The sequence below is a fragment of the Devosia faecipullorum genome, assembly GCF_015158295.1.
Classification (GTDB): Bacteria; Pseudomonadota; Alphaproteobacteria; order Rhizobiales; family Devosiaceae; genus Devosia; species Devosia faecipullorum.
In genome coordinates this window covers 56070-111990 of the sequence record NZ_JACDXV010000007.1, presented here as the reverse complement: position 1 = coordinate 111990, position 55921 = coordinate 56070, and the positions used below count along the sequence as shown (strand labels likewise).

The window sequence follows — 55921 nt, the reverse complement described above, 5'->3', positions numbered from 1 at the left end:
CCCCGCTCTGGTTCACGCCGCCGCTCAGCGATCGGATGACTGCATTATCCATGGCCGGCACCATAGTGAAGGCTTTCCCCTCGCGGAAGATGGGCGCGAGGAAATAAATAAATAAACAAGATTTATATATTGACGGGATTTGGATTCCTCTCCACGATAAGCGCGTTCAATCAAACAAGATGGGCGGCGACGCGGGGGGAGGAGCCTCACCGCTGCGGGCCCGATCAGGGAGAGATCCAGTGAAGAAGCTGCTTTTGGGCACGGCTTTGTGCCTTGCCGCCATGACGTCGGCCGCCATGGCCCAGGACGTATCCGCCTGCCTCATCACCAAGACCGACACCAACCCTTTCTTCGTCAAGATGAAGGAGGGCGCCGAGGCCAAGGCGGCTGAGCTGGGCGTGACGCTCAAATCCTATGCTGGCCGCATCGATGGCGACCATGAATCCCAGGTTGCCGCCATCGAGACCTGCATCGCCGACGGCGCCAGAGGCATTATGATCACCGCTTCGGACACCTCGGCCATCGTGCAATCGGTGCAGCAGGCGCGCGATGCCGGCCTTTTGGTCATCGCGCTCGACACCCCGCTCACCCCCATCGATGCCGCCGACGCCACCTTTGCCACCGACAATTTCCTCGCCGGCGAGCTGATCGGCAAATGGGCGGCGGGCAAGCTGGGCGCCGATGCCGCCAATGCGCGCATCGCCCTGCTCAATCTGGGCATCAGCCAGCCCACTGTCGACGTCCTGCGCAATCAGGGCTTCCTGCAGGGTTTTGGCATCGATCTGGGCGATCCCAACAAGTGGGGCGACGAAACCGATCCGCGCATTGTCGGTCATGACGTGACCGCCGGTAACGAGGAAGGTGGCCGCAAGGCCATGGAGAACCTTCTGACCAAGGATCCCAATATCAACGTCGTCCACACCATCAATGAGCCTTCCGCCGCCGGCGCCTATGAGGCGCTGAAATCCTTCGGCCGCGAAAACGACGTGCTCATCGTGTCCGTGGACGGCGGTTGCCCCGGCGTGGCCAATGTGCGTGATGGCGTCATCGGCGCTACCTCCCAGCAATATCCACTGCAGATGGCGGCGCTGGGCGTCGAGGCGATCAAGGCCTGGGCCGATACCGGCACCAAGCCCGAGCCGACCCCGGGCAAGGACTTCTTTGATACCGGCGTGGCCTTGGTCACCGACGAGCCGGTCGCTGGCGTCGATTCCATCGACAGCACGCGCGGCGCCGAACTCTGCTGGGGCTGATCCCGCTTATAGTCTATAATGACGGCAGGGACGGGTGACGTACCCGCCCTGCCGTCGATTGGGATAAGGGGAGAATGCCCATGTCGAACCCATCCGAGGCCGAACAGGGCCTCTCTACCCGCACAGAATCCGTCGCCAGCTTTGAACTCCAACTGACCCTGTTGTCGCGCATCCAGCATGCGCTGCATTCCAATCCGGCCCTGGTGCCGCTGATCGTGCTGATCCTGTCGGTGCTGGTCTTTGGCGCGCTGTTGGGCACCAAGTTCTTCTCGTCCTTCGCCATGACGCTCATTCTCCAGCAGGTTGCCATTGTCGGCATTGTCGGCGCGGCGCAATCGCTGGTCATTCTCACCGCCGGCATCGATCTGTCGGTGGGCGCCATCATGGTGCTGAGTTCGGTGGTCATGGGCCAGTTCACCTTCCGGCTCGGCCTGCCGCCGGCAATCGCGGTGGTCTGCGGCCTGCTCGTCGGCACCTTTATCGGCTTCGTCAATGGCTGGCTCATCGCCCGCATCAGGCTGCCGCCCTTCATCGTCACGCTGGGCATCTGGCAGATCGCGCTGGCGACCAATTTCCTCTATTCCGGCAATGAGACCATCCGCGCCCAGGAGATCGAGGCCAATGCGCCGCTGCTGCAATTTTTCGGCAAGTCCTTCACCCTGGGCGGCGCGGTCTTCACCTATGGGGTGATCTTCTTCATCGCCCTGGTTCTGCTGCTGGCCTATGTGCTCAAGCACACCGCCTGGGGCCGCCATGTCTATGCGGTGGGCGACGATCCGGAGGCGGCTGCGCTTTCCGGCGTCAACACGAAGCGCATCCTCATCTCGGTCTATATGCTGTCCGGGCTCATCTGCGCCTTTGCCGGCTGGGTGCTGATCGGCCGCATCGGCTCAGTGTCGCCCACATCCGGCCAGTCCGCCAATATCGAATCCATCACCGCGGTGGTCATCGGGGGCATTTCGCTCTTTGGCGGGCGCGGCTCCATCCTGGGCATGTTCTTCGGGGCGTTGATCGTGGGTGTCTTCTCGCTTGGCCTGCGCCTGCTCGGCGCCGATGCCCAATGGACCTATCTGCTTATCGGCGCGCTGATCATCGCCGCCGTCGCCATCGATCAGTGGATCAGAAAGGTGTCTGCCTGATGGAACCCATTCTTTCCGCCCGCGCCCTCAACAAGCGCTATGGCCGCGTCACCGCGCTCGACAATTGCGACTTTGACCTGATGCCCGGCGAAATCCTCGCCGTCATCGGTGACAATGGCGCCGGCAAATCCTCGCTGATCAAGGCGCTGTCCGGCGCGGTGCAGCCCGATAGCGGCGACATCTTCCTTGAAGGCAGGAAGATCGCCTTCGCTTCGCCCATCGATGCGCGTCTGGCCGGTGTCGAAACCGTCTACCAGACCCTGGCCATGTCGCCGGCCCTTTCGATTGCCGACAACATGTTCATGGGCCGCGAATTGCGCAAGCCGGGCTTCATGGGCAAGGTGCTGCGCCAGCTCGACCGGCCGGCCATGGAGCGCATTGCCCGCGAAAAGCTCTCCGATCTGGGCCTGATGACCATCCAGAACATCAATCAGGCGGTGGAAACCCTCTCTGGCGGCCAGCGCCAGGGCGTCGCTGTGGCCCGCGCCGCCGCCTTCGGCTCCAAGGTCATCATCCTCGATGAGCCCACCGCCGCCTTGGGGGTCAAGGAATCCCGCCGGGTGCTCGATCTCATCCAGGATGTGCGGGCGCGGGGCATTCCCATCATCCTGATCAGCCACAACATGCCTCATGTGTTCGAAGTGGCCAATCGCATCCATGTCCACCGTCTCGGCCGGCGCCTCTGCGTCATCGATCCCAAGGACTACACCATGTCCGATGCCGTCGCCTTCATGACCGGCGCCATGAGCGCGCCGGGGGCGGCCATCGCAGCCTGAAACCTCCAAGCTGTCTCCCGACGGCAACTGGAACCGGCGATGCTGCCCCCAGCATCGCCGGTCTTTTCTTTGTCCGATCACGCAAACCTGTCCGCGCCATGGACGAAAATCCATGTTCCTGCCCCATCTTTTCATGCTCCAGCCAGCATGCGGAAAGGTGGGGTCGCTCATTGTGGGCTTGTTCGAAACGAAAGGAACACTCCCATGAAAAAGCTCGTTCTTGCTGCCCTTGCCGGCACACTGGCCGTCAGCGCAATCGCCCCCGCCATGGCGGGCGATACGGTGTTCGATCACTCGTCCTATTATGTGCTGCAAAAGCTCAATGCCGAGGGCTACCACGCCGTCGATGTCGCCGAATGGGGAACGCGCATCATCGCCACAATCGTCGATGCCAAAGGCCATAAGAGCCTTGTGCCCTTCGATCCGGATACTCTGACCATCGCCGGCTGATCCCCGCGCCAGCGCCGCTGCTGCCCTTTTAAGGACAGCGCGGCGGCGCGGCCATTCAGCCCTCGAAGGGCTTGAAATGCTTGGAGAGCTTGAGCGTCTGGGCCTGATAGTTCGAGCCCAGGTCGCTGCCATAGAGCCGGTCCGGCTTTTCCGCCAGATTCTCATAGATCAGCCGGCCGATGATCTGCCCATGGCCGAGCAGGAACGGCACTTCGCGGCTGCGCACTTCCAGTACCGCCCGGCTGCCGGTGCCACCCGCCGCCGAATGGCCGAAGCCGGGATCGAAGAAACCGGCATAATGGACACGGAATTCGCCCACCAGCGGATCGAAGGGCACCATTTCGGCCGCATGGGTTGGCGGCACATGCACCGCTTCTAGGCTCACGAGAATATAGAATTCATCCGGGTCGAGGATCAGTTCGCTCCGCCCGCGCGCATAAAGCGGCTCCCAGAAATCGAGCACGTCCAATGCGCCCTTCTGGTCCACGTCGATCACCGCCGTATGGCGCTTGGAGCGGAAGCCGATCAGCCCGTTCCGGCCCTGGCCCAGGAGGTCGATGGACAGGGCCACACCATGATCGACCGGCTGCTGTCCGCCGATCACCAATGTGTCGGATGCATGCAGCGCCTTGTGCTCTTCCACCGAGAGCCGGCTGTCGCCGCGCCGGAAGCGCATCTGGCTCAGCCGCGAGCCGGTCCGCACCAGCACCGGAAAGGTGCGCGGGCTGATTTCGAGATAGAGCGGCCCATTATAGCCCTCGGGCAATTGGTCGAAGCCACGCGCCCGGTCGCCGATGACGCGAGTAAACACATCGAGCCGCCCGGTCGAGCTTTTCGGATTGGCCGAGGCGCTGACCCCTGCGGGCAAGGCGAGACTCTCCTCGAGCGGCACCAGATAGACGCAGCCGCGCTCCAGCACCGCGCCCTTGGACAGGTCGATTTCGTGCAGTTTCAGCGCTTCGATCCGCTCGGCCACCGAATGGGCCGGGCCGGGCAGGAAACTGGAGCGCACCCGGAATGCGGTCTTGCCCAGCCGCAGGTCGAGGCTGGCCGGCTGCACCTGATCGTCATCGAAAGGCCGCGCCGCAATGATTGCGCCTTCCCCATGCAGCTTCTCGATCAATCGTGCAGTGAACACGCCCTTGGGCCAAATGTCGCTCATATAATGGTTCTCTTTGCGACCGTCATCGTCGGGCTCGTCCCGGCGATCCATCTTTCCCCTTGTGCCAAGTCTGGATTACCCGGACAAGCTTGGAATGACGATCAGGGAACGAGCAGGGCCGTCTTCCCCAGCAACCTCGCGATTGACGGCAAAGACCGATTGGCTTTAGATCGCGTCCCAGTGGTGATTTGGCCGGTCGCTTGCAGCCACTACGAGGCTGAATGCTACGGTTTCGGAATCAAAGTGCTAAAGACCGTTTGTAACCGGCCGCCAAGCGTGCCGGTTTTTTCCGTTTGAAGGCGCCTCAAAATGTCGAAAAAGAACAATCCCCTCCATGACCCCCGCAAGCTTTCGGCAGCGACGCAGATGGTGCATGGCGGGGGCAAACGCACGGCGTTCAACGAGACAAGCGAAGCCCTTTTCCTCAATTCCGGCTATTCCTATCCCAGTTCCGAACACGCCGAATTGCTGTTCCAGAACAAGATTGCCGGCGGCCACAATTATTCCCGCTTCGCCAATCCCACCGTCGATGTGTTTCAGGAGCGCATGGCGCTGCTCGAAGGCGCCGAAGCCGGCCGCGCCTTTGCCTCAGGCATGGCCGCCGTCACCAATGCAGTGATGAGCCAGGTGCGGGCCGGGGACCATATCGTCGCCGCCCAGGCCCTGTTCGGCGGCTGTCGCTATGTGGTGGAAGACTATGCGCCGCGCTTCGGCGTCGCCTCGACCCTGGTGGATGGCCGCGATCCCGAAAACTTCGCCCGCGCCATGCAGCCCAATACCAAGGTGGTGTTCATTGAGACGCCGACCAATCCGACGCTGGAACTGGTGGACATCAAGGCCGTAGCCGAGATTGCCCATGCCCATGGCGCAAAACTGATCGTCGATAATGTCTTTTCAACCGCGCTCTACCAGAAGCCGCTGGAACTGGGGGCCGACCTCGTCACCTATTCGGCCACCAAGCATATCGACGGGCAGGGCAGGGTGCTGGGCGGCATTGTCCTGGGGTCCCGGGAATTGATCGAAGGCGACGTCCATACCTTTCTGCGCCAGACCGGCGCCACGCTCAGCGCCTTCAATGCCTGGGTGCTGCTCAAGGGGCTGGAAACCTATGCCCTGCGCATCGAGCGCATGAATGACAGCGCCGAAAAGATCGTGAACGCCCTGGCCGGCCATCCCAAGGTCGAGCGCATCATCTATCCCCATCACCCCAGCCACCCCCAATACGAATTGGGCAAGCGCCAGATGACGCGCGGCTCGACCCTTTTTGCCATCGACGTCAAGGGCGGGCAGGACGGGGCGTTCGCCCTCTCCGACAATCTGGCGGTGATCCTGATTTCCAACAATCTGGGTGACGCCAAATCGCTGATCACCCATCCGCGCACCACCACCCATGCGCGCCTGACCGAAGACGTCCGTCTCGAAATCGGCGTCACCCCCGGCCTCCTGCGCTTCTCGGTCGGCCTTGAAGACCCCGACGACCTGATCGCCGATCTGCTCTATGGCCTGGATCAGGTGTGAGGTGATGTGGGCGCCGCACAAATCGGGTGGGTCGATCGCCTGCTCCCCCTCAACGACCAGCCTCCGCCTCGAACGCCCCGATAGCGCGGCTCCATCGCCTCCCTCCCCCTTGAGAGGAGGGAACGAGGGTGGGGGTTCCTGCCTATCCGCACTCCCCATGAGACCCGCGCCTGCTCCCCCAAAGCAGCAATTAGGCTGGCGGGCACTGAGGCGCGGCGCAACACTTCTCGCCGCTCTTGCCCTCCTCTCCGCCCCCGCATTCGCCCAGCCGATCCCCTATCATGCCGATCCCGATGCGCGGGAAATCCTGCCCAATCTCCAGCCGGTTCCGGCCATCCGCTTTCTGACCAGCGCCGATTTCCCGCCCTTCAATTTTCGCGACGATGCGGGCGAATTGATCGGCTTCAATATCGATCTGGCGCGCCGCATCTGCATCGAGGTCAATGTTGCCTGCACCATCCAGGCCTGGCCCTGGGAACAGGCCGCCACGGCGCTGGCCGATAGTCAGGGCGATGCGCTGATCGCCGGTCTCGCCATGACGGCGGAGAACGGCGAAATCTTCGATTTTTCCTCGATCTATCTGGCTCTGCCGGGGCGCTTCGTTACCCGCGCCGATGCGATCGGCACTTTCAACGCCCAAGCCCTCGCCGGCCAGCGCGTCGCCGTGCGCGCCGGCGGCGCGCATGAGGATTTTCTCGCCCGCTATCTGCCGGAAGCGGAAATTGTCGGTTTCGGCGACGAGATCGCGGCGCTCGAAGCGGTGCGGACCGGCAATGCCGGGGCGTTCTTCGGCGATGCCATGCGCGCCTCGTTCTGGCTCAACGAAAATCTTGGCTGTTGCGGCTTTGCCGGCGAGGCCTATTTCCGGCCCCAGCTCTTTGGCGAGGGCATGGCCATCGCCGTGCCGGCCGGCAATGACCCGGTGCGCCACGCCATCGACTGGGCCCTGGTCCGCCTCAAGCAGAACGGCACGCTGGACGAACTCTATCTGCGCTGGTTCCCGGTGGGCTTTTACTAAAGCGCGACGCGATCTTTCAGAGTCGCGCTCTGCGCTTTAGCCCCTTGTTTTTGTGCATGTCTTTGTCCCGAAACCGGAGCCACTTTCGGGACAAAGACATGCACTGAGCCGCCCGCCGTCATGGCCCGGCTCGTCCGGGCAATCCATGTCTCCGCGCGGTTAGACCATTACCCCGGCAATTTCCGGTGCCGCGCCCGCGCCGCCACTTCGATGGCCGCCGTGGTCAGCCGGTCCAGCTTCAGCTTGTCGCGCAGCATTTCGAGGAAGCGCAATTCTTCCTGTTCGAGGAAGAGGTCCACCGCCGTCACCTCCACCGCCAGCGCATAGAGCGTGTCCTGCAATTTCTCGGGCAGGGCGGCGACGGCATTGTCCAGCACGCGATCAAGCCCGTCCGGGCCGTTGAGAATATCGGCGCAAGCATTGGCCACCGCTTCCAGCCGCGCCTTTTCGAAGCCCTCGAATACCGGCAGCCGCTCGATCAGCGCCTTGATCCGGGTCAGCTCCCTCTCGGTGATCGCGCTGTCGGACGTGGCGGCGACGATCATCACATGGATGAGCGCGTCATGGGCATCAAGGGTCATAATGCGGGTCTCGTCTGGGGATAATGGTCAAGAACTAGGCTCTTGCCCGGCCCGGCGCAAGCACCTGCGACATTGACGCCGCACCTCAGAACGTGCACTTACCGGTCTTCATCCTCTCCTTTGTCCCGAAAGGCTGCTGCACCCGTGTCGCCCGCCGCTTTGCCCGCCCTTGACCCCTCCTTTTTCGAGCCCGCGCAGAACGCGCGCGCCTGGCCGTTCGAGGAAGCGCGCAAGATCGTCAAACGGCTGGAAAAGTCGGGCAAGGGCGAAGCCCTGTTCGAGACCGGCTATGGCCCCTCGGGCCTGCCCCATATCGGCACCTTTGGCGAAGTGGCCCGCACCACCATGGTGCGCACCGCCTTCCGCCTATTGACGCGCGACCAGATTCCGACCCGGCTGATCTGCTTTTCCGACGATCTCGACGGCATGCGCAAGATTCCCGATACCGTGCCCTCCAAGGAGGCCATGGAGCCGCATCTGCAAAAGCCGCTGACCGCCGTGCCCGATCCCTGGACCAATGAATATGCCAGTTTCGGCGAGCACAATAACGCCATGCTGCGCCGCTTCCTCGACACGTTCGGCTTCGATTACGAATTTGCCAGCGCTACCGAATATTACCGCAGCGGCAAGTTCGATACCGTGCTGTTGCGCGCCGCCGAGCGCTATGACGACATCATGAAGGTGATGCTGCCCACCCTTGGGGCCGAACGGCAGGCCACCTATTCGCCCTTCCTTCCAATTTCCCCGGCTTCGGGCCGCGTCCTTTATGTGCCGATGAAAGAGGTCAATGCCAAGGATGGCACGATCACCTTCACCGATGAGGATGGGCGCGACACCACATTGCCGGTCACCGGCGGCAATGTGAAGCTGCAATGGAAGCCCGATTTCGGCATGCGCTGGGCCGCGCTCGGCGTCGATTTCGAGATGTTCGGCAAGGATCACCAGTCCAATCAGGTGATTTATGACCGGATTTGCGCCATTCTGGGCGGCACGCCACCCGAACATTACGTCTATGAACTGTTCCTCGACGCCGAGGGCCAGAAGATTTCCAAGTCCAAGGGCAATGGCCTGACCATCGATGAATGGCTGACCTATGCCCCCACGGAAAGCCTCGGCCTCTACATGTTCCAGAAGCCGCGCGTGGCCAAGCGCCTGCATTTCGACGTCATTCCGCGCGCCGTGGATGAATATTTCACCCATGTCGCCGCCTTCGAGCGCCAGGATGCAGCCGCGCGCGTGGAAAACCCCGCCTTCCACGTGCATTTCGGCAATGTGCCCAAGGTGGACATGCCGGTCACCTTCTCGCTGCTGCTGAATCTGGCAACCGCGTCGAACCCGGAAACGCCCGAGGTCATGTGGGGCTATATCTCGGCTCATGTGCCGGGCGTGTCGGCCAAGACCCATCCGCATCTCGATGCGCTGGTCTCCTATGCCCTGCGCTATTTCCGCGATTTCGTGGAAAAGACCTATCGCGCGCCCGACGATGTCGAGCGCGCCGCGCTCGAAGCCCTGTCTTCGGCCTTCGCCGCCCTGCCGCCCGACGCCAGCAACGAAGACATCCAGAATGCTTCGCTCGACGTGGCGCGCGTCATCGAGCGCTATCAGGATCATTCCAAAAAGAGCCCCACCGGCGGTCCCGGCGTTTCCGGCGACTTCTTCCAGATGCTCTATCAGGTGCTGATCGGCCAGGAACGCGGCCCCCGCTTCGGCTCCTTCGCCGCCCTTTACGGCATCGACAACACCCGCCAGCTCATCGCCGACGCGCTGGCCGGAAAACTCGCGGGCTGACCGGGCCCACCCGGCGTCACAAAGGCCTCAGCCCTCTCCTCTTGTCACCACCGGGCTTGTCCCGGTGGTCCACGCCGCCGCCTGCACGATCCCGCCATGGATTGCCCGGACCAGCCGGGCAATGACGAAGGAGGGGAGGCATTGCCCCTTCTGACCTGTGCGCCTGACACAGCGCTTTCCCGAAGAAATTGAGTGCCACCCGGCCCGCCCAAGGCCCGCCACCCTCTCCCCATCGTCACCACCGGGCTTGTCCCGGTGGTCCACGCCGCCGCTTGCACGATCCTGCGATGGATTGCCCGGACAAGCCGGGCAATGACGAAGGAGGGGAGGCATTGCCCCTTCTGACCTGTGCGCCTGACACAGCGCTTTCCCGAAGAAATTGAGTGCCACCCGGCCCGCCCAAGGCCCGCCACCCTCTCCCCTCGTCACCACCGGGCTTGTCCCGGTGGTCCATGCCGCCGCTTGAACGATCCGCCATGGATTGCCCGGACCAGCCGGGCAATGCGCCGGACGGGAGGGGGGCCCCTTCTGACCGGCGCGCCTGACACGGCGCTTTCCCAAAAAATTGAGTGCCACCCGGCCCGCCCAAGGCCCGCCACCCTCTCCTCCCGTCACCACCGGGCTTGTCCCGGTGGTCCATGCTTCCGCCTGCACGACCCCGCGATGGATTGCCCGGACCAGCCGGGCAATGACGCCGGAAGGGGGCATCGTCCCTTTTCACCTGAGCGTCAAGTCCAGCGCTTTCCTGAAAAACACCACACGCTGCGTTTCTTCAAAGCCCAGCGCGCGGTGCATGGCGTGACTGCCGACATTGTCGAGCGAGGCGTCCGAAGCGAATTCCGTGCATCCCTGCGCCCGGCCCCAGTCTTCCACTGCGGTTACCAAGGCCCGCGCCACGCCGCGCCCGCGTGCTGCGGGAAGGACATATATGCCTTCGAGAAACGCAACTGGCGAGGTTCTGCATCCATTGACATAATCTCGCCTGAGGCTTGCCTCGGCAAATCCCATTGCCTCGCCGGCATCGGTGCGCGCCAGCAGATTGATCGTGTCGCCAGCATTGGCCAGCAGGCGCATGATCTCGTTTTCATGATCGCCTCCCGCGCCTCTCGGCCACAGCGTGGTACGTAGCGCCAGCCAGTCGCCAGCATCCGCTGGCAGGGCCGCCGCGATCCTCACTGGCTCGCCCAGATGATCCGTGCCACCCATTCCACCTCCACCAGATCGAGGATGCGCGGGGCATAGGCGGGGTTGAGCGAATGCAGTTCGATCTGCTTGGCAGACTGGCGTGCCAGGATTTTTGCCATCACCTCGCCGTCGCGGGTCTTGACCACCACCCTGTCGCCCCGCCGCACCTGTTCGGTCGGGGAGACCACGATCCGGTCGCCTTCGCGATAAAGCGGCTCCATGCTGTCCCCGCTCACTTCCAGCGCATAAATGCCGTTTCCCTGCGGCGTGGGCAATTCGATCTCGTCCCAGCCTTGTCCCACCGGAAAGCCCGCGCCATCAAAAAAACCGCCCATGCCGGCCTGCGCCAGCCCCAGCAGCGGCACCGTGCGCTGCCCCGGTTCGGCAAAGCCGCTGGCCTGCATATAGGCGCCGGTATCGGCCAGGAAGCTGTCGAAGCTTTCCCCCGTCGCTTCGAGGATTTTGGCGATGCTCTCGGTGCTCGGCCAGCGCTCCCGCCCATCCTTGCTCACGCGCTTGGAAATATTGAATGCGGTGGCATCCAGCCCCGCCAGCCGCGCCAGCGCCGATACGGAATGGCCGTGCCGGCGCGCCAGCCCGTCAATGCCATCCCAAATGGCCCTGTGTGAAAGCATCTGCCGGTCCCGGAGAGGAAATATATCTTATGAAGGAATGTTGTCCTATCGTATTGTCCGCTCTCCATCTTGTAAAGAGAACCTTTACGTTTTACCCCCGCACCATCCCCGCCGCGCAGGTGCTTCATGCCAATCGAAAACCCGCCTTTCATCTACAAGATCGCCACCATTGCCTCCCTTGCCGCTGCCCGCCATGCGGGGCGCTACGCCGGCATGCCCATCGATGCGAGCGACGGCTACATGCATTTTTCCACCGCCACCCAATTGGCCGAAACGCTGCGCCTGCATTTCCGGGGCCAGGCCGATCTGGTCATCCTGGCCGTGCGCATTGCCGATCTCGGTGAGGCGCTGGCCTGGGAGCCATCGCGCGGCGGCCAGCTTTTCCCCCATCTTTATGGCGGGCCGCTCGACATGGGCCTGGTGGAATGGGAAGCCCTTGTCAGCGTCGATGCGGACGGAAACTGCACCTTGCCGGAGGCCCTACAATGATCTTTTCCGCCTTTTCTCCGCTGCTGCGCCATGCGGGCCTGGCCAATCTCACGCGCGACACGCTTCTGCGCATGGACCCCGAAACCGCCCATGGCGCCACCATCACCGCTTTGCGCCTCGGCCTCGCGCCCCAGCAGGAGCACAAGGATCCGCCCGAATTGGCGACAACGCTGTGCGGCCTGGATCTCGTCAATCCCGTCGGCATGGCCGCTGGCTTCGACAAGAATGCCGAAGTGCCGCGCCCGCTGGCGCTTCTGGGCTTTGGCATGGTCGAGATCGGCACGGTGACGCCGCGCCCGCAGCAGGGCAATGACAAGCCGCGCCTGTTCCGCATTGCCGAAGCCGAAGGCGTCATCAACCGCATGGGCTTCAACAATGAGGGGCACGAGGCGGTGTTCGAGCGGCTCAAGGGCCTGCGGGTGCCGGCAGCGCTCGGCGTCAATATCGGGGCCAATAAGGACAGCGAGGATTTCGTCGCCGACTATGTCAAGGGCATGGTCCGCTTCGCCGACCTGGCCGATTATCTCACCGTCAACATTTCCTCGCCCAATACGCCCGGCCTGCGCAATCTGCAGGCCGATGAGGCTTTGCGCCGCCTGCTCGGCGAAGTGCTCAATGCCCGCGGCAAGGCGAAGACCCGTGTGCCGGTCCTGCTCAAGATCGCGCCCGATCTCGATGAGGCGGGCATGGACGCCATTGCCCGCGTCATTGCCGCGACCGATCTCGACGGGCTGATCGTTTCCAACACCACGCTTTCCCGCGATAGCGTGCTCGGCCTGGAGAATGCGTCCGAAGCCGGTGGCTTGTCCGGCAAGCCGCTCTTCGACTTGTCCACCCGGCGCCTCGCCCAGATGCGCCAGCGGGTCGGCGCGCTGCCGCTGGTTGGGGTGGGAGGCATTCATTCGCCCGAGACGGCGCTGGCCAAGATCGAGGCCGGTGCCAATGCCATCCAGCTTTATTCCGCCCTCGTCTTCGGCGGGTTCGATCTGCTCGAGCGCATCAAGCGCGGCCTGCTCGCCGGCGTCAGGGCGGCGGGCAAGACCAATATTTCCCAACTGGTCGGCACCCGCAACGCCGATTGGGCCTCGGGCAGGGAGGGGCAGGGCCTATAGGCTGAACAGGCTGGCCTTGCGCCGTTCCAGCGCCCGGAAATAGATCAGTCCGCGTGCGATGAACCAGCAATGCAGCGCCGCCCACAGGCCCCAATTGCCCCAGAGCGGTTGCAGCATCAGCGCGGCGGCGAGGAACACGGCCAGCGAGGCGATCATGCCATTGCGCATCACCACATTCTGCGTCGTGCCGATAAGGATGCCGTCATAGACGAAGGCGGGCATGAAGGTCAGCGCACAGAGCGCCGCGATGGGCAGATAGGTGAGCGCATAGGCGCGCACCTCCTCATTGGTGGTCATGAAGCCGATGACAGAGGGCCCGGCGAGATACCAGAGTGCGCCCAGGCCCAGTGCGATCGCCAACCCCCACAGCATCGAGAGCCCATAGGCCCGATCGAAGGCTGGTCGCCAATTCGCGCCCACCGATTTTCCGGTCAGCTGTTCGGCCGCCTGCGCGATGCCATCGAGAAAATAGCCCACCATCATCAGGAGATTGAGCAGCACGGCATTGGCCGCCAGCGGCACTTCGCCCATGCGCGAGCCCTGCGCCGCGAACCAGGCATAGGCCCCCATCAGCGCCATGGAGCGGATCATCAGATCGCGGCTGAGCCCGAACATGCGCCGGATCGCCGGACCGCCCAGCATGTCGCCGGGCGCAATGCGCGCCAATAGCGCGCTTATCCCGCCATAATGGCGCACGAGGATGACAAGGCCCGCCATCGCCGCCACGGCCTGCCCGACCACCGTGGCAAAGGCGGCGCCGGGAACGCCCCAGCCCAGCCCATGCACGAAATAGATCGAGAGCGTGATGTCGATCAGATGTAGCAGCAATTGCAGCGCCATGCCGGTCTTGGCCGCCGCCCGCCCATAGAACCAGCCCAAAAGCGCATAATTGATCAGCGAGAACGGCGCCGACCAGATGCGCCAATGGACATAATCGGCCAATGCCTCCCCGACGCCCGGCCCCGGAGCCAGCGCCCAGACCGAGAGCGCCAGGATGGGCATGGCCAGAAGCGCCATGGTGACGCCGATCCCGAGGCCCAGCACCAAGGCCCGGCTCACATGAAGAAGCCCCTCATGCCGGTCCTTGGCGCCCACGGCCTGCGCCACCAGCCCCGCCGTGCCGATGCGCAGGAAATAGGCCAGCGAAAACAGGATGTCGAAGACCAGCGCCCCCAAGACCAGTCCGCCCAACAGCGCCGCATCGCCCAGCCGGCCGATCACGGCAATGTCCACCAGCCCCACTAAAGGCTCGGTGATGAAGGCGATGGACGCGGGCAGGGCGATGGCCCAGACATCCGCCGAGCGGACAGTGAAGGGATGCTGGGGACGGCTGTTCATGGTGATCCGAGTCGAAGATTGCGCGACCTTATCGTCGCCCCCGCCCGGCGTCACCTCTATGCGCTACTCGGCCACATCCATGTCGAATACGATATCGGCCCGCCCGCTGGACGCTGCCACCAGGTCGTAATTGGGCAAATCGTTGCGCTCGATATGCGCCCGGTTCCGCTCCTCGGAAAACAGGCCCTCCTCGCCATGCCGCTTCAGCAGCCGCGCCTGCACGATTGCGCGCGGCACGTGCACGAAAACTGCATAATCCAGCATGGGTTTGACCCCGGCCCAGGGCCCTTCGGTCAGCAAAAGGTAATTGCCCTCGACCACCAGTACCTTCACTTCGGGCGCGACGCTGAAGGCGTCATCGATGGTGTCCTCGATCTTGCGGCTATAGCCCGGCCCGCTGACCACGGCTTCGGCATGCTTGAGATGGTGGAGGAAGCTGACGAAAGCCGCGCCTTCGAATGTGTGCGGCGCGCCCTTGTAATCGGTCTGCCCCATGGCCTCGATCTTGGCATGCTTCATGTGGAAGCCGTCCATCGGCACCAGCGCGGCGCTGCCGGGCCGGATTGCGTTGAGCATGGTCACCAGTTCCGCCGCCAGCGTCGACTTGCCGGTGCCAGGCCCACCCGCGAGGCCAATGGCGATGCGCTGGCCCGTCGCCGCTTGCTCCAGCGCCACGATATGCGGCACCAGCCGCGCCAGCGCCGCCTGCGGCGTCAGTTTGATCGTCTCGACCATTTTTTAGCGTCCCCGGGTCAGCCGCAGCAACAGCCAGACCGGCACCACGATGGCCGCGCCGGTCAGCACATAGACGCCCAATCGCCGGACAAGACCAGCGCTGTCGCGCAGGGCATCACGCAGCAAATTCACTGCGCCCTGCACCAGGTCGGCGGCGTTGAAGCCGAAGGCCGACATGACGAAGCCGACCAATAACGAAATCAGTAGCAGCTTGATGATCACCGAAGCCGGCCGCCCGCCCAGCACAATTTCGAGCCAGGATCGGGTTTGAGGTCGAGTGTCTTCGCTCATGTCGCGGCTCCGTTTGGCAGGGTCACGGCCATCATATAGGCTGCGCGATGATTTGTATCAGGTGCTCATTGTCAAACTTTTCGTCACCATCGCCGCGCCTGCCTCCTCCCGTTGAGGGAAGGGCCGGGTTGGCCCTGGCCTGACCATGAACATTGCGCTCCCGCCCGTCATCGCCGATTGGTTCGCCAGCCGCGATTGGTCGCCGCGCCAGCATCAGCTCGAAGTGCTTGCCTCCCATCGCTCCGGCGCGTCGCAATTGCTCATCGCCCCCACCGGCGCGGGCAAGACCCTGGCCGGCTTCCTGCCCAGCCTCGTCGATCTGGCCGATGGGGGCTTTGATGGCCTCCACACCCTTTATATTTCCCCGCTCAAGGCGCTGGCGGTGGACGTGCAGCGCAATCTCTCCACCCCGATCGCCGAGATGGGGCTGCCCATCCGCGTCGAGGCCCGCAGCGGCGACACCTCCGCCGCCAAGCGCGCCCGCCAGCGCACAAGGCCGCCGCAGATCCTGCTGACCACGCCCGAGCAATTGGCGCTGCTCATCTCCCATCCCCAGGCCGAATTGATGTTCGCTTCGCTTCGCCGCGTGGTGCTCGATGAATTGCACGCCCTGGTCACCAATAAACGCGGCGAGCTTCTCGCCCTTGGCCTGGCGCGCCTTGCGAACCTGGCCCCCGAGCTGCGGATCACCGCGCTCTCGGCAACCGTGGCCCGCCCGGACCTGCTGCGCGACTGGATCGCCACACCCCTGCCGGACCGGCCAACCGAACTCCTTCGCATGTCCGGCGGCGCCCCGCCCGAACTGACCATTCTGCAAACCGAGGAGCGCCTGCCCTGGGCGGGTCATTCGGGGCGCTATGCCCATCGGGAACTCTACAACATCATCCAGCAGCACAAGACCACGCTGCTCTTCGTCAATACCCGCAGCCAGGCCGAAATGCTGTTCCAGGGCCTCTGGGATATCAACGAGGATATGCTGCCCATCGCGCTGCACCATGGCTCGCTCTCGGTCGAGCAGCGCCGCAAGGTCGAGGCCGCCATGGCTTCTGGCCAGCTCAAGGCCGTGGTCTGCACCTCGACGCTCGATCTGGGCATCGATTGGGGCGATGTCGATCTGGTCGTGCAGGTCGGCGCGCCCAAGGGAAGCTCGCGCATGCTGCAACGCATCGGTCGCGCCAATCACCGGCTCGATGATCCGTCAAAGGCCCTGCTCGTACCCTCCAACCGTTTCGAAGTGCTCGAATGCGAAGCCGCCGTCGAGGCAGTATCCGAAGGCCATCAGGATAGCGAAGACCCCCAGCCCGGCGGCTATGACGTCCTCGCCCAGCATATTCTGGGCATGGCCTGCGCCGAACCCTTCCAGGCCGATGACCTCTATGGCGAAATTACCCGCGCCTGGCCCTATCGGGGCCTTGCCCGCGAAAAATTTGACCGCGTGCTCGATTTCGTCGCCACCGGCGGCTATGCGCTGCGGGCCTATGAACGCTATGCCCGCCTCCGCCAATTGCCCGACGGCAAATGGCGCATCGCCAATCCCCAGGTCGCCCAGCAATACCGGCTCAATATCGGTACCATTGTCGAGGAGCCCATGATCCGGGTGCGTCTCGTGCGCAGCAAGGAGCAGAAAAAGGGCCGCACCACCGGCCCCATCGGCGCCGGCGGGCGCGTCCTGGGCGAGATGGAGGAATATTTCTTTTCCACCCTCTCCCTGGGCGACACTTTCATCTTTGGCGGCGAGATCGTCGCCTTCGAGGGCATGAAGGACAATGAGGCCTTCGTCTCCCGCGCTGTCGCCAGGAACCCCAAAATCCCATCCTATATGGGCGGCAAATTCCCGCTTTCGACCTATCTGGCCGAGCGCGTCCGCCGCCTCATGGATAGTCCCGAGGACTGGCACAAACTGCCCGATCAGGTCGCCGACTGGCTGCGCCTGCAACGCGACATCTCGGTCCTGCCGCGCCGCGACAGCCTCCTGGTGGAAACCTTCCCCCAGGGCAGCCACAATTTTCTCGTCTGTTATCCCTTCGAGGGGCGGCTGGCGCACCAGACGCTGGGCATGCTGCTCACCCGCCGCCTCGAACGCCTGCGCGCCCGCCCGCTTGGCTTCGTCGCCAGCGAATATGCCCTCGCCGTCTGGGGACTGGGCGATCTTTCCGCCCTGATCCGCACCGGTCGGCTCTCACTCGACGACTTGTTCGACGAGGACATGCTCGGCGACGACCTCGAATCCTGGCTCGATGAATCGGCGCTGATGAAACGCACCTTCCGCAATTGCGCCATCATCGCCGGCCTGATCGAGCGCCGACACCCCGGCAAGGAAAAGACCGGCCGTCAGATCACCATGTCTTCGGACCTCATCTATGACGTGCTCTATCAGCACGAGCCCGACCATATCCTCATCGAGGCCACCCGCCACGACGCGGCGCGCGGCCTGCTCGACATCGAGCGGCTGGGCCACATGCTCGCCCGCATCCGCACCCATATCGTCCACAAGCCCCTGCCGCGTATCTCCCCGCTCGCCGTCCCGGTCATGCTCGACATCGGCAAGGAGCCCATTTTCGGCGAAGGCCGCGAATCCGCCATGACCGAAGCCGCCGAGGAACTTCTGCGCGAGGCGATGGGCGAGGTTTTCTGACCGGCCGCCATTGCCCCGGCATACCCCCGCCGCCTCTCCGCCCCATCGTCATTGCCCGGCTTGTCCGGGCAATCCAGTTCCCCGCCCCATCCCTCAGCCGCCAATCCCGACAAACTCCCCGGTCTGTTCCTCCCCCTTTCTTGAAGGGGAGGCTAGGAGGAGGTCTTTCCTATTCCCCTCGCAATTGCCGCAACATTCCCTCCGCCGCCCTCAGGCTCAGCGCCGCGATGGTCAGGGTCGGATTGGCCGTCGCCGAGGTCGGAAACACCGACGAGCCGGCAATGAAGAGATTGTCGTGGTCATGACTGCGCAATTCCGCGTTGACCACCGAACTGGCGGGGTCGTCGCCCATCCGGCAGGTGCCGATAATGTGGCCCGAGCCGTTGAACTCCTCGGCATGGTGCACTTCTTCTGTGCCGAGTGCCGTGAAAATGTCGTCATGCGCCTGGGCCGCCGCCGCCAGCCCCGCCTTCACATAATCATCGATGCTGTAATGGATCTGGGGCAGGGGAACGCCATAGCGGTCCTTTTCGGTGGGATGAAGCGTAATGCGATTGTCCGGATCGGGAAGCTGTTCGACCAGCGCCGCCATGCGCACATGTCTTGCCGCCTGCCGCTTGAGCGCCTGGTCCAGCTCCGGGCCGCGAAGCCCTTCGGCGATCAGCGCCTGCGCCGTGCTCAGCGGCGCGCCGGTCGGCCAGCTATGGCCGTCATTGCCGATCTCGATGCGGAACGCGCCGCGCTCGTCGCGGAAGTCGCCGACGCTGAGATTTTCGATCCCCGAGGTCGAAAGCGGGCCGCGATAGGGCCAGACCGGGTCGAGTGTTGTCGCCCAGCTCAACTGGCTGGGATGGTCCATGAGATTGCGCCCGACCTGATCGGAGCCATTGGCGACGCCATTGGGCGCGTGGCTATTGGCCGAGGCCAGCAACAGGCGCGGTGTTTCAATCGCGTGAGCGGCGATGACATAGAGTTTCCCGGTAGCGCGACCGGTGCTGCCGTCGCGGCGGGTAAAGGCAATGAAGGACACTTTGCCATCCGCTCCGGTCTCGACGCGGGTGGCATTGGTGGCGGAGTAGAGCGCCGCCCCCTTGCTCACCGCCCGCTCGACATGGACGCTGGCATCATATTTGGCCTGTACCGGGCAGACCGGGATGCAGCTCGAACTGCCGCAACAGGCGGGGCGGTCGTCGTGGTCGACCGAATTGCGGGCCTGTGGCGTCGGCGAAACCACATAGGCCGTGCCCGCCAGCTTCTCGGCGAATTTTTTGTCGAGAAAGGTCTGGGGAATGGGCGGCATGGGATAGTCGGTCGAACGCGGCGCCGATGGCGGCGAGCCCGCAATGCCCGACACACCCAGTTCGATTTCGGCGCGGCCATAATAGGGCTCAAGCTCGTCATAGCTCAGCGGCCAATCCTCGCCCCGTCCGAAACGGCTCTTGAGCCGGAAATCCTCGGGCGACATGCGGATGGCGGTGCCCAGCCAGTGCCAGGTCGTGCCGCCCACCACTTTGACATAGGTGCTCTTGAACTTTGCCGGACCCACCTGCCGATAGTAATAATCCGGGTTCCAGCTCAGCGGATGGTCAACGTCCGGCCCGACCGGATAGGCCGATTCCGGCGTCTTGATCAGCGCGGCGTGGAACGTGTCCACCGCTTCGGCGCGGTCGACCGCGTCGCCGGTTTCGAGAATGGCCACGCTCACGCCGGCATTGGCCAATTGGTCGGCAATCAGGGCTCCGGCAACACCGGAGCCGACAATGATCACTTCGGCTTCAATATCGGCCATAATCTATGCCTCCCCTTCCGGCGCATCGGTCCAATAGCCGGTTTCTCCGCCACACCAGCCCATGGGCTTGGTGAAATCGAGCGCCTCCCACATCAGCGCCTCGGTATAGGTGACCACCTCGTCGCCCCCTTTGGTCTCGGCGACGCCGGTGTACCAATTGCTGATCATGCTGGTTTCCAGGCCGGGTTCGGCATCGCCGTCCCGCAGGCCCCTCAGGGTTTCGCCAAGACCGCGCGAGAGCAGCGCACTGAAATAACTTTCGCCAAATTGGGTGGAGAGTGCGCCTTTTTTCTTGCCGACCAGCCGGGCGGACAGCGCCAGGAAATCCTCGAGACTGGCGGGGTCTGCCGCGCTCACCCGCCCGCCCAGCACCAGTGCCAGCGCCGTGCCGCCGCTCCAGGCCAATACTTGCCGGCGGGTCACGCCGCTTCTCTCAGATTTCGTTATCATCGCGTCCTCGGGCCTGTGTTCCAAAAAGCTTAAACGGGTGAGGTTTAAAAGCGGTTGCCCCGATCATCATCCGCGCTCCGCGCCGGTCTTGGCCGCGACGGCATGGGCACTTAAGAACAAAAAGCGAATCTGCTAGAAAAGCCTCCAAGCTCACAGCCAGCCAGACGAGCACGGGCGAGATTGAACTATTCCATTCAGAGAGCCGAGATCACGGAGACACCGATCTTGCGCTTTGCCGGTCACAATTTCGAACCCCTGCCCACCGGCGCGCTTTATTGGCGCGCGCGGCAGACGCTGCTCGTCGCCGATCTGCATTTCGAAAAGATGGCGAGCTTTGCCCGTCGCGGGCAGATGCTGCCGCCTTACGACACCGCCATGACCCTCGCGCGGCTCGAAACCGACCTGCGTCGCACCGGCGCGAAAACGCTGATTTCTCTGGGCGACAGTTTCCATCGTCCAGATGCTAGCAGTCTGTTAACGAATGCCGATCGAATGCGGCTGGACGCCATGATCGGGGCGATAAATTGCATCTGGCTTGCCGGAAATCACGACCCTTTGGTGCATGCCATCGGGGGCACCTGCCTGGCTGATTTCGAGCTCGATGGTCTCAGCTTTGCCCATGAACCCCGCAAGGGCAAAACCGGCTTGATTTCCGGGCATTTGCATCCTGCCGCCCGGGTGCTCATGGCTGGCCGCTCCACGCGAAAATCCTGCTTCGTGCACGATAATCGCCTGATGATCCTGCCTGCCTATGGCGCCTCAACCGGGGCGATCAATATTCTGTCCCCGCCCTTTGCCGGTCTCTTCCATTGGCCCTCCCTGGAAGTCGCCATGCTCGGGCGAGATCGGGTCTATCCGGTGCCGGTCAAGCGATTGATCCAGGGCTAAAGCCCTGTTATCGCCTGAAAATTACGCCGCCCAGCCAGCCGGTGAACAGGGCCAGGATCACGCAGGCAATGCCATATAGCAGCGGTGATTGCGTCGCCGATTGCGCCAGAAATCGTTCGAAGCCGATCTTGCGCACCGCAAATCCTTCCGATTTCCGGGCAATGATCTGGCCATCCTTGAACACATAGGTCTGGGCGATATAGGGGCCGGGCGGCGCGCCGCTCGGTAGGGTCAATTGCGCCGAATAGAAACTATCCGACATGAATTGCACCCCGTTTTCCTGCACCCCGAACAGCCCCTCTTCGGACATCAGCCGGATCAATTCGCGCCCGAAAACCAGCGTCTTCATGAACCCGGCGGGATTGGGCGCCATGGCATAGGATTCGGGCAGGATCGAATTCTCGTTGAGCAGGTTTATGTCAGCGATTTCAAGGAGTTTCCGGCTCGAGAGCACATGGAAATAGCTCGGAAACCGGCGATAGCCGACCTGTTCGGTATTGAGCCAGATGCCGAAATTACTGGTCATTTTGCGCGCCACCCGATCCTGCGCCGGACCCAGCACCACGATCACGACCTGGAACGGGCCATCGACATGGCGCTGCTCCGATCCGGCCTCCGGCGCGATGGTCCCGAAAAACGTCATCCTCTCACCGTCAAAGCTCGAAGTGATCTCGATCCGGTCATTGGAAATGCCGGAAATCAGCCGTTCCGCCACCACCGGCTGAACGGAAAGGGTGACCACGGACAGGGCGAGGACCAGGAGCCGGATCATCTGGGCAGGCTCGTCACGGCCATGGAATAGATGTCTGAGGGTGTCAGGACCAGCGACAGGCCAAACCGGATCGCCACCGCCAGCACCAGCAAGGCCAACAGCCCCCGCAATTGTTCGCCACGCAGGTGCTTTCCCGCAGCCGCGCCGAACTGCGCCCCGGCCACTCCACCCACCATCAGGCAGAAGGCCAGAAGAATGTCGACGCTCTGGCTTTGCACCGCATGGAGGATCGTGGTCGCCGCCATCATTGCCACCACCTGCGCCAGCGAGGTGCCGATAACCACATTGCCCGGTACGCGCAGCAGATAGACCAGGGCGGGAACCATGATGAAGCCGCCGCCGACACCCAAAAGCGAGCCGACAAAACCGATGAACAGGCCGATGAGCAGAACCGGCAACACGCTGATATAGAGGCGGCTTTTCTTGAATCGCACCCTGAGCGGCAATCCGTGCATCCAAGTATGCTGATGCGCCTGCCGATCGCGCACGACGATGCCCTGTCGGCGCTTGAGCAAGGCTCGCACCGATTCCTGCAACATCATGATCCCGACGAAACCGAGCAGGATCACGAAGCCAAGGGCGATGACCAGATCGAGTTGGCCGGCATCGCGCAGTAGGGCAAAGGCCGCGACGCCGCCGAAAGCGCCCAAGATGCCGGAGAGGACGAGATAGAGCGCCAGGTGCAGGTCGATGCCGCCGCGCCGGTAATGGCTGAGGGCCCCCGATGTGGATGCTGCCACCACCTGCCCGGTGACCGAGGCCACGGCGACCGCTGTTGGCACGCCGGAAAAGATCAGCAAGGGCGTCAGCAAAAAGCCGCCGCCGACGCCGAACAGGCCGGACAGGAAGCCGACAGCCCCTCCGATCCCCACGAGAAAGAAGAGGTTCACGGAAAGCTCGGCGATCGGCAGATAGACCTGCAAGACCCTGATCCCGTAAAAACTTGGTTCGCGGACTATTCTAGCCAATGGTCCGTCAACAAGAGGTCAAGGCCCGCCGCTTCGTAGAAAAACTTATGGCCCGGATTTTCGTCCGGGCCATAGCATGTTGAACATGTGCGATTTCTAGACCGGCTGGCTACCTAGTACGGCCAGCAGCCGGGGATTGATCCTGCCCATTTCGCTCATGCCGGTGGCGCGTTCGAATGCCCGGATCGCTTCCGTGGTTCGGGGACCGGCCACGCCATCGGCGGTGCCGACATCAAAGCCCAGCCGGCCCAGTGTTTGTTGCACCTTGAGGATGATGTCGCGTCCGGCGATGGTCTCGCCCGGATCGAAGCTGGCTGACCAGGTGCCGATGGGCGCGTAATTGGCTGCCAGGTCGATGGGGGCCACTTTCCAGTTGCGCAAATCCTCGGATATGCGGCTCACGGCTTCAGCGGACAGCGATTTGGCGATGTCGTCGCGTGCCTGGGCGGCGTCCTTGTCGCCGCTGCGTGCGGCCAGAGAGAACCACTTGAACGATTGTTCGAAGCTTTGCTCGACGCCAAGCCCCCGGGCATGCAGCATGCCCAGATTGAACTGGCTGTCGGTCATGCCATGATTGGCCGCCTTCTCGAACCACTGGGCCGCCAGCTCGAATTGCTGGTCGCCCAATTGGCCACCGGCATAGAGCGCGGCAAGATTGTGCATGGCCATGCGGTTGCCGGCTTCGGCGCCGCGCTGGTACCAGAGCTTGGCCTGTTCGAGATTTTTTTCGACGCCCGAACCCACTTCAAACAGATTGCCAAGGCGATATTGCGCCGGCGCGAAACCCTGGGCGGCAGCGCGTTCGTACCATTTGGCCGCTTCAGCGAGATCCTTTTCCACCTGGCGGCCTTCGCCTAAGGCAGCGGCAATTTCGAACTGCGCCTGGGCGTTGCCCTTGGCGGCAGCCTCGCGCAATTCCAGCGGGCCAACGGACTCTGCCGGCAGATCAAAGGTTTTCGCCGCTACCGGGGCCGGCGAAGTCGATCCTGTCGTCTCCGGGGCGGCCTCCAGGACGGGAATGGCCAGCTCGTTCCGGCCAGAATTGGCAGCCAGACTCGGCGGCGTTGGCGTCGAAATCGTCGCTTTCGATGAAAAGCTCATCGGTTCGCCGGGATTGATCGAGCCGGTTGCGGTCGGATCGATGAGGTCGATGACCCGGGGAGGCATCGCTGCAGATTGATCATCTGAGGGCGGCGGATTGCTCGTCGGCAACGGCGTTGCGGTACTGGCTTCCATGGGGGCCGGTGCATTGGCGACGTTCGTGCGCTGCATGGCGAGGTTGAGCGCCAGCATGGAAACCACGACCAGAGTTGCGGCGAGCAGCAGGGGCCGCCGATACCGGGTGAGGAAGCTGGGCTCAGCGGCGAGGTCCGAGGTCGTGTCGCCCGTGACGACGGGGTCGGACTCGCGGAGCTTTTTCTTCTTCCTGGTGGTGGGCCGTTCTTCGGCCACGGGCGTGGCCGGTAGCGGCGCGACCGGCGCTTCGGTTTCATCGGCCTCGCGCTTGGGCAGACGGACGCGGGCCAGCGCCTTGCCGATGAGCGAGGCGCTGGGCGCGGTGTCGACCTGCTCCTGGCGGAGGCGCTGTGCGCGCCGGGCCGCGGCCACAAAGGTGCTGGTGCTCGAATGGGGTGCAGCAGGTTCCGGCGCTTCAGGCAGGGCAGCCCGCTCGGCGAAAGGATCCTGCTCGGATGGCGCAAAGCTGGATTGCGGGGCAGGCGGGCGCATGGCCTGGCTGGGATCGAAACGCGGGGCGGCCGGGTGCGGCGCGCTTGCCTCGGGTTTGGGCCGGGGCGGAGCCGCCGGTCTTTTGATTTCGGCTGCGGCTTCTCGCTTGAATCCCGGATCGATGAGCGGCGCTTCATCCGCCGGATTGACCGGCATGGAATCGTCTTTGGTCCTGCTCAGGCCGGCAAGGATGTTATCGAGCCTAGCGCTGCCCTTTGGTCGTGGCTGTATCGCTTCCGCGAACGCATCGATCGGCTCGACCGGCGCGGTGATCGGCGCGGGACGCGGGGTGTTCGCCGCCTTGGCAGGAGCGGGCTGAACGGCGCTTTCGGCGCCATCACGGCCGGACAGCATGGACTCGAGCCGCGTCAGCCGTTCGGCCGTGTCCTTGCCGGCAGTATTGAGCAGCGCTGTCATGCGCTTTTCCATCGCCTGCATGCCGTCCTCGCCGATGGCGGGGCCGACGGAGCGGGCCACAGCGTCCGAAGCGCGGCTCGCGATCAGGTCCGCCAGCGTCTCGTAATCGGGGGTCTTGCCCGCCGACTTGATGAGCCCGGTCATCCGATCTTCGATGCTTTTCAGGCTGTCGGGGCCGAATACGGCTACCGGCGCAGCGGTCTTGCGACCAATGGCTTCCCCCGTCCGCTCGGCAACCATATTGGCCAGGGCCTCAAAGTCGGGACGGTCCTCTGCGCCTGCGTAAAGCCGGGCCAGTCCATCCAGTTGCGAGTTGGCATCGTCCATGCGCGCCATCAATGCCCGGAGCTGGTCTTCTACGGCCCCGGTATCGATCCGGCCGTTCAGCGCCTCGATCTGGCTTTCCAGCCGCGAAAATCGCGGCTCCATGGCCGTGAGCACCGCGTCGCGCAGGGCGTTGATGTCCGAGCGCAAAGCCGCGACTTCGCCATTGCCATTGTCCAGGCCCTCAAGCCGCATCGCCAGCGCCTCGACCCGACCCATAAGGGCGTTGGGCGCGCTGGAATTGTCCTTCAGCGCCTGGGTGAAGGCCGACATCTCGGCGGTGAGTTTCTCGAAATCGCCGGACGACAGCGCTACGTTTTTCTCGATAGCGTCGATCCGGTCATAGACGTTGCGCACGCTTTCTTCGATAGCATGCATGGCCGGGGCGAGCTTGGCCGCCGGCTCGGCCCGAGGAGCAGCGCTGCGCTTTTTCTCGCGCGCCACTTCGCGTTCCATCTGCTCGGCCTGCAATTGGGCCAACTTGCTCACCGTGCCCGAGACATCGTCCAGCCGGGCATTGATGCCGTCGAGATTGACGCCCGAGGCATCCTCGATCATTCCGGCCAAAGCGGCGATCTGGCCTTCCAGCCGCTTGACCTGTCCGGTTTCGCCGATGGCGCCGGCAAGCAATTCGACAACCTGAGTCAATTGTTCGACCTGCCCGGCGACTTCGCGCACATGGCTGCCATTGCCGCGCTGCGCCCGGAGTTCACCTTCCAGCCGTTCCAGCCGCTGATTCATGCCGCCGACCAGCGCGCCCAATTCGCGGATTTCCGGCGTCTCGGCGCTGCGCGCGGGCTGCGGCGCCACACCCTGCCGGCTGCGAATTTCGGCGATGGCATTGGTCAGGTCGTCGGTTTCCCTGCCGAAGGCGGTGCTGTCGCGCTCGTTGAAGCGGTCCACGGTACGCTTGACCGTGCGCAGTGCTTCCATCCGGCGCGAACTGGTCTCGGCATTGCTCATCTGATCGCGCAAGGTGCGCACACGGCGCGCCAGGCCGCTGACGGCCGGAGTTTCGGTCGCTGTTTCCGCCTGGCCGTAATGGGTTTCGACCTTGTCGAGCAGCGCCACCAGTTCGCCGCGCAATGCCTGCCATTCGCCAGCGCCGGCATCGCGGTCCAGGTCGGCATAGTCCGATTGGGGATAAACGCGCGGCATATCGGGTCCCTGCTACAAATACGCGGACCCCTCGCGATTCAACACGAAGGTATGACGCTTACTCTTGAGAAAACATGGTAAAGAACCCGTTAAGCATGGTCGCATTATGCAGGATTGGCTTGCACAAAACCCCGCAATTTCGGGTTATTAGGGTCGAGAGAATAGGTATTTGCCCATGACGCGCCGACGCATCATCATCGTAGACGACCACCCCCTTTTTCGCGCCGCCCTGCGCCAGACGCTGGCGGGGGGAGATGCGACGGTGTCCGTCGAAGAGGCCGGCGATCTCAACGGGCTTAGCATGGCGCTCGATTCGGATCGCGATTGCGATCTCGTGCTGCTCGACCTCAACATGCCGGGGGTGCGAGGATTTTCGGGCCTGTTGCTGCTGCGTGCACAATATCCCGATATTCCGGTGATGATCATCTCAGCCGTCGAGGACGGCACGGTCATTCGCCGCGCCTTTGAACTGGGCGCCGCCGGCTATCTCCACAAATCGGTTGGTCCCACCGAAATTCGTCGCGCCATCGAAACGGTCTTGTCCGGCGAAGTCTTCGTTCCGGCAGGCATGACCCTGGGCGGTGAAGACGATCACAGCGCGCTGATGAAGCGCCTTGCCACGCTTACCCCCCAACAGGTTAGGGTGCTGATGATGCTAAGCGACGGGCTGATGAACAAGCAGATCGCCTATGAGCTTTCCATCTCCGAGGCGACGGTCAAGGCGCATGTCTCGGCCATTCTGCAAAAGCTCGACGTGGACAGCCGCACTCAGGCGGTAATTGCCGCTGCCCGGATCGAGGATGGCCAGTTCGAGGCCCTGTTCACCATCGGCGGGGAGAGTGCCGGCTCATGAAACCCAGTATTTCCATCCTCACCATCGGGGTCGACGACCTCGAACGTGCATTTGCCTTCTATCGCGCCCTGTTCGACCTGCCTGATGAGCAGATCGGGGCCGGCGCAGAGCACGTTGCCTTCTTTTTTGACGACGATTTTTCCTTCGTGCTCTTTCCCCGTAACGAGATCGCCCAGACGGCGGGCAAGCCGGAAGCCATTGCCGGAACGCCCAGCTTCGTCCTCAGTCACCGCGCCGACAGCCCCGAGGCGGTCGATGCCATTCTAGACAAGGTTCTTGCCGCCGGCGGAGCTATCATTACCCCAGGCACCCAGTCGGAATGGGGATATTCGGCCTATTTCGAGGACAGTGAAGGCAATGTCTGGGAATTGATGGCGTCGCCACCGCTCAATTGAGGCGGAAACGCTCTCCCACACTCCTCGTCTAAAACCCGCCGCCGGTCTTGAAGCCACCGCTCTTGCGCGTGCCCGATGATCCGGTGCGCGGGCGAGAAAAGCCGCCGCCGCCCGATGAGCTGCCGCCCCAGCCCCCGCCAAAGCCGCCTGATGGCTTGCTTTTATTGCCGCCACCGCCGCCAAAGCTGCCATCCGGCCAATTGAAGCCGCCGCCGCTCGGCGGCCAGGGATTGTTCGGCATTTTGCTTGTGCGGGTCTGCCGGGTGCTCTTATAGCCGGCGCCCCATTCGCTGCCCGCCGCCCAGTTCTGGCTGCGCCGCCATTGGTCCCAATAGCTCGCCGCCGAAATGCCCCCGCGCAGGAACTGGTCCAGCAGATCGCCCACCAGCCGGTCTTCCTTGAAGCTCGAAGTCGGATCGTCGAAGCGCTGCTTCTTGAATTCCCACTGGATGTCCTCCAGTTCGCGACGTCTCGCCGCCAGCGTCTTGAGGCGCTCGCGCCAATCGCGGCTTTCCTCGTCTTCCTCGCGCAGCCGCGTGCGGGCTTCGTCGATCTGGGCGACGATGGTGTCGTCCTGTCCGGTGCGGGTCAGCCGCGCCGAGGCCAGAAGGGTCTGGATGTCTTCCCGCCCCAGCGCCGCCGCCAATTCCGTCGAGGCATTTTCAAAGGCGGGATGCTTGCCCTCGGCCAGGGCGTGCAGTGCGCTGGCGGCGGCGTCCCGCTTGTCTTCGGTCGCGAGAATTTCGCCGTCGAGCACCACTATTTCCGCCTGTGCGGCGGCAATGGCGTCACGGATCGGTCGTCCGCCGGCCGCATCGACTGCCGACATTTCCAGCGCCGCCAGTTCCGCCTCGGCCTTTTGCACCAGCGCTTCCTGGCGTTCGGCGTGCTCGCGCAGGCGCAAAGGAATTTCATTAAGCATGGCGTAGTTCGGTCGCGCCTTCTGGAACCTGATCAGATCGGCGATCATGCGGTCGAAATAGCGCGTCAGATTGCCGGCCTTGTAGCCAGACGTGCCGTAGCCGGCATCCCACAGATACATGAAGAGCGGATCACTCCGGTAGGGGCGTCCTTTCCCCTCGCGGTCGGCTTCGGCCAGTTCCGTCTTGCGCATCGACTGTTCGGCGACGCGGTCGAGTTCCTCTGTTTCGGCTTTCTTGGCCTGAAAGCTGGCGTCGCTGGCCAATGTCGCGGTCAGGCCAGCCGTCAGCTGCTGGAGCTTCTTCAGTTGCGCATCGAGAAGCGCGACAGCGGCATTGCGCTTCTCGATCTGGCCGGAACGGGCCTCATCGAGGTCGTTCATCGCCTTTTCGGCTTTGCCCATGTCCAGCGCATGCGCCTTGAGCATGTCGCGGGCCTTGGCCTCGGCGCTGGAAATACGATCATTCAGTTCGCCCTGCATAGCAGGGTCGAGCCGCAACTGCGCCAGCTGGCGGAAAAGCTCCGCCTCGCTTTCCTTGATCTTGGTGATGCGTTCGGCAGAACGCGCCGCGCGCTTGGACAGCTCGTCTTCCTCGCGGCGAATGTCGCGCATGGCGTCCTCGAGGCTGGCCAGCGCCTGGGGTCCACGAATGCTCATGCCATCACCACTGCGTCACCGCGCCGCCCATTACGGGCATCAGATATTCCACGTCCAGAAAGCCGTCCGACTTCCGGCCCACCAGATTGCCCTGGATGATCCCGTCATCGAGTTTGTCCGCTGCCACGGCGTTGTAGACCGTTTCGGGAACCCGCACCCCCCACATGGTGACTGTTTCCGTCTGCCCGTTCTCCTCGTTGAGAATGGGCAGCGAGAGGGACTTACCGTCCGGGTCCAGCGCCTCGACCACGAGATAATAATTGGTGGCGTCGGTATTGATTTCGGGGAACGTCCAGAAGCCCGATTGCACATCCGGCCGATTGACCACCCGTAGGCTATATTGGCGGCGCAACAGGTCGCGCAGGGCGGTCAGGCGGGCAATGGCGTCTTCGGCGCCCGCCCGATTGCCTTCGGCTGCCTGCGCTTTGCCGCGCGCCAGCAGTCCATCGGCTTGCACGACAGCCTGCTGCACCTTGGTTTCGTCGTAAATAGTCTGGTAGAGCGCATCCATCTGCGCAGGTAGCGCCTCGGTCAGCTCGATCCGCGCCTGTTCGGCCTGGCCGCGCTGGTAGGGTTGCCAGATTCCGAAATAGCCCACGCCTAGCACGGCGAGCGCCACGAGCCCGGCAACCAGCGGTCGGCCCCAACGTTTGCGGCCGACATAGAGCCGGGCCAGGCTCGTGCCGAGGCCAGGAGCAGGGGGCTCATAGGCAAAGCGGCTCTCCGCCAGCGCCGCCACGCCCTCTTTCAAGATATGGTCGGGAACCTCGATGCCCTGCTGGTGATAGACATTGCGCAGCCTGTCGATCAACTGCTTTTCGCGCGCGACCCCATCGAGCTCGCGCGTCACCAAATCCTGCTGGTGACGGAGCGTGTCGACCACGTCCATCGCCAGCATGACTTCGTCAAGAGGTGCAGCGGACTTCGCCGTCGCGTCACTCATGCCCAGCCTTCGTCCTTAATGCCCGACGCTTCAGTTCTTGGTTTCGAGCAATAGCGCATTGCCTTCGGCGGCCAATGTCGCCAGCCGGCGCTTACCATCTTCCACTGCATCGCGGATTTCCGCCGAATTCTTGGTGGACGCAACGCGCATCTCGTTGATGATGGTGCGGCTCTTTTCCTGAAAATTGACCACCGAATCCACCAGCTTCTTGACCGCATCGGCGCGCACCGTCGGGCCGTAACCGGCCTTGATGGCTTCCTCCTGCACCTTGTCGCCGATTTCCGAGAGCGTTTCGAGGCTCTTGGACATGCCTTCCTTCATCGCATTGAGCGTTTCGGTCGATTCATGCAGGCCGAACATGCCCGTGAACGAGGCGGAAAGGGCGGTCAGCACCGTTTCATTGGTCGAGAAGAATGAGATCGACTGCTGATAGACGCGCTCCTTGGCATTGGTCGTCTGCATCAGCCGGGCCATCACCACTTCGGACGTGTTGTAGGAAATGGTCAAATTGTCCGAGAGATCCTTGGCGATCTGGTAGCGCTTCTCCTCGTTCTGCATTTCCCGCAGGCGCTCGTCTCGGGCCATTTCGAGGCGGGCGCGATCAGCCGGAACGTCGCCGGCATAGGCCGAAAGATCATCGGCGGATTTCTGCAGGATATTCTTTTTGTCCTCGAGACGCTTCTCGGCCACCTGCAGCAATTCGAGCGCCATCACTTCGGCCTGCTTCAGCGCGCCGCGGAAATCGCGATAGGCTTCAAGAATTGTCTGCTCGCGGTCGATCTGGTCCTTGGTGTCGCGCGTGACCTCAAGATAGGTGTCGCGAATCTTGTTGAAACGCGTCGCGATGTCGCCGCGGCTGATCTTCATCCAGACATTGGAAGCGCGTTCCAGCAGATCGATCTTGTTGTCCGAAAGCTGGTCCACCATGCCCTTGGCATCGTCGCGAATGGAATCGAAGCCCTTGGTGATGTCCTCGTAGCGTTCGCCGATCTTCATGGCCGCGACCTGTTCACGCACCACTTCGTTGAAGGCGCTGGCCTGCGACAAGGTCCGGCCGATAAGGATGACGCGGGTTTCGTCCAGCTCCGTGATCTGGCTCAGAAGGCCGGTAATGGGCTGTTCGCCCTGCTGTTCCGGCCAGATGCCGAGGTCGCGGATGGCGTTGACCGCCCTGTCGAGATACTGCAACGGCTTTTCCGCCAGGGTGGTCACGGCGGACGCGGCACTGGTTGCGGTCTTGGTCTCTTGGTCGGTCATCTTTTTCCCTCTGTAATGGGCAGGTTCGGCCGGTGGCCTTGCCCTAGATTGCGTCTGCCGCGCCGCCTGACAATTGCAAGTGCGGGTATGGCCAACTATTTAGGTCATATTGGTGCGAAAAAGCCGCAGGTAAAGATTGGACTTCGTTGAAATGTCAGACCTGTCTCCGCTCCCGCTCGCCGGGCTTGCAACTTGCTTCCGGAATATCTGAATGGAATTTGGCGGACGCTATCGCATTGCCGCGCCACGCATGGCAGTCTGGGCGGCGCTCAACGACCCGGAAATGCTCAAGGCGGCCATCCCTGGCTGCGACCACATCGCCTGGGCGGGGCCCGATAGCCTCGATTTGGAAATCCGCGTCAATCTCGGCATCGCCAAGCCCGTTTTCAAAGGTGAATTGGCACTGTCTAATGTCCTGCCGGCCGAAAGCTATACGCTTGCCGGTCGCGGCAAGGGTGGGCTGATGGGGCTGGCCGAAGGGGCCGCCGACATCACGCTTTCCGACGACGGCGAAGCGACTTTTCTGGCCTTCGTCGCCCAGGGCGGCGGGTCGGGCCAGATCATGAAGCTTGGGAAAGCCCTTGTTGGCAATTCGGCGCAGAGGGTCATCGACGGCTTTTTCGAGCGTTTCGCCGATGCCATGGGCGCCAGGATCGAGCCGCTCGATCCGGTCTGATCGTGTCCGATTAATTCCCCGCTAACCAAGCCAGAAAGCGCCGCAGAACGGCCACGATTCCGCCCGGACGATTGCGATAGAGAACCGGCATCGGTTTCAATTTGACTCAAATTCTCGCCATGTCCTCCCAGACCCGTGACTTTCTCGCACTATACGCCATCGTCGCTTTTCTCGTCCTTTTGACTATCCATGCCGATGGTGGGCTCGGGCGGATGTTCCACGCGATCATCGAGCGGCTTTGAACGCGGTCGGCGGCGCAATAAGGCTTGCCAAATCGCTGATAGACAGTGATTGTCTGGTACGCCGAAAAGATGGGATCGCGTGGCGGTCCTTGTAGCGACCCGTCACTCCCTTTGGCGGGCGCAAGCGGCAAATTTTGACCAACCGGAAAAATTTTGCGCAAGCCCTCTTGCGGGCGGCGTCATTGCACGGTTTTATCCGCTGTTAGCGCACGCAGTTTTTGCCGTGGGACCCGTTTCTGGTGCTGGGTGCGACACAGGGAGATCAATCAATGAAAATTTCGACCCTTACCAAGGCCATTGCCGGCGGCGTCGCGCTGAGCGCATTGATGGCCGGCTCGGCCTTTGCCGATGGCGCCCTCGTTTATGACGGTGGCGGCAAGTTCGACAAGTCGTTCAACGAGGCCGCCTATAACGGCGCCGAAATGTTCAAGGCCGAAGGCGGCAATTACCAGGATCTGGAAATCTCGGGCGATGCCATGCGCGAGCAGGCCGTGCGCCAGTTCGCCTCGCGCGGCAACAATCCGATTGTGCTGCCGGGCTTCTCCTGGGAAACCGCCCTGCGCGCTGTCGCTCCTGAATTCCCCGATACCAAGTTCACCATCATCGACACCGTGGTCGATCTTCCGAACGTGCAGTCTGTCGTGTTCAAGGAACAGGAAGGCTCCTATCTGGTCGGCATCCTCGCCGCCATGCAGTCGCAAAGCGGCAAGATCGGCGTGATCCCCGCCTTCAACTTCGACCTGCTCGAAGCCTTTGCCTGCGGCTATGCCCAGGGTGCCAAGTCGGTGAACCCTGACATCCAGGTGCTCGAGACCTATGTCGGCACCGGCTTTGATGCGTTCAACGACCCGGTCAAGGCAACGGAAGTCGCCAAGTCCCAGCTCGATCAGGGCGTGGACGTGGTGTTCCAGGTCGCCGGTGGCGCCGGCGCGGGCGTGCTCCAGGCTGCTGCCGATGCCGGCAAGTTCTCGATCGGCGTCGATAGCAACCAGAACCATCTGCATCCCGGCTCGGTCCTGACCTCGATGATCAAGCGCGTCGATGTCGCCACCTACAACGCCATGAAGGGCGTGGAAGACGGTACCTGGGCGCCTGGCCTGGTCGTTCTGGGTCTGGCTGAAGACGGCGTCGGTGCCGCCTTTGACGACAACAATGCCGCCCTTATCACCGACGAAATGAAGGCCGCCGTCGAAAAGGCAACGACCGACATCATCTCGGGCGCCGTTGCCGTTCACGACTTCCGCGACGACAAGCAGTGCCCTGCACTCTAAGACCGAAAGGGGTCAGGACTTAGCATGACGAGTCTGAACCCACGCAATGCGCAGCGGCCCGAAGGGGTCGCTGCCGCCCCGCTCGCCATCGAGCTCATCGGCATCAACAAGCATTTCGGCCCCGTTCACGCCAACCGGGACATCGACCTCGCCGTCAAACGCGGCACGGTGCATGGCATTGTGGGCGAGAACGGCGCGGGCAAGTCCACGCTGATGTCGATCCTTTATGGCTTCTACACTGCCGATAGCGGCGAAATCCGTGTCAACGGAACGTCCCATGCCATCACCGACAGCCGCCACGCGCTGGCGCTCGGTATCGGCATGGTGCACCAGCATTTCATGCTGGTCGATAATTTCACTGTGCTGGAAAACGTCGTGCTCGGCGCCGAGGATTCCGCCCTTCTGCGCCCCACGCTCGCCAAGGCGCGCGACCAGCTCAAGGCGCTGGCCCGCGATTACGGGCTCGAGGTCGATCCCGACGCCATCATCGAAAATCTGTCGGTTGGGCAGCAGCAGCGCGTGGAAATCCTCAAGGCGCTCTATCGCGGTGCCGAGACCCTTATTCTCGACGAGCCCACCGGCGTGCTGACACCGGCCGAGGCCGATCACCTCTTCCGCATCCTCGGCAAATTGCGTGACGAGGGTAAGACCATCATCCTCATTACCCACAAGCTGCGCGAGATTATGGCGATCACCGACGAAGTTTCGGTGATGCGGCAGGGCGCGATGGTAGCGACGCTGCGTACCGCCGAAACCTCTCCGGAGCAATTGGCCGAGCTCATGGTGGGGCGGCGGGTGCTGCTGCGTGTCGAAAAAGGCCCCGCGAACCCCGGCAAGGTTCTGCTCGACGTGCAGAACCTCATCGTCACCGACGATTTCAAGGTGCCGCGCGTCAAGAATGTGAGCTTTCAGGTTCGCGCCGGCGAGATCGTCGGCATTGCCGGCGTGGCTGGCAATGGACAATCCGAACTGCTCGAATCCATCGCCGGCATGCGCGATCAACTGGGTGGCACGATCAGCGTCAACGGCAAACCGCTCTCGCTGGAGGGCGACGATGGCGCCTCCCGCGCTCGCCTCGCAGGGCTTGCCCACGTGCCCGAGGATCGGCTGCGCATGGGGCTGGTCACCAATTTCGCCGCCTGGGAAAACGCCATTCTCGGCTATCAGGACAATTACGGCGTGGGTCTGGGCCTCGACATCGGCAAGGCCCGCACCACGGCCGAAGATTACATGAAGAAATTCGATGTCCGCCCGGCCAATCTGGACCTCAAGACCTCCAATTTCTCCGGCGGCAATCAGCAGAAAATCGTCCTGGCGCGCGAAATGGAACGCGATCCTGACGTGTTGATCGTCGGCCAGCCGACGCGCGGCGTCGATATCGGCGCCATCGAATTCATCCACAACCAGATCATCAAGATGCGCGATGCCGGCAAGGCCATCCTGCTCGTCTCGGTAGAACTGGACGAGATCCGTTCGCTTGCCGACAGGATATTGGTGATGTTTGACGGCCATATCGTGGGCGAAGCCGATCCGGCCAGTGCCGACGAAACCGAACTGGGGCTGTTGATGACCGGCTCGCATCCATCCGGCACGGAGACAAAACTATGACGGCCTTGCCGCGCTGGGCCGATGTGGTCCTCCTGCCCGTTCTCAACGTTGTCTTGGCCTTTCTCGTCGGCGGCCTCATCGTGCTCGCCGTCGGCCAAAATCCCATCGAAGCCGTGGGCATCATGCTTTATGGCGCATTCGGCTACGGATCAGGCTTCGGCTATACGCTCTACTACACCACCGATTTCATCTTTGCCGGACTTGCCGTGTCGCTGGCCTATCATGCGGGCCTGTTCAATATCGGTCCCGAAGGGCAGGCTTATGTCGGCGGGCTGGGCGTCATTCTGATCGGCCTCGCGCTCAACGGCACCCATTGGGCCATCGTCTTTCCGCTGATGATCCTGTGTGGCGCCGCCTTTGGGGCAGCATGGGCCTTCATTCCCGGCTATCTGCAAGCCAAGCGCGGCAGCCATATCGTCATCACCACCATCCTGTTCAATTTCATCGCCGTGTCGCTGATGGGTTATCTTATCAGCCGGGTGCTGAAGCCGGCTGGAGTGAATTCGGATGAAAGCGCACCACTCGAGGCCATTACCCGCGTGCCGCAATTGCGCACCTTCATCGAATTGTTCCGCAATTCTCCGGTGAACCTGACCTTCTTCCTGGCTATCGCGGCCCTGGTTCTGGTCTATTGGCTGATCTGGCGCACCAAATTCGGCTATGCCGTGCGCGCCCTGGGCAACAATCCCACTGCCGCCAATTATGCGGGCATCTCCAATCACAAGATGATCATGATCGTCATGGCCATGGCGGGCGCGCTGGCTGCCATGGTGGCGGTCAACAATGTGGGCGGCGTGCAGGGGCGACTGATCCTCAATTTCGTCAACGGCGCCGGCTTTGTCGGCATTGCCGTGGCCTTCATGGGTAGGGGACATCCAGTGGGTGTCGGGCTTTCGGCCCTGCTCTTCGGCATTCTCTACCAGGGCGGGCAGGAACTGGCCTTCCAGATGCCGGGCATCACCCGCGAGATGATTGTCACCATCCAGGCTTTGGTGATCCTGTTCACCGGCGCCATGGGCGACATGCTGCGCGGTCCTTTGGCCCGAATACTCACCCAGCCCGAGCCGGCCGGAGGAAACAAGTAATGGATCAGGCTCTCGTCGATATTACCCTCATCCTCGATTCCACCGTGCGACTGGCTGTGCCGCTGCTGCTGGCTTGCCTGGCGGGGCTGTTCTCCGAACGCGCCGGCATTGTGGACATCGGGCTTGAAGGCAAGCTGCTGGCTGGCGCCTTCGCCGCCGCCGCCACCTCCGCGGTCACCGGCTCGGCCTGGCTCGGCCTGCTCGCCGGTATCGGCGCGGCGCTGCTGTTTTCCGGCATTCACGGCCTGGCCTCGATCAATTTCAAGGGCAATCAGGCCATTTCGGGCGTGGCGCTCAACTTCCTCGCCGCCGGTCTCACCACCTTTCTCGGCCAGTCCTGGTTTCATCGCGGCGGTTATACCCCGCAATTGAGCGGCGACCAGCGCTTCAGCCCCATCACGCTGCCCTTCGCCAATGTATTGCGCGAGGTGCCGATCCTGGGCCAGATCTATTACGAGCTGATCTCGGGCCACAATATCATCACCTATTTCGCCTTTATCGCCGTGCCGGTCACAGCATGGGTGCTGTTTCGCACGCGCTTCGGCCTGCGTCTGCGCGCCGTGGGCGAAAACCCCAAGGCTATCGACACGGCCGGCATTTCGGTGACCGTGCTGCGCTATCAGGCGCTGGTCATCACCGCCGTCCTGGTGGGGATCGGTGGGGCCTATCTGTCGATCGCTCAATCGGCGGGCTTCAACAACAACATGTCGGCCGGTCGCGGCTATATCGCCCTGGCGGCCTTGATCTTTGCGAAGTGGCGGCCGGGTCCGGCGCTGCTGGTCTGTCTCATGTTCGGTTTCCTCGACGCCTTCCAGTTCCGCATCCAAGGGCAGTCTTTCCCCTTGATCGGCGAAGTGCCGGTGCAGGCCATTCAGGCGCTGCCCTATATTCTGACCGTAGTGCTGCTGGCCGGCTTCGTGGGTCGTGCAGTGGCGCCCAAAGCGGTGGGCATTCCCTATACCAAGGAGCGTTAGCCCAAAGGCTGGCGCGGCGTGAAAAATGACCATGAACGAACAAGACAAGGCACTTTATGAGGCCGCCGAGGCCGTTCGCAAGAACGCCTATGCGCCCTATTCGAAGTTTCAGGTCGGCGCCGCCATTCTTGCCGATGACGGCAGGATTTATGCCGGTTGCAATGTCGAAAATGCCGCCTATCCGGTCGGCAATTGCGCCGAGCCTAGTGCCATTGCGGCCATGCTGGCCGGCGGCGGCAAGCGCATCAAGCGCATCTATGTCACCGGTCCCGGCGCCATGCCGGTAACGCCCTGCGGCGGTTGCCGTCAGCGCATTCGCGAATTTGCCGATCTCGACGTGGAAGTCGTCTCCCACGGCGTCGATGGCAAGCCGCTGGTGCAGACGCTTGGCCAATTGCTGCCGCATTCGTTCGGCCCCGAATTTCTGTCGCCCTAATTCCGGCGGCAAAGCCCTCTACGGGTGTGTTTCCAGCAAAATGGGAGGCTACGCTTCCGGTTCGGAAACGCAATAATGACGACACGCGGGGGGCGCCACGAAGTGACGCTCCGGAGGAGGATCGATGAGTCTCAAGGTCGTCGGCAGCGACACAGGCGAACTGGCGCATAAGCGCAATCCCGGCTTTCCGCTTGATCTCGATTGGGTGGAGCGGGTGCGCATGAACCGCTCCGCTCTCGAAAGGCGGGCCGGCACCATCGGCGCGCGCCGCACGGTTAAGAAGGAATACCAACTCGCCTGGCTGCTCAAGGCGATCACGCTGATCGACCTGACGACGCTCAACTCCGACGATACCGATGGGCGCGTCGAGCGCCTCTGTGCCAAGGCACGCAATCCGCTGCGTGCTGACATCAGGGAAAAACTCGGTCTGGCCAGCCGCCGCATCCTGCCCGGTGCGGTCTGCGTCTATCATAGCTTCGTCAGGACGGCGGTTGACGCGCTGGACGGTTCCGGCATCCCGGTCGCCGCCGTCTCCACCGGCTTCCCTCATGGCCTCGCACCGGTCGAAACCAAGATCGCCGAGATCGAGGCGTCGGTGAAGGCCGGCGCCCGGGAGATCGACATCGTCATCGAACGCGGCATGGTGCTTCGCGGTGACTGGCAGGCGCTTTACGATCAGGTCAAAGCCTTCCGCAAGGCCTGCGGCGAGGCCCATATCAAGACAATTCTGGGCACGGGCGAACTCGCCACCCAGACCAATATCGCCAAGGCGAGCCTGGTCTGCATGCTGGCCGGAGCCGATTTCATCAAGACGTCCACGGGCAAGGAAAAGGTCAATGCCAACCTCGTGACCTCGCTGACCATGATCCGCATGATCCGTTGGTTCGCGGAGGAAACCGGTATCGAGATCGGCTACAAGCCGGCCGGCGGCATCGCCACGGCGGGCGATGCACTGAAATATATGGCGCTGATGAAAGAAGAACTCGGCGTGCATTGGCTGCAGCCGCATCTGTTCCGCTTCGGAGCCAGTTCACTGCTGACCGATATCGAACGCCAGCTCGAACATGGCCTCACCGGCCGCTATGCCGCCGATTACCGCCAGCCCATGGTGTGAGGAGCGAAAATGAACAAGATTACCCAGATTTTCGACAGCCTCGATTATGGTCCGGCTCCCGAAGCCGCCGACCAGGCCAATGCCTGGCTCGATAGCCGGAACCGGGTTTTCGGCCACTTCATCAATGGCAAATGGACTGAGCCGGGCAAGACTTTCGCCACGACCAATCCCGCCAATGGCGCCAGGCTGGCCGACATCACCGATGGCAGCGCCGCCGATGTGGATGAAGCCGTCACGGCGGCCCGGTCTGCCTTCAAGTCCTGGAGCGGGCTCAGGGGCTATGAGCGCGGCAAGTTCCTCTATGCCATCGCCCGGATGATTCAGAAGCATGCGCGGCTCTTTGCCGTGCTGGAGACGATGGACAATGGCAAACCGATCCGCGAAAGCCGCGATGCCGATATTCCGCTCGTCGCCCGCCATTTCTACCATCATGCCGGCTGGGCTACGCATCTGGAAAGGGAATTCCCGGGCCATGTGCCCTATGGGGTCTGCGGTCAGATCATTCCGTGGAATTTCCCGCTGCTGATGCTGGCCTGGAAGATCGCTCCGGCATTGGCCGCCGGCAATACCGTGGTTCTGAAGCCCGCCGAATTCACCTCGCTCACCGCCCTGCTGTTCGCCGAAATTTGCGAGCGGGTCGACCTGCCGAGGGGCGTGGTCAATATCGTCACCGGCGAGGGCGAGACCGGCGCCGCCATCGTCAACCATTCCGACGTCGACAAGATCGCCTTTACCGGGTCCACCGAGGTCGGCAAGATCATCCGCGCCGCAACGGCTGGCTCGGGCAAGGGCCTTAGCCTCGAGCTGGGCGGAAAGTCACCCTATCTGGTCTTCGAGGACGCCGATCTCGACAGCGCCGTCGAAGGTCTGGTGGATGCCATCTGGTTCAACCAGGGGCAGGTCTGCTGTGCCGGGTCGCGGCTATTGGTGCAGGAAAGCATCGAGGAGCGCTTCATCGCCAAGGTGAAGCAGCGCATGGCAAAGCTGCGCGTCGGCGATCCCCTTGATAAATCTATTGATATTGGCGCGCTGGTGGCGCCGGTGCAGGTCGAGCGCATCAGGGATCTGATGAAAAAAGGCATGGCCGAGGGCGCGGAAATCTATGAGCCCGACGGGCAGGTTCCGGCCGATGGCTGTTTCCTCAAGCCCGCGCTCGTCACCAAGGTCTCGCCCGCCAACACCTTGGTTTCAGAGGAGATTTTCGGACCCGTCCTCGTGGCCATGAGCTTCCGCACGCCCGAGGAGGCGGTGGCGCTTGCCAACAATACCCGCTATGGCCTTGCCGCCACGTTGTGGAGCGAAAACATCAATCTCGCCCTTGATATTGCGCCGAGGCTCAAGGCCGGTGTGGTGTGGATCAACGGCACCAACCAGTTCGACGCAGCGGTCGGTTTCGGCGGCTACAAGGAAAGCGGCTTCGGCCGTGAAGGTGGCCGCGAGGGGATGAGTGCCTATCTCAAGCCCTTGTGGGAAAAGGATTTGAAGCCCGCGACCAGCCTCAAGCCCGTTGCCTCCAAGCCCGCCAATCCGCTCGATTCCAGCCATCTCGACCAGACGGCCAAGCTGTATATCGGCGGCAAGCAGGCGCGGCCGGATAGCGGCTATAACCGGGCCGTCCATGGGCCGGGGGGCGAGCTGGTCGGGGAGGTCGGCGAGGGCAATCGCAAGGATATCCGCAACGCGGTGGAAGCGGCGCGCGCTGCCTCCGGCTGGGCGAGCACTTCCGCCCATGCCCGCGCGCAAGTGCTTTATTTTCTTGCGGAAAATCTCGATTATCGCCGCGCCGAATTCGCCGCCCGCCTCAAGGAGCAGACCGGCGAGGACGGCAGGGAAGAGGTCGCCCAAACCATCGAGCGGCTCTTCGCCTTTGCAGGCTGGACCGACAAATATGACGGCGCGATTCACAATCCTCCAACGCGAGCGGTCGCTGCTGCTATGATTGAGCCGCTCGGAACCATCGGAATCGTCGCGCCCAATGGCACCCCATTGCTTGGCGCCAGCACATTGCTAGCATCTGCGATCGCCATGGGGAATTCGGTCGTGCTGGTGCCTTCCGAACAGGCGCCGCTGTCGATGACCGATTTCTACCAGGTGCTCGAAACCTCGGACATGCCCGCCGGCGTGGTCAATATCGTCACCGGGGACAGCATGGCGTTGGCCAAGACCCTCGCCGAACATGACGGCGTCGACGGGCTCTGGTTCATGGGCTCGGCGGAAGGATCGGCCATGGTCGAAAAAGCCTCGGTGGGCAATCTCAAGCAGACCTGGACCAGCCGGGGGCTGGATTACGACCTTCGTGATCCGCGTTTTGCCGGGGACTATTTCCTCGGCAAGGCGACGCAGGTGAAGAATGTCTGGATTCCATACGGAGCCTGACCCATGTCCGACAAGATCGAAATCGAGAATGTCGGCCAACCGGGCAAGACCTATCGGGTTGATGCGGCAAAGTTCGGCGTCGTGAAAGCGGCGGTGCTGGCCGTCCTGCCCGACCAGGCGCCGGGCATGGCGGTCAGCGAGGTCATTGCCGCCGTGCGCCCGCGATTGCCGCCGGACCTGTTCCCCGGCGGCGACAAGGCCGGCTGGTGGGTCAAGGCCGTCCAGCTCGACCTCGAAGCCAAGAAGCTCATCGCCCGCGCCGAAAGGCCTCCCGTGCGGCTCTATCGGATTTAGGCAATCATGGTTTTTCTGCCCCAGGAAGTCATCCTCAAGAAGCGCGATGGCGAGAATCTCGCCGCCGAGGATATTGCCCGCTTCATCGCCGGTTTTGCCGGCGGCAAGGTTTCCGAAGCGCAGGCCGCCGCCTTTGCCATGGCAATCTATTTCCAGGGCATGGACATGGGTGAGCGCGTGGCGCTGACCCTGGCCATGCGCGACAGCGGCAATGTGCTGGATTGGTCCGATCTCGATGGGCCGGTCGCCGACAAGCATTCGACCGGCGGAGTGGGCGACAATGTCTCGCTGATGCTGGCCCCGATCCTGGCCGGGCTCGGCATCTTTGTGCCGATGATTTCGGGGCGCGGTCTCGGTCATACCGGGGGCACGCTCGACAAGTTCGACGCCATTCCCGGCTATGAGACCAGCCCCGACAATGCCTTGTTTCGCAAGGTGGTGAAGGCGGCAGGCTGCGCCATTATCGGCCAGACCGCCGATCTCGCCCCGGCCGACAAGGCGCTCTATGCCATTCGCGACGTGACCGCGACGGTGGAATCGGTCCCCCTGATCACCGCCTCGATCCTTTCCAAGAAGCTGGCTGCCGGGCTCGACGCGCTGATCCTCGACGTCAAGACCGGCTCCGGGGCCTTCATGCCGACGCTGGAGCAGTCGCAAAACCTGGCGGAGAGCCTGGTCGCCGTCTCCAATGGCGCGGGCCTGAAAACCGGGGCGCTGATCACCGACATGAATGAGCCGCTGGCCAGCGCCGCGGGCAATGGGCTCGAAGTCCGCAATGCCGTCGATTTCCTCACCGGGGCGCACCGGGACAAGCGGCTCGAGGATGTAACCCTCTCGCTCTGTGCCGAACTGGTGCTGATGGTGGGGAAGGCAACGACGCCGGATGAGGCGCGAAAGCTGGTGGAGGCCGTGCTCGAGACAGGCCGCGCCGTCGAGCATTTTGCCCGGATGGTCGCAGCTCTCGGCGGCCCGGCCGATTTCATCGACAATATGAACAGCCATCTCGTGCCTGCCCCCATCATCCGCGACGTCTTTGCCGAAGAGCAGGGGAAAGTTTGCGCCATCGATACGCGCGGCGTCGGCATGGCCGTGGTGGCGCTGGGCGGTGGGCGGACGACGCCAACGGATAGCATCGATCACCGTGTTGGGTTCGACCGGCTGGCGGGGCTCGGCACCAGCATCGATGCGCGGACGCCGATTGCCCGTATTCATGCGGCGGATGAAGCCAGTGCGGCAGATGCGGAAACGCGGCTGCGCGCGGCTTATTTGCTCGGCGGCGATGCTCCGGCCCATCCACTCATTGCCGGGCGGGTGGCGCGGAGATGACGCCGAAGCCGCCACGACGTCATCACCCGGCTTGTCCGGGTGATCCAGCAATGGGACAGGGCGGCAGGATGGATTGCCCGGATGAACCGGGCAATGACGGTGGGGATGGGTTCGGGTCGGAAACGGCCTGTGGGCGACGTGGTGCGGGGTCTGGCAAATCCGCTCATTGCGGGGCGGTTGCGATGGCATGATAGCAGCCCCTACTCAGCGTCATCACCCGGCTTTTCCGGGTGATCCAGCGGTGGGGCAGGTGGCAGGATGGATTGCCCGGATGAACCGGACAATGACGGTGGGGATGGGTTCGGGCTGGAAACGGCCTGTGGGCGACCTGGTGCGGGGGGCTGGAAAATCCGCTCGTTGACGGGCGGTTGCGATGGCATGATGGCGACCCTTCCACGACGTCATCCCCCGGCTTGTCCGGGTGATCTAGCGATGGGGCGGGGGGTGGCAGGATGGATTGCCCGGATGAACCGGGCAATGACGGTGGGGATGGGTTCGGGCTGGAAACGGTCTGTGGGCGACGTGGTTTTGGGTCTGGCAAATCCGCTCATTGCCGGGTGGTTGCGATGGCATGATAGCAGCCCCTACTCAGCGTCATCACCCGGCTTGTCCGGGTGATCCAGCGATGGGGCAGAGTGCGGCAGGATGGGTTGCCCGGATGAACCGGGCAATGACGGCGGGGATGGGTTCGGGCTGGAAACGGCCAGTGGACGACGTGGTATGGGGACTGGAAAATCCACTCGTCGCCGGGCCACGATGATGAACAAAGGCAACAGGACAAGAAGGGAATAACGCCATGCCTCGCGCTATAGTATGCCTGCTCGACAGCGTGGGTATCGGCGGTGCGCCCGATGCCGAAGCCTATGGCGATGAAGGGGCCAACACTCTTGGGCATATCGCCGAATGGGCCGCCGCCGGCAAGGCCGACCGTCCGGGCCTGCGTGCGGGGCCGCTCTATGTTCCCAATATGGACGCCATGGGGCTGGGGGCGGCGCTGAAGCTCTCGACCGGCGTGGTGCCGCCGGGGCTGTCGGGCGCGCCCAAGGGCGGGCTTTTCGGCCTTGGCCGGGAAATCAGCAAGGGCAAGGATACGCCCTCCGGCCATTGGGAAATCGCCGGCGTGCCGGTGCCGTTCGATTGGGGCTATTTTCCCCAGACCATTCCAGCTTTTCCGCCCGATCTGGTCGCCGAACTGGTATCGCGCGCCAACTTGCCCGGCATTCTGGGCGACAAGCACGCCTCGGGCACCGACATCATTGCTGAACTGGGCGAGGAGCATATCCGCACCGGAATGCCCATCTGCTACACCTCCGTCGACAGCGTGTTCCAGATCGCCGCCCATGAAAGCCATTTCGGGCTCGACCGGCTCTATGACGTGTGCCGCATCGCTTTCGAATTGACCGCGCCGCTCAAGATCGGGCGCGTCATCGCCCGCCCCTTTGTCGGGGAGGATCGCGCCGGTTTCAAGCGCACCGGCAATCGGCGCGATTTCGCCATTGCCCCGCCCGAGCCGACCCTGCTCGACCGCAATGCGGCGGCGGGCAATTCCGTCTTCGCCATCGGCAAGATTTCCGACATTTATGCCGGATCGGGCGTGACCCATAAGCTCAAGGGCACGGGCATTCCCCAATTGTTCGACCGGACGCTGGAAGCCATGGAAATGGCCGGCGACCGCGCCTTCATCATGACCAATTTCGTTGATTTCGACAGCGAATACGGGCATCGCCGCGATGTGCCCGGCTATGCTGCGGCACTGGAATTGTTCGATTCCCGCCTGCCTGAGTTGGTCGCGAAAATGCGCGACGACGATCTTTTGGTGCTGACCGCCGACCACGGCAACGATCCGACCTGGAAAGGCACTGACCATACGCGCGAACAGGTGCCGATCCTGGTTTTTTCCCCAGCCCTCAAGCCGGGAGAGATTGGCATTCGCTCAACCATGGCGGATATTGGCGAAAGCATTGCCGCCTGGCTGGGCCTGGCCCCGGGCCGCCACGGCAAATCCTTCCTTTGAAGTTCAAGCGCCGAGGTGGTCGAGATGGGAAAAACTGCGGAAAAAGTAACGGTTCTCGATCACCCGCTGATCCAGCACAAGCTGACCATCATGCGCAACAAGGAGACCTCGATTGCCGGGTTCCGCCGGCTGTTGCGCGAGATCGCCCATCTGATGTGCTATGAGGTCACCCGCGACCTCGAGCTGGAAATGGTCGATATCGAGACGCCGATGGCGCCGATGAAATCGCCCGCCATCAAGGGCAAGAAGCTGGTTTTCGCCTCCATCCTGCGCGCCGGCAACGGCCTGCTCGACGGCATGCTCGATCTGGTGCCCGCAGCCCGCGTCGCCCATATCGGCATGTATCGCGACCACGAGACGCTGGAGCCGGTCGAATATTATTTCAAGGCGCCGTCGAGCCTCGAGGGCCGGCTGGTCATCGTGGTCGATCCCATGCTGGCCACCGCCAATTCGGCCACGGTGGCGATAGAAAAACTCAAACAGGTTGGGGCGACCGATATTCGCTTCCTTTGCCTTCTGGCCGCGCCCGAAGGCATCAAGCATTTCACCGAAGTCCATCCCGACGTGCCGGTCTATACGGCGGCCATCGACAGCCATCTCAATGAGCAGGGCTATATCGTGCCGGGCCTGGGCGATGCGGGCGACCGCATGTATGGGACGAAATAGCGTCTTCGCGTGCGCGGATTTCCTCGTCGCGCTCGTCCATTCAGACTGAGAGACTACATCAATGGCCAAGCTCGTTCATTCGATGATCCGTGTCATCGACGAAGCCCGTTCCATCGCCTTCTACGAAAAGGCCTTCGGACTCAAGATCGCCGACCGCCTGGATTTCGAGACCTTCACCCTGGTCTATCTGACGGGCGAGGCGGTGGGCTTCGAGCTTGAACTCACCATCAACAAGGGCCGCACCGAGCCCTATGCGCTGGGCGATGGCTATGGGCATCTGGCAGTCGTCGTCGATGATGTCGAGGCCGAGCATGCCCGCTTTGCCGCCGAAGGGCTGACCATCGGCAAGCTGGTCGATTTCAGCAATGGCGAGGTGAAGGTGGCGCGGTTCTTCTTCGCCACCGATCCCGATGGCTACAGAATCGAAGTCATCCAGAAGGGCGGCCGCTTCGGTTAAGGCGGACCTGGATTGCCCGGCCGAGCCGGGCAATGACGATGGAACGTGGCGTCGGCCAAGACGCTGCAGCGCAATGCTGAAACACCTTTGCCCAAGCGACGAATTGCCGATCTGGCCTATTTCGCCTTGAGCGGCAGGCCCAGCGCGATCAGATCCTGACGCAGATGTGCGGGATCCTTGAAATGGATGCCATGCATGCCGAATTTGCGCGCCGCCACGATATTGGGCTCGCTGTCGTCGATGAAGACGCAGCTGTCCGGGGCCAGGCCATAGCGCTCGCAGAAGACGCGATAGATGCGTGGATCGGGTTTGACCAGACCTTCGAGCCCCGAGACGATGACCCCGTCGAACTTTTCGAGGAACGGCCATTCGCCCAGCCGCGTCATCCACTTTTCCCAGGAGAAATTGGTGATGGCGAAAGTGGGAATGTCCTGTTCGACCAATTCGTTATGAATGTCGATCGTGCCCTGAATCTGGGGGCCGAACGTTTCGGTCCAGCGCTGGTCGAACGCCTGGATTTCCCGCCAATATTTGGGGAAGCGGGTGACCAGCTTGGCCACGCCTTCGGCATAGATCTCGCCGGCGTCGAATTCGAGGTTCCAGTCGCCGGTGCAGATATTCTCATGGAACCAGACGGCTTCTTCCTCGGTCTCGAACAGCTTGCGAAACAGATAGAGCGGGTTCCAGTCAACGAAAACGCCGCCCAGATCGAAGACGGGAATGATAGTGTCGTCCATGAAATATCGCCGGGGAAAAGAACTACTCCGGCGCTTGTGGCATGAGCCGCCGCCACGGGCAAGCAAGGCGTCATAAAGCGCGCGCGATCTTTCAGATTCGCTGCCTGCGCTTTAGCGCCTGGTTTTGGCGCGTGTCTTTATCCTGAAACCGGAAACAGTTTCGGGAGACATGCGCTAATTGATGGTGATCGTGCCGCCGAAACGCGGCTGGTAGAAGCTCGAGCGGTAGAGATTGATCGGCTGGTTGAAGATGAGGCCGAAAAGCGGGACATAGGAATAGGACGCTTCCGACGCGATCACCGTCTGGCCCTTGGAAATGGCGATCATCTCTGCGGGCAGGGGATAGGCGCTGCCCGGCGGGTGCGGGGTGGTGCCGGAATAGACTCCGCCAACGGATTGGCGCGACCACGACACTGTAGCAGCGCCATTGTTGTCCACCGCGATCACCGTCACCACCTGCAGGACCGGATCGGGTGAATAGGGGGTCATGATGCCGCTGGCGGCGCGGAAATAGTCCTGCATCTGCGCCGTTGACAGCCGCTTGTCGGCGCGCGCCACTAGATCGCCGATGGCGCCGGCTACCGCCTGCACCTTGCGGTCCGTCGAGATCAGCGAGCCAGCTTCGACCGAGCCGAGATAGACAAGCAGCATGATCGGCAGGATCAATGCGAATTCGATGACAGCGACGCCGCGTTCGGCGAGAGCGAAGCCTTGCAGCGCCTGTTTTATCCGTCGCAGCCGCGCGAACATCAGAACGGCTCGTTCTGGAAAACGGTGGCCATGCCCATCAGGCGATTGCCATCGGCCAGATTGGCCATGCCCAGCGGGCCAAAGGGCAGAACGACCGGATAACGGTAATGGGCTTGCACGAGGATCACGCTCCTGCCGGCGCCGGGCGTCCAACTTTCCGGCACGGTCCAATTGCAGGACGTGGTGCAGGTGCGATCCACCGGCTCCACCACATTGGCCGACTGGAAATTGGTAACTTCGACCACCCGCAGGTGCAGCCCGCTGCAATCGGGAAACAGACCGAATAGCTTGTCGCAGACCTGGGTGCGAAAGGTCGCGAGCGTGGCTCCCGAGGTCTGGAACTGGCCGGTGCGGATCTGGCGGGTGGCATCCTGAACGGCGCTGTCCAGCACATTGGCGGCCAGAAACAGCACCGAAGTCTGGAGGAGGCCGCCCACGATCAGAAAGAAGGGAAAGGCGAGCAGCCCGAATTCCACCACCGTGGCTGCGCTTTCGTCGTGCCGCAGGGCGCGCCCGTTTTGCCGGAAATATCCGATAAATCTGGTGAAAGGATTGCTCATGGCCCGCTCAGAATTGCTTATGAGGCAAAGCTAGGATTGCGGAACTAATTCCGCGTTAGCGCAAGCCGAGTGCAAGTCATTGATGAAAAAGAGGGTAAACGAGGCGTTACGAAGTTGGCACGATCAATTTGTGGCCGACTGCACCAATTGCGACGATGCCAGGGCCTGACCGGAAAAGCCATTGTCGTCGCCCATCATGATCAGCGGTTGGCAGATCGGGGCACAGGCCAGGCTCGTGCGCGCCTGACCCTGATAGACGGTCATCACCCCGGCCTGCATCTGCACCACTTCGACAAGCGTATCGGCAATGGGTTCGCCCCGTCCGTCCAGCACGATCAGATTGGTCTGGCCATAGCTTTTCCCGGTGAGGATTAGCGTCATCGGATCCTGGATGGTGACATCGGCAATGCCGGGATTGCCGACGATGACCGTGGCCGCCGGCGCGCTGATCCGCAGCACGCGGGCCATGTTGACATTGACATTGATCGGTCCGCCATCCTGGGCCATGGCGGGCAGCGGCGCGACGAGGCTGGCGGCAAGCAGCAGGGCGGCGGCGACACGAACCATGGCAGGCTTCCACTTATAGGGACAGGCAGCCCACATGATCCACCCGAATGGTAAATACTTGGCAAACAGGGCTTCAAGCCAGGCTCTGCGCGCCCGTACAAATGTCTGGCGCGTCATTGAAGGTGTTCGTGCTGGTGAATGGCGCAAAGGAGAGTATAGGTCGCAAGTTCTACACGACGAGCATGTTCATGTAGGGTCGATAGAATGCAAAATTTCATTTTAACACATTGATTACTATGAAAAATGCAGCCGGCCCAAAGTTGATCGGCAATGCTTCGATTAACGCTATCTCAATCACTGACGGCTAGCTTCTCGCCATGTTCGTTGTGTGGCGTGTCCGACAGTGACGTCACTCGAGAACGTGTAAAAAAGGAGCCTGGGAATGAACATTTTCGCACGTTTCGCGCAGGACGAGTCGGGCGCGACCGCAATCGAGTATGGCCTGATCGCCGCACTCATCTCCGTTGGTATCATCGTGGCCGTGCAGACGCTCGGGGACAACCTGCGCGGTGTCTTTGAGACGATCGGCACAGCGCTTGAACCGACGACGACGGGATCTGATACCTAACTATTTTTGGGCCCGCCTTTGGCGGGCCCAACTCTATCTATCTTTGGCCGAAGGAGTGATCGTGTCGAATACGATTAAGAATTTCGCCAAGAACAAAACGTTTTTTATTTCTTTTTTTCAAGATGAACGCGGCGCAACGGCTATCGAATACGCGCTGATCGCCTCATTGGTTTCTCTCGCCATCGTCAGCTCTGCACTCGTGGTCGGCGATAACCTCTTCAATATGTGGGAATATGTGCGATCCCATGTGGTTGATGCGCTGGCCGGCTGAGCCGGTTTCATCCTGACCCCGGATTTGCCCTTTCTTAAGGTCGCCTATGCCAATCTGGCAGAACGATCTTCAGGCCACGCAATGGAGGGGCATCATGTTTCACAGCACTGCCTTGTTGTTCTTTCCGCTGATTATGGCCTTCGCCGCGTCGTCGGACCTGTTGACCATGCGCATTTCCAACAAGCTGGTGCTGATCCTGACTGCCGGCTTCCTGGTCATGGCGCTGCTCGTCGAGCTCCCGCTGCAGCAATTTGCCCTGCATGTGCTGTGCGCTTTCGTCGTTCTGGTCGTCGCCTTCGGCATGTTTGCCATGCGCTGGATCGGCGGTGGCGATGCCAAGCTGGCCGCTGCCACCACGCTCTGGCTGGGATTCGGGTTAACCCTGCCTTATCTGATATACACGGCGCTACTGGGCGGTGCGCTGACGCTCGCCGTATTGGCTTTGCGCCGAATGCCGCTCAGCCCAATTATTGCCCGTTTCGGCTGGCTCAGCCGGCTGCATGACCCCAAGCAGGGCGTGCCCTATGGCGTTGCCATGGCGATTGCCGGTCTCCTGATCTATTCCAATACCGCCATTTTCGAGCGTCTCGCCGCCTGAATCCATTGCCATCCGGATTGCCTCGCTGGACCAAGGGGTCAAGCCCGGTGATGACGAGTTTGGCGGTGCTTTGGGCTTCGCGATGTTTCTGCTCCGGCCCACCCTCCCCTCATGGCGAGGGGGGTAGGACCGGTTTGCATATAGAAATTCGCAAAACGCGAGTATTCATAAGTTGTTAACGCATTTCGAAAAGTGCTGATTAACTAAACTTTGACGCTTTGCTTTCATATTCGACCCGGTGAAATTGGGCATATTGCCCGGCGTACAACCGGAGTAGGTCATGAGACCGGCGCGTATTATCCTGTTGTTGGTGGCCCTCGTGGCAGGCGGGCTTGCAGCCTTTCTCGTGACGCGAGACGGGAACCGGCCCGAACAGCAGGCGCCTCAGGTCGTGACGCAGGTTGTCGAGGAAGCCAAGACCCAGATTCTGGTGGCCAAGAATGCGATCGGCATCGGCGAGCGGTTCAGCGCCGCGTCGGTGGAATGGCAGGACTGGCCGCAGGGCGCGCTTCGGCCCGAATATGTGACCGTGGCCGCCATGCCCGACGCCCCCACCCAATTGGCCGATGCCGTTGCACGCTTCGAATTCTTCCCCGGCGAGCCGATCCGCGAAGCCAAACTGGTGCGCTCCGACCAGGGCTATCTGTCCGCAGTGCTGGCCCAGGGCAAGCGCGCGGTCTCGGTTGACGTCACCGCGGCCTCGAGCGCCGGTGGCTTCGTGGTGCCGAACGATCATGTCGACGTGGTGCTGACCACCGCCTCGACATCCGGCCAGCGGTCCGAACTCATCCTGTCCGACGTGCGGGTGCTGGCCATCGGCAAGCGCCTCGGCGAAATGGGCGCCAGTGGCGGCAATACTGAAGGCGACGGCTCCAGCCCGCAGCCGGTGACCTTCGACAACAGCACCATCGCCACGCTCGAACTTGACCCGGCCCAGGCCGAAACCCTGATCAATGCCTCGACGCGCGGCCAGCTGGCCCTGACGCTGCGCTCGGTCGTCGATTTCAACCGCGTCGATGCCGGTCTTGCCAATGCCACCAATCAGGCGGTGCGCATCATCCGCTACGGCAAGGAAGAGAGCGTGATCACCGGCGCATCGCCCGAACAGCCAAATACGACCCTGGCCACAGCCGCCAGTTCCGGCCTTTCCAATGAATCCCAGTTCCCGCCGGCAGCCGAAATGCCGCAGGTTCTACCGCAATAGGGGCATGATGATGGAAACCGCAAAAGCCTTCATGCCGCGCCGCCCGGTTCGCGCCGCTAGGCTGCTGGTCTCGGCTGCGCTGATCGCTGTGCTGACGCCTGCGATGCCAGCCCTGGCGCAGGCACAGGCGCAGGTCGCCATCTCGGCCAATGCCTATGGCGCGGTGCGCAGCCTCGAACTCGAGCTGAACAAGTCCATGCTGGTGGATTTGCCCGCGGGGGTCGCCGAGGTGGTGGTGTCCCAGCCCAGTATCGCCGCCGCCATCATGCGCAGCCGCACCCGCGCCATCGTGCAGGGTATGCAGGAAGGCGCGACCAATATCATCTTCCTCGACGATGCCGGCCGCACCATCAGCGTTCTGGACATGCGGATCGTGCAACCGCCGCTGGCAGTCGGAGAAGCGCTTCAGGATACGCTGCGGCGCGTCATTCCCGGCTCGAATATCAAGGTCGAGACGCTGTCCAATACCTCTCTCAATGACAAGATCTACTTCGTGCTCACCGGTACGGTGCGGACTGCCGAAGACAAGGCCATAGCCGAGGCGATGGCCTCGCAATTGTCCGAATCGGACGGCCCCACCGGCAGCCTCATCCAGGTTACCGGCGCCCAGCAGGTGATGCTGCAGGTAACGGTCTCGGAAATCCGCCGTGACGTGGCCAAGCAATTGGGCATCAACCTGTCCGGCAATATTTCGGTCGGCAATGTCAATCTCGGCTTCAACAGCACCCAGACCGACACGCCGAACGGGATAGGCGGCAGTTTCCCGCTCCCCGGCGGCCAGATCAATGCCTCGATAAGGGCGCTGGAAGAGCGCGGCGCGCTGCGGCTTCTGGCCCAGCCGACGCTGACGGCCATGTCCGGCCAGAGTGCGGAATTCCTCGTGGGCGGCGAATTTCCTATCCCGGTGCTGGACGCCAATAATCGCACTACGGTGACCTACAAGCCCTACGGCATTGAGCTCAATTTCAGGCCGGTGCTGCGCTCCAACGGCATGGTGGCGCTCGACATCGATACCGGCGTCTCCGAAGTGCAGACGGGCAGCTACGCCCTGTCGCGGCGCGATGTAAAAACCTCGGTCGAACTCCCTCCAGGTTCCACTCTGGCGATTGGCGGGCTGCTCGACGAGCGGGCGAGCCGCGCCGTCGATCAACTGCCCGGCCTCGCCAATATCCCCATTCTGGGTGCGCTGTTCCGCTCGAACAGCTATCGCAGCCAGCAGACGGAACTGGTGATCCTCGTCACGCCCTATCTGGTCAATCCGAGCCCGGTCAATTCCATTGCGGTGCCCACCGACAATTCACTGATAGCAGGCGATGCCGAGGCGGTTTTCCTCGGCAAGCTGGAACATATGTATGGCGTTGGCGCCACCGGCGAATTCCGCTCGGGCTATTCCGGCTCGGTCGGTTTCGTCCTGGATTGATCGCGGATCAGGAGCAGTCTTGTCATGAGTTTCCTCACCCCCGAACAGCCGCCCAGGCTCGAAGAGCCCGCCGCCGAAATCGCCTCCGGCGCGCGGCTGGTGCCCCGCATCACCATTCAGGCGTTCTGCGAGCATTCCCATACCGCCCAATTGGTCGAAAGCGCCTTGCAGGACCGCCGGATGTCCAAGGTGGCGCTCACCACCCATAATGGTGGCATCGAGGCGGCAGTCGAGACCTACAAGTCCAATCCGACGCCCAATCTGATCATCGTCGAGACCACGCAGCCCCCCGCGGACATCCCCAAATCGCTCGAACGGCTGGCCGAGGTCTGCGACGCCTCGACCCGCGTGATCGTGCTGGGCCATGTCAATGACGTGCTGCTCTATCGCGAACTGATCCGCTCCGGCATTTCCGAATATGTGGTGCTGCCGGCCAGCGCCCACGACATCGTCACCGCGATCACCGAGCTTTACATCGCCGAGGGCGCGGCGCCGATCGGGCGCACCATCGGCTTCGTGTCGGCCAAGGGCGGGGCAGGCGGCTCCACCATCGCCCACAATGTCGCCTGGTCAATCGCCTCAAACCTGCGCCAGGATTGCCTGATCGTGGACATGGACCTGCCCTTCGGCACGGTGGGCCTCAATTTCAACCAGGACCCGCCCCATGGCCTGGCCGATGCGGTTCTGGCCAGCCAGAAGGTGGACCAGACCATGCTGGACCGCCTGATGAGCAAGGCGGCCAACCATATCAACCTGCTGACCGCTCCGGCGACGCTGGACCGCACCTGGGATTTCGAGGAGCGAGATTTCGAGGCGATCATCGAGATCTGCCAGAAATCGGTGCCGGTCATCATCCTCGACATCCCCCATGCCTGGAACGCCTGGACGCGCCAGACCCTGGCCTCGCTGGACGAGGTGGTGATCGTCGCCGAGCCGGACCTGGCCAATCTGCGCAATGCCAAGAACCTGGTCGATGCCATCAGGACTTTGCGACCGGCCGAAAGCGCCACGGGCCTCGTCATCAACAAGCAGGGGCTGCCCCGCCGTCCCGAAATCGGGGCCAGCGAATTTGCCGCCTCGGTGGAAAGTCGCCTGCTCGGCCAGATCGGCTTCGATGCGGCGCTTTTCGGCACCGCGGCCAATAACGGGCAGATGATCGCGGAGGTTTCGGCCAACAACAAGGTCAATGAGGCCTTCTCGTCCATCGGTATGCAGGTCACCGGGCGCCAGGCGGTTCACGGCGCGAGCAGGGCGACCAGCCTGCTCAAGCTGCCCACCCTGTTCAAGAAGCGGGCCTGACCATGTTTGGCAAGCGCACCACATTCGGAGGCAATACTCCCGGCGTCAGTCAGGCGCCGCGCCCCATGCCCAGCGCGCCCGCCGAAAAGGCGACGGCGCCTTCGGCCACGCGCCGCGCCAGCGACAGCGACGCCATGGCCGCGCGCATGCGCACCACCGATGAAGTGCTCGATGTGCGCGCCCCCGCCGATGCCCAGCGCGCCAAGGAATATTTCCAGACCAAGTCGGCCATCTTCAACGCGCTGATCGATTCCATCGATCTCAGCCAACTCGCCACCATGGAGAGCCAGGCAGCGCGCGAAGAAATCCGCGACATCGTTTCGGAAATCATCGCGCTCAAATCCATCGTCATGTCGATTTCCGAGCAGGAAGACCTGCTCGAGGACATCTGCAATGACGTGCTCGGTTATGGCCCGCTGGAGCCGCTATTGGCCCGCGACGACATCGCCGACATCATGGTGAACGGCTCCCAGAAATGCTATATCGAAGTCGGCGGCAAGGTGCGGCTCACCAATGTGCGCTTCCGCGACGACGCGCATCTGATGAATGTGTGCCAGCGCATCGTTTCCCAGGTGGGCCGCCGCGTCGATGAAAGCTCGCCCATCTGCGACGCGCGCCTGCCTGACGGCTCCCGCGTCAACGTCATCGCCCCGCCCCTGGCCATTGACGGCGCCGCGCTCACCATCCGCAAGTTTAAGAAGGACAAGCTGACCCTCCAGCAGCTGGTCAAGTACAATTCCATCTCGCCAGAGGGCGCCGAAGTGCTGCGCATCCTGGGCCGGGTGCGCGCGAATGTACTGATCTCGGGCGGTACGGGCTCGGGCAAGACGACCTTGCTCAATTGCCTCACCGCCTTCATCGAGAAGGACGAGCGCGTCATCACCTGCGAGGACTCGGCCGAACTCCAGCTCCAGCAGCCCCATGTGGTGCGCCTCGAAACCCGCCCGCCCAATCTGGAGGGCGAGGGTGAGATCACCATGCGCGATCTCATCAAGAACTGCCTGCGCATGCGTCCCGAACGCATCATCGTGGGCGAAGTGCGCGGCCCCGAAAGCTTCGACCTGCTCCAGGCCATGAATACCGGCCATGACGGTTCCATGGGCACGCTGCACGCCAATAGCCCGCGCGAGGCGCTGTCGCGTCTTGAATCCATGATTACCATGGGCGGCTATTCCCTGCCCAGCCGCACCATCCGCGAAATGATCGTCTCGTCCATCGACGTCATCGTGCAGGCCGCGCGCCTGCGCGACGGCTCGCGCCGCATCACCCATATTACCGAGGTGCTGGGCATGGAGGGCGACGTGATCGTTACCCAGGACGTGTTCGTCTATGACATCCTCGGTGAAGACGCCAATGGCATGCTGATGGGCAAGCATCGTTCCACCGGCATCACCAAGCCGCAATTCACCGAGCGCGCCCGCTATTTCAACGAGGAAGCCAATCTCGTGGAGGCGCTGGAAAAAGCCAATACCGAGCAACACGAAATTCTGGGGATGTAGGCGCCATGAACATGATGGTGCTCATCCTGCTGGTCATGGTGACGGTCGGCGCTGCCGGTTTCGCCCTCGTGCCGTCGGCGCTTGGAAACAAGCAGGCCGACAAGCGCATGAAGGCCTATCGGGGCGACATGCGCACCAATCGGCGCGAGGCCGACGCCAATCGCATCCGCGAAACCCGCCGCAAGAACGTTCAGGAAGCCCTCAAGTCACAGGCCGAGGAAAACGGCAAGAAGCGCCTGACTGTGCCCGACATGCTGTTTCAGGCCGGCATGAAAACAAAGCC

At 62.6% G+C, this 55921-nt stretch carries 55 protein-coding genes (2 of these 55 only partly in view); 35 read left to right on the top strand and 20 right to left on the bottom strand.

Features of this window, described 5'->3' with window-relative positions:
* Positions 1–52, bottom strand: the start of a protein-coding gene (locus tag H0482_RS14360) for an ROK family transcriptional regulator (RefSeq protein ID WP_193730768.1). Its footprint begins 1139 nt before the window's first position; only the first 52 of its 1191 coding nucleotides appear in the window; its start codon is at positions 50–52; its stop codon lies beyond the left edge, outside the window.
* A gap of 187 nt (positions 53–239) precedes the next feature.
* Here H0482_RS14360 and H0482_RS14355 point away from each other — a divergent pair, with 187 nt between their 5' ends.
* The 4 genes from H0482_RS14355 (at position 240) to H0482_RS14340 (ending at position 3618) form a co-directional block, all read left to right on the top strand.
* On the top strand, positions 240–1253 hold the full coding sequence (locus tag H0482_RS14355) for a sugar ABC transporter substrate-binding protein (protein WP_407925734.1): 1014 nt from the start codon (positions 240–242) through the stop codon (positions 1251–1253).
* A gap of 80 nt (positions 1254–1333) precedes the next feature.
* Positions 1334–2392 carry an ABC transporter permease gene (locus H0482_RS14350; RefSeq protein WP_193730766.1) on the top strand — a complete coding sequence of 353 codons (1059 nt, stop codon included), beginning with the start codon at positions 1334–1336 and terminating at the stop codon, positions 2390–2392.
* The gene (locus tag H0482_RS14345) at positions 2392–3168 is read left to right on the top strand and encodes an ATP-binding cassette domain-containing protein (RefSeq protein ID WP_193730765.1); all 777 of its coding nucleotides are present in this window, start codon (positions 2392–2394) and stop codon (positions 3166–3168) included. Before H0482_RS14350 ends, H0482_RS14345 begins: the two co-directional genes overlap by 1 nt.
* A gap of 204 nt (positions 3169–3372) precedes the next feature.
* Entirely contained in the window at positions 3373–3618 is a 246-nt protein-coding gene (locus H0482_RS14340; RefSeq protein WP_193730764.1) for a hypothetical protein, read from the top strand.
* Positions 3619–3673: 55 nt separating this feature from the next.
* Here H0482_RS14340 and H0482_RS14335 read toward each other — a convergent pair whose 3' ends face one another.
* A complete protein-coding gene (locus H0482_RS14335) occupies positions 3674–4780 on the bottom strand; it encodes a 2'-deoxycytidine 5'-triphosphate deaminase (protein WP_193730763.1) in 1107 nt (368 codons plus the stop codon).
* 309 nt (positions 4781–5089) lie between these two features.
* On the opposite strand from H0482_RS14335, the gene metZ reads away from it, so the two are divergent.
* Both metZ and H0482_RS14325 read left to right on the top strand, forming a co-directional pair.
* Positions 5090–6298, top strand: a complete 1209-nt coding sequence (gene metZ / locus H0482_RS14330; RefSeq protein ID WP_193730762.1) for an O-succinylhomoserine sulfhydrylase — start codon at positions 5090–5092, stop codon at positions 6296–6298.
* 157 nt (positions 6299–6455) lie between these two features.
* Complete coding sequence (locus H0482_RS14325; RefSeq protein ID WP_193730761.1) at positions 6456–7316, top strand: transporter substrate-binding domain-containing protein; 861 nt, start codon at positions 6456–6458, stop codon at positions 7314–7316.
* A 167-nt stretch (positions 7317–7483) separates the two neighbouring features.
* Here H0482_RS14325 and H0482_RS14320 read toward each other — a convergent pair whose 3' ends face one another.
* Positions 7484–7897 (bottom strand): tellurite resistance TerB family protein, encoded by a 414-nt coding sequence (locus tag H0482_RS14320; protein ID WP_193730760.1) that lies wholly within the window; start codon positions 7895–7897, stop codon positions 7484–7486.
* 144 nt (positions 7898–8041) lie between these two features.
* On the opposite strand from H0482_RS14320, the gene H0482_RS14315 reads away from it, so the two are divergent.
* A complete protein-coding gene (locus tag H0482_RS14315) occupies positions 8042–9685 on the top strand; it encodes a lysine--tRNA ligase (protein WP_193730759.1) in 1644 nt (547 codons plus the stop codon).
* Between the two features lie 717 nt (positions 9686–10402).
* Here H0482_RS14315 and aac(6') read toward each other — a convergent pair.
* Both aac(6') and H0482_RS14305 read right to left on the bottom strand, forming a co-directional pair.
* Positions 10403–10861: an aminoglycoside 6'-N-acetyltransferase gene (gene aac(6'), locus H0482_RS14310; protein WP_407925737.1), complete on the bottom strand. Its 459-nt coding sequence runs from the start codon at positions 10859–10861 to the stop codon at positions 10403–10405.
* Positions 10858–11505, bottom strand: a complete 648-nt coding sequence (locus H0482_RS14305) for a S24 family peptidase (protein WP_193730757.1) — start codon at positions 11503–11505, stop codon at positions 10858–10860. The genes aac(6') and H0482_RS14305 overlap by 4 nt, the downstream gene beginning before the upstream one ends.
* A gap of 126 nt (positions 11506–11631) precedes the next feature.
* Between H0482_RS14305 and H0482_RS14300 the strand changes: the two genes are divergently transcribed.
* Both H0482_RS14300 and H0482_RS14295 read left to right on the top strand, forming a co-directional pair.
* The gene (locus H0482_RS14300) at positions 11632–11994 is read left to right on the top strand and encodes a DUF952 domain-containing protein (protein WP_193730756.1); all 363 of its coding nucleotides are present in this window, start codon (positions 11632–11634) and stop codon (positions 11992–11994) included.
* Complete coding sequence (locus H0482_RS14295; protein ID WP_193730755.1) at positions 11991–13106, top strand: quinone-dependent dihydroorotate dehydrogenase; 1116 nt, start codon at positions 11991–11993, stop codon at positions 13104–13106. Before H0482_RS14300 ends, H0482_RS14295 begins: the two co-directional genes overlap by 4 nt.
* On the opposite strand, the gene H0482_RS14290 is transcribed toward H0482_RS14295, so the two are convergent.
* From H0482_RS14290 to H0482_RS14280, 3 genes are all read right to left on the bottom strand, one after another.
* Entirely contained in the window at positions 13101–14444 is a 1344-nt protein-coding gene (locus tag H0482_RS14290; protein WP_193730754.1) for an MATE family efflux transporter, read from the bottom strand. The two genes, H0482_RS14295 and H0482_RS14290, sit on opposite strands and share 6 nt — an antisense overlap.
* 63 nt (positions 14445–14507) lie before the next feature.
* Positions 14508–15179, bottom strand: coding sequence for a nucleoside/nucleotide kinase family protein (locus H0482_RS14285; protein WP_193730753.1), 672 nt, complete (start codon positions 15177–15179; stop codon positions 14508–14510).
* Positions 15180–15182: 3 nt separating this feature from the next.
* Complete coding sequence (locus H0482_RS14280; RefSeq protein WP_193730752.1) at positions 15183–15470, bottom strand: DUF6460 domain-containing protein; 288 nt, start codon at positions 15468–15470, stop codon at positions 15183–15185.
* 145 nt (positions 15471–15615) lie between these two features.
* Between H0482_RS14280 and H0482_RS14275 the strand changes: the two genes are divergently transcribed.
* Entirely contained in the window at positions 15616–18105 is a 2490-nt protein-coding gene (locus H0482_RS14275; protein WP_193730751.1) for a ligase-associated DNA damage response DEXH box helicase, read from the top strand.
* A gap of 169 nt (positions 18106–18274) precedes the next feature.
* On the opposite strand, the gene H0482_RS14270 is transcribed toward H0482_RS14275, so the two are convergent.
* On the bottom strand, positions 18275–19894 hold the full coding sequence (locus tag H0482_RS14270) for a GMC family oxidoreductase (protein WP_193730750.1): 1620 nt from the start codon (positions 19892–19894) through the stop codon (positions 18275–18277).
* A 3-nt stretch (positions 19895–19897) separates the two neighbouring features.
* Positions 19898–20317, bottom strand: coding sequence for a sugar dehydrogenase complex small subunit (locus tag H0482_RS16950; protein WP_193730749.1), 420 nt, complete (start codon positions 20315–20317; stop codon positions 19898–19900).
* A 207-nt stretch (positions 20318–20524) separates the two neighbouring features.
* Here H0482_RS16950 and pdeM point away from each other — a divergent pair, with 207 nt between their 5' ends.
* Positions 20525–21232, top strand: a complete 708-nt coding sequence (gene pdeM / locus H0482_RS14260) for a ligase-associated DNA damage response endonuclease PdeM (protein WP_193730748.1) — start codon at positions 20525–20527, stop codon at positions 21230–21232.
* Between the two features lie 7 nt (positions 21233–21239).
* Here pdeM and H0482_RS14255 read toward each other — a convergent pair whose 3' ends face one another.
* From H0482_RS14255 to H0482_RS14245, 3 genes are all read right to left on the bottom strand, one after another.
* Positions 21240–22004 carry a TIGR02186 family protein gene (locus H0482_RS14255; protein ID WP_193730747.1) on the bottom strand — a complete coding sequence of 255 codons (765 nt, stop codon included), beginning with the start codon at positions 22002–22004 and terminating at the stop codon, positions 21240–21242.
* Entirely contained in the window at positions 22001–22927 is a 927-nt protein-coding gene (locus tag H0482_RS14250; protein WP_193730746.1) for a sulfite exporter TauE/SafE family protein, read from the bottom strand. The genes H0482_RS14255 and H0482_RS14250 overlap by 4 nt, the downstream gene beginning before the upstream one ends.
* A 141-nt stretch (positions 22928–23068) precedes the next feature.
* Positions 23069–26599: a peptidoglycan-binding protein gene (locus H0482_RS14245; protein WP_193730745.1), complete on the bottom strand. Its 3531-nt coding sequence runs from the start codon at positions 26597–26599 to the stop codon at positions 23069–23071.
* A gap of 175 nt (positions 26600–26774) precedes the next feature.
* Here H0482_RS14245 and H0482_RS14240 point away from each other — a divergent pair, with 175 nt between their 5' ends.
* Together H0482_RS14240 and H0482_RS14235 are read left to right on the top strand one after the other, a co-directional pair.
* Complete coding sequence (locus H0482_RS14240; RefSeq protein WP_193730744.1) at positions 26775–27452, top strand: response regulator; 678 nt, start codon at positions 26775–26777, stop codon at positions 27450–27452.
* Positions 27449–27847 (top strand): VOC family protein, encoded by a 399-nt coding sequence (locus H0482_RS14235; protein ID WP_193730743.1) that lies wholly within the window; start codon positions 27449–27451, stop codon positions 27845–27847. Before H0482_RS14240 ends, H0482_RS14235 begins: the two co-directional genes overlap by 4 nt.
* Positions 27848–27875: 28 nt before the next feature.
* Here H0482_RS14235 and H0482_RS14230 read toward each other — a convergent pair whose 3' ends face one another.
* Genes H0482_RS14230 through H0482_RS14220 form a run of 3 tightly spaced genes read right to left on the bottom strand, consistent with a single transcriptional unit; the run spans position 27876 to position 31626 of the window.
* Positions 27876–29426, bottom strand: a complete 1551-nt coding sequence (locus H0482_RS14230; RefSeq protein WP_193730742.1) for a coiled-coil domain-containing protein — start codon at positions 29424–29426, stop codon at positions 27876–27878.
* A gap of 4 nt (positions 29427–29430) precedes the next feature.
* The gene (locus H0482_RS14225) at positions 29431–30369 is read right to left on the bottom strand and encodes a DUF6384 family protein (RefSeq protein ID WP_193730741.1); all 939 of its coding nucleotides are present in this window, start codon (positions 30367–30369) and stop codon (positions 29431–29433) included.
* Between the two features lie 30 nt (positions 30370–30399).
* Positions 30400–31626, bottom strand: coding sequence for a cell surface protein (locus tag H0482_RS14220; protein ID WP_193730740.1), 1227 nt, complete (start codon positions 31624–31626; stop codon positions 30400–30402).
* Positions 31627–31837: 211 nt separating this feature from the next.
* Between H0482_RS14220 and H0482_RS14215 the strand changes: the two genes are divergently transcribed.
* The 14 genes from H0482_RS14215 (at position 31838) to H0482_RS14155 (ending at position 46165) form a co-directional block, all read left to right on the top strand.
* Positions 31838–32302 (top strand): CoxG family protein, encoded by a 465-nt coding sequence (locus tag H0482_RS14215; RefSeq protein WP_193730739.1) that lies wholly within the window; start codon positions 31838–31840, stop codon positions 32300–32302.
* Positions 32303–32421: 119 nt separating this feature from the next.
* Positions 32422–32544: a hypothetical protein gene (locus H0482_RS16810; protein WP_269144703.1), complete on the top strand. Its 123-nt coding sequence runs from the start codon at positions 32422–32424 to the stop codon at positions 32542–32544.
* Between the two features lie 269 nt (positions 32545–32813).
* The gene (locus tag H0482_RS14210) at positions 32814–33815 is read left to right on the top strand and encodes a BMP family lipoprotein (RefSeq protein WP_407925733.1); all 1002 of its coding nucleotides are present in this window, start codon (positions 32814–32816) and stop codon (positions 33813–33815) included.
* Positions 33816–33839: 24 nt separating this feature from the next.
* On the top strand, positions 33840–35423 hold the full coding sequence (locus tag H0482_RS14205) for an ABC transporter ATP-binding protein (RefSeq protein WP_193730738.1): 1584 nt from the start codon (positions 33840–33842) through the stop codon (positions 35421–35423).
* Entirely contained in the window at positions 35420–36508 is a 1089-nt protein-coding gene (locus H0482_RS14200; RefSeq protein ID WP_193730737.1) for an ABC transporter permease, read from the top strand. The genes H0482_RS14205 and H0482_RS14200 overlap by 4 nt, the downstream gene beginning before the upstream one ends.
* Positions 36508–37482 (top strand): ABC transporter permease, encoded by a 975-nt coding sequence (locus H0482_RS14195; protein WP_193730736.1) that lies wholly within the window; start codon positions 36508–36510, stop codon positions 37480–37482. Before H0482_RS14200 ends, H0482_RS14195 begins: the two co-directional genes overlap by 1 nt.
* Positions 37483–37513: 31 nt before the next feature.
* A complete protein-coding gene (locus H0482_RS14190) occupies positions 37514–37918 on the top strand; it encodes a cytidine deaminase (RefSeq protein WP_193730735.1) in 405 nt (134 codons plus the stop codon).
* A 124-nt stretch (positions 37919–38042) separates the two neighbouring features.
* On the top strand, positions 38043–39032 hold the full coding sequence (deoC, locus tag H0482_RS14185) for a deoxyribose-phosphate aldolase (RefSeq protein WP_193730734.1): 990 nt from the start codon (positions 38043–38045) through the stop codon (positions 39030–39032).
* A gap of 9 nt (positions 39033–39041) precedes the next feature.
* The gene (locus H0482_RS14180) at positions 39042–41408 is read left to right on the top strand and encodes an aldehyde dehydrogenase family protein (protein ID WP_193730733.1); all 2367 of its coding nucleotides are present in this window, start codon (positions 39042–39044) and stop codon (positions 41406–41408) included.
* Positions 41409–41411: 3 nt separating this feature from the next.
* Positions 41412–41702, top strand: a complete 291-nt coding sequence (locus H0482_RS14175) for a DUF6958 family protein (RefSeq protein ID WP_193730732.1) — start codon at positions 41412–41414, stop codon at positions 41700–41702.
* A 6-nt stretch (positions 41703–41708) separates the two neighbouring features.
* Positions 41709–43028: a thymidine phosphorylase gene (gene deoA / locus H0482_RS14170; protein WP_193730731.1), complete on the top strand. Its 1320-nt coding sequence runs from the start codon at positions 41709–41711 to the stop codon at positions 43026–43028.
* A gap of 796 nt (positions 43029–43824) precedes the next feature.
* Entirely contained in the window at positions 43825–45042 is a 1218-nt protein-coding gene (locus tag H0482_RS14165) for a phosphopentomutase (RefSeq protein ID WP_193730730.1), read from the top strand.
* A gap of 24 nt (positions 45043–45066) precedes the next feature.
* Positions 45067–45708, top strand: a complete 642-nt coding sequence (upp, locus tag H0482_RS14160) for a uracil phosphoribosyltransferase (protein WP_193730729.1) — start codon at positions 45067–45069, stop codon at positions 45706–45708.
* Positions 45709–45769: 61 nt separating this feature from the next.
* Entirely contained in the window at positions 45770–46165 is a 396-nt protein-coding gene (locus H0482_RS14155) for a VOC family protein (RefSeq protein WP_193730728.1), read from the top strand.
* Positions 46166–46281: 116 nt separating this feature from the next.
* On the opposite strand, the gene H0482_RS14150 is transcribed toward H0482_RS14155, so the two are convergent.
* The 4 genes from H0482_RS14150 to H0482_RS14135 all read right to left on the bottom strand — a co-directional run bounded on the left by H0482_RS14150 (position 46282) and on the right by H0482_RS14135 (position 48779).
* Positions 46282–46902, bottom strand: coding sequence for an HAD family hydrolase (locus H0482_RS14150; RefSeq protein ID WP_193730727.1), 621 nt, complete (start codon positions 46900–46902; stop codon positions 46282–46284).
* A gap of 174 nt (positions 46903–47076) precedes the next feature.
* Entirely contained in the window at positions 47077–47652 is a 576-nt protein-coding gene (locus tag H0482_RS14145; protein ID WP_193730726.1) for a TadE/TadG family type IV pilus assembly protein, read from the bottom strand.
* Positions 47652–48212 carry a TadE/TadG family type IV pilus assembly protein gene (locus tag H0482_RS14140; protein WP_193730725.1) on the bottom strand — a complete coding sequence of 187 codons (561 nt, stop codon included), beginning with the start codon at positions 48210–48212 and terminating at the stop codon, positions 47652–47654. Before H0482_RS14140 ends, H0482_RS14145 begins: the two co-directional genes overlap by 1 nt.
* 123 nt (positions 48213–48335) lie before the next feature.
* The gene (locus H0482_RS14135) at positions 48336–48779 is read right to left on the bottom strand and encodes a pilus assembly protein N-terminal domain-containing protein (RefSeq protein ID WP_193730724.1); all 444 of its coding nucleotides are present in this window, start codon (positions 48777–48779) and stop codon (positions 48336–48338) included.
* 382 nt (positions 48780–49161) lie between these two features.
* Between H0482_RS14135 and H0482_RS14130 the strand changes: the two genes are divergently transcribed.
* The 8 genes from H0482_RS14130 to H0482_RS14095 all read left to right on the top strand — a co-directional run.
* Positions 49162–49347 (top strand): Flp family type IVb pilin, encoded by a 186-nt coding sequence (locus H0482_RS14130; RefSeq protein WP_193730723.1) that lies wholly within the window; start codon positions 49162–49164, stop codon positions 49345–49347.
* Positions 49348–49408: 61 nt separating this feature from the next.
* Positions 49409–49618, top strand: coding sequence for a Flp family type IVb pilin (locus tag H0482_RS16805; protein ID WP_330998267.1), 210 nt, complete (start codon positions 49409–49411; stop codon positions 49616–49618).
* Between the two features lie 94 nt (positions 49619–49712).
* Entirely contained in the window at positions 49713–50216 is a 504-nt protein-coding gene (locus tag H0482_RS14120; RefSeq protein WP_193730722.1) for an A24 family peptidase, read from the top strand.
* Positions 50217–50496: 280 nt separating this feature from the next.
* The gene (cpaB, locus tag H0482_RS14115; RefSeq protein WP_193730721.1) at positions 50497–51420 is read left to right on the top strand and encodes a Flp pilus assembly protein CpaB; all 924 of its coding nucleotides are present in this window, start codon (positions 50497–50499) and stop codon (positions 51418–51420) included.
* A gap of 10 nt (positions 51421–51430) precedes the next feature.
* The gene (locus H0482_RS14110) at positions 51431–52840 is read left to right on the top strand and encodes a type II and III secretion system protein family protein (RefSeq protein ID WP_193730720.1); all 1410 of its coding nucleotides are present in this window, start codon (positions 51431–51433) and stop codon (positions 52838–52840) included.
* Between the two features lie 24 nt (positions 52841–52864).
* Positions 52865–54139: an AAA family ATPase gene (locus H0482_RS14105; protein ID WP_193730719.1), complete on the top strand. Its 1275-nt coding sequence runs from the start codon at positions 52865–52867 to the stop codon at positions 54137–54139.
* Between the two features lie 2 nt (positions 54140–54141).
* Positions 54142–55638 carry a CpaF family protein gene (locus H0482_RS14100; RefSeq protein WP_230989662.1) on the top strand — a complete coding sequence of 499 codons (1497 nt, stop codon included), beginning with the start codon at positions 54142–54144 and terminating at the stop codon, positions 55636–55638.
* 5 nt (positions 55639–55643) lie between these two features.
* Positions 55644–55921 carry the start of a type II secretion system F family protein gene (locus tag H0482_RS14095; RefSeq protein WP_193730717.1) on the top strand. Its footprint extends 694 nt past the window's final position, so only the first 278 of its 972 coding nucleotides appear in the window; its start codon is at positions 55644–55646; the stop codon falls past the right edge of the window.

Excerpts from the sequence above, each read along its gene's own strand:
- H0482_RS14350 (WP_193730766.1), top strand. The coding sequence starts at position 1,334 with ATGTCGAACCCATCCGAGGCCGAACAGGGCCTCTCTACCCGCACAGAA.
- H0482_RS14345 (WP_193730765.1), top strand. The coding sequence starts at position 2,392 with ATGGAACCCATTCTTTCCGCCCGCGCCCTCAACAAGCGCTATGGCCGC.
- H0482_RS14340 (WP_193730764.1), top strand. The coding sequence starts at position 3,373 with ATGAAAAAGCTCGTTCTTGCTGCCCTTGCCGGCACACTGGCCGTCAGC.
- H0482_RS14335 (WP_193730763.1), bottom strand. The coding sequence starts at position 4,780 with ATGAGCGACATTTGGCCCAAGGGCGTGTTCACTGCACGATTGATCGAG.
- metZ (WP_193730762.1), top strand. The coding sequence starts at position 5,090 with ATGTCGAAAAAGAACAATCCCCTCCATGACCCCCGCAAGCTTTCGGCA.
- H0482_RS14325 (WP_193730761.1), top strand. The coding sequence starts at position 6,456 with ATGAGACCCGCGCCTGCTCCCCCAAAGCAGCAATTAGGCTGGCGGGCA.
- H0482_RS14320 (WP_193730760.1), bottom strand. The coding sequence starts at position 7,897 with ATGACCCTTGATGCCCATGACGCGCTCATCCATGTGATGATCGTCGCC.
- H0482_RS14305 (WP_193730757.1), bottom strand. The coding sequence starts at position 11,505 with ATGCTTTCACACAGGGCCATTTGGGATGGCATTGACGGGCTGGCGCGC.
- H0482_RS14300 (WP_193730756.1), top strand. The coding sequence starts at position 11,632 with ATGCCAATCGAAAACCCGCCTTTCATCTACAAGATCGCCACCATTGCC.
- H0482_RS14295 (WP_193730755.1), top strand. The coding sequence starts at position 11,991 with ATGATCTTTTCCGCCTTTTCTCCGCTGCTGCGCCATGCGGGCCTGGCC.
- H0482_RS14290 (WP_193730754.1), bottom strand. The coding sequence starts at position 14,444 with ATGAACAGCCGTCCCCAGCATCCCTTCACTGTCCGCTCGGCGGATGTC.
- H0482_RS14285 (WP_193730753.1), bottom strand. The coding sequence starts at position 15,179 with ATGGTCGAGACGATCAAACTGACGCCGCAGGCGGCGCTGGCGCGGCTG.
- H0482_RS14280 (WP_193730752.1), bottom strand. The coding sequence starts at position 15,470 with ATGAGCGAAGACACTCGACCTCAAACCCGATCCTGGCTCGAAATTGTG.
- H0482_RS14275 (WP_193730751.1), top strand. The coding sequence starts at position 15,616 with ATGAACATTGCGCTCCCGCCCGTCATCGCCGATTGGTTCGCCAGCCGC.
- H0482_RS14270 (WP_193730750.1), bottom strand. The coding sequence starts at position 19,894 with ATGGCCGATATTGAAGCCGAAGTGATCATTGTCGGCTCCGGTGTTGCC.
- H0482_RS14255 (WP_193730747.1), bottom strand. The coding sequence starts at position 22,004 with ATGATCCGGCTCCTGGTCCTCGCCCTGTCCGTGGTCACCCTTTCCGTT.
- H0482_RS14245 (WP_193730745.1), bottom strand. The coding sequence starts at position 26,599 with ATGCCGCGCGTTTATCCCCAATCGGACTATGCCGACCTGGACCGCGAT.
- H0482_RS14240 (WP_193730744.1), top strand. The coding sequence starts at position 26,775 with ATGACGCGCCGACGCATCATCATCGTAGACGACCACCCCCTTTTTCGC.
- H0482_RS14235 (WP_193730743.1), top strand. The coding sequence starts at position 27,449 with ATGAAACCCAGTATTTCCATCCTCACCATCGGGGTCGACGACCTCGAA.
- H0482_RS14230 (WP_193730742.1), bottom strand. The coding sequence starts at position 29,426 with ATGAGCATTCGTGGACCCCAGGCGCTGGCCAGCCTCGAGGACGCCATG.
- H0482_RS14225 (WP_193730741.1), bottom strand. The coding sequence starts at position 30,369 with ATGAGTGACGCGACGGCGAAGTCCGCTGCACCTCTTGACGAAGTCATG.
- H0482_RS14220 (WP_193730740.1), bottom strand. The coding sequence starts at position 31,626 with ATGACCGACCAAGAGACCAAGACCGCAACCAGTGCCGCGTCCGCCGTG.
- H0482_RS14215 (WP_193730739.1), top strand. The coding sequence starts at position 31,838 with ATGGAATTTGGCGGACGCTATCGCATTGCCGCGCCACGCATGGCAGTC.
- H0482_RS16810 (WP_269144703.1), top strand. The coding sequence starts at position 32,422 with ATGTCCTCCCAGACCCGTGACTTTCTCGCACTATACGCCATCGTCGCT.
- H0482_RS14210 (WP_407925733.1), top strand. The coding sequence starts at position 32,814 with ATGAAAATTTCGACCCTTACCAAGGCCATTGCCGGCGGCGTCGCGCTG.
- H0482_RS14205 (WP_193730738.1), top strand. The coding sequence starts at position 33,840 with ATGACGAGTCTGAACCCACGCAATGCGCAGCGGCCCGAAGGGGTCGCT.
- H0482_RS14200 (WP_193730737.1), top strand. The coding sequence starts at position 35,420 with ATGACGGCCTTGCCGCGCTGGGCCGATGTGGTCCTCCTGCCCGTTCTC.
- H0482_RS14195 (WP_193730736.1), top strand. The coding sequence starts at position 36,508 with ATGGATCAGGCTCTCGTCGATATTACCCTCATCCTCGATTCCACCGTG.
- H0482_RS14190 (WP_193730735.1), top strand. The coding sequence starts at position 37,514 with ATGAACGAACAAGACAAGGCACTTTATGAGGCCGCCGAGGCCGTTCGC.
- deoC (WP_193730734.1), top strand. The coding sequence starts at position 38,043 with ATGAGTCTCAAGGTCGTCGGCAGCGACACAGGCGAACTGGCGCATAAG.
- H0482_RS14180 (WP_193730733.1), top strand. The coding sequence starts at position 39,042 with ATGAACAAGATTACCCAGATTTTCGACAGCCTCGATTATGGTCCGGCT.
- H0482_RS14175 (WP_193730732.1), top strand. The coding sequence starts at position 41,412 with ATGTCCGACAAGATCGAAATCGAGAATGTCGGCCAACCGGGCAAGACC.
- deoA (WP_193730731.1), top strand. The coding sequence starts at position 41,709 with ATGGTTTTTCTGCCCCAGGAAGTCATCCTCAAGAAGCGCGATGGCGAG.
- H0482_RS14165 (WP_193730730.1), top strand. The coding sequence starts at position 43,825 with ATGCCTCGCGCTATAGTATGCCTGCTCGACAGCGTGGGTATCGGCGGT.
- upp (WP_193730729.1), top strand. The coding sequence starts at position 45,067 with ATGGGAAAAACTGCGGAAAAAGTAACGGTTCTCGATCACCCGCTGATC.
- H0482_RS14155 (WP_193730728.1), top strand. The coding sequence starts at position 45,770 with ATGGCCAAGCTCGTTCATTCGATGATCCGTGTCATCGACGAAGCCCGT.
- H0482_RS14150 (WP_193730727.1), bottom strand. The coding sequence starts at position 46,902 with ATGGACGACACTATCATTCCCGTCTTCGATCTGGGCGGCGTTTTCGTT.
- H0482_RS14145 (WP_193730726.1), bottom strand. The coding sequence starts at position 47,652 with ATGTTCGCGCGGCTGCGACGGATAAAACAGGCGCTGCAAGGCTTCGCT.
- H0482_RS14140 (WP_193730725.1), bottom strand. The coding sequence starts at position 48,212 with ATGAGCAATCCTTTCACCAGATTTATCGGATATTTCCGGCAAAACGGG.
- H0482_RS14135 (WP_193730724.1), bottom strand. The coding sequence starts at position 48,779 with ATGGTTCGTGTCGCCGCCGCCCTGCTGCTTGCCGCCAGCCTCGTCGCG.
- H0482_RS14130 (WP_193730723.1), top strand. The coding sequence starts at position 49,162 with ATGAACATTTTCGCACGTTTCGCGCAGGACGAGTCGGGCGCGACCGCA.
- H0482_RS14120 (WP_193730722.1), top strand. The coding sequence starts at position 49,713 with ATGTTTCACAGCACTGCCTTGTTGTTCTTTCCGCTGATTATGGCCTTC.
- cpaB (WP_193730721.1), top strand. The coding sequence starts at position 50,497 with ATGAGACCGGCGCGTATTATCCTGTTGTTGGTGGCCCTCGTGGCAGGC.
- H0482_RS14110 (WP_193730720.1), top strand. The coding sequence starts at position 51,431 with ATGGAAACCGCAAAAGCCTTCATGCCGCGCCGCCCGGTTCGCGCCGCT.
- H0482_RS14105 (WP_193730719.1), top strand. The coding sequence starts at position 52,865 with ATGAGTTTCCTCACCCCCGAACAGCCGCCCAGGCTCGAAGAGCCCGCC.
- H0482_RS14100 (WP_230989662.1), top strand. The coding sequence starts at position 54,142 with ATGTTTGGCAAGCGCACCACATTCGGAGGCAATACTCCCGGCGTCAGT.